Below are 57,671 nucleotides of genomic sequence, written 5' to 3' on the forward strand. Positions count from 1 at the left end.
TGGAAGTGCCAGTTGTCTTCGCTCATGTTGCCGAGCGAGGCGCCGATGCCGCCCTGCGCGGCCACCGTGTGCGAACGCGTCGGGAACACCTTCGACAGCACGCCGACCGACAGGCCCGCGCGCGACAGTTGCAGCGCTGCGCGCAAGCCCGAGCCGCCCGCGCCGACGATCACCACGTCGAACTTGCGGCGCGGCAGGGAAGTTTTGATTGCAGCCATTCTTTACACTCTCCAGAGAATCTGCGCGGCGTAGCCCGCACATGCGAGCAGCCAGACGATGGTCAGCGATTGCAGCAGCAGGCGCACACCGACGGGCTTCACGTAGTCCATCCAGATGTCGCGCACGCCGACCCATGCGTGGTAGAAGAGGGAAAGCAGCGTCACGAAGGTCGCGAGCTTCATCCATTGTGCGGAGAAGATCGATGCCCAGCCTTCGTACGAGAAATCATGCGCGCCGAAGAACAGGACGAGCAGAATGACCGTGTAGACCGCCATGATCGTGGCGGTGACGCGCTGCGCAAGCCAGTCGCGCAGACCATAATGAGCGCCGACGACGAGGCGCTTCGAGCCGATTCGGTTGTTGGCTGCCATTTTCTTAGAATGCTCCGAACAGTTTGAGTGCCATGGCGATCGTCAGGGCGATCGAGACGACAAAGACGACGACTGCCGTCCGCTTGCCGCCTTCCTTCGTGACGGCGTCGTGGTTGACGTCCATCAGCAGGTGGCGAATGCCGGCGCAGAAATGGTGGAAGAACGCCCACGACAGCGCGAGGACGATCAACTTGACGACGATGTTGGAGAGGAAAGCCTTGAAGACTTCGAAGCTGAGCTCGGAGGTGAGGCTCTGGTCGAAGAGGAACAGCAGGAACGGCAGGAACAGGAACAGCAGCGCGCCGCTGATTCGATGGAGGATCGACAATATCGCTGCCAGCGGCATGCGGTATTTCATCGTGATATCGCCGAATCCGATGTTCCGGTATTCCGGCCTCGGCTTTCTTACTGCGTCAGTCATGCTAGACCCCTACTATGTTGTCACACTAATCCGCAATTTTAGCGCCTTTTTATATCGCGCTGCAGCGAAAGTCTGCTCTGGATCGTTACGCGAACGAGAATAAAGGCGGCCCGAAACGTGCTACGTGAAGGTGGGAAACCCGCATGCACGCTGCTTGTGCCGATACGTCGTCAGCTCAAGTCATTCTGATAGTAATACCCGGTTGTGACATACCAGCCGCGTCGCACTTCCACTGGCCGGTCGCCATATGTATAGGACACGCGCTCGACCGAAAGCAATGGGAAACCCGCCGGCACGTGCAGCAGGTCGGCCACGGCCGGCTCCGCCGCCACGGCGCGGATCTTTTCCGTCGCGCGGATCATCCGCGTGCCGAACTCCGTCTCGAACATCGCGTAGAGCGGCCCCTTGTACTCGCTGAGCCGCTCGAACGTGAGCCCCCGGAACATCGCGCCCGGCAGCCAGATTTCGTCGAGCACCGTCACTTCGCTGTCGAATTCCAGCAGGCGCCGCACCTGCACGACCGGATCGGCCGGCTTCAGGTCGAGTTGCCGCGCGATCTCGGCCGGCGCGCGCAGGCGCCGGCATTCGAGCAGGCGGCTCACGTGCGGGTGCTCGGCACCGTCGTCGGCCAGCAAACGAAGGAAGCGGAACTGCGCGCGATCTTCGTTGTGCGTTGCAACAAAAGTACCCTTGCCCTGCCGGCGAACCACGAGGTTTTCGGCGGCCAGTTCGTCAATCGCCTTGCGAACGGTGCCCTGGCTGACCTTGTAACGGGCCGCAAGCTCCACTTCGCTCGGGATGATCTCGCCCGGCTTCCATTCACCGGTTTCGAGACTTTGCGTGATCAATGACTTGATCTGCTGGTATAACGGACTGAAAGTCGGCGACGGAGAAGCGGCAGGCGTCGGCACGGAATCGCCCGCGCCCGGCTGCCCTTGGCTGCCTGCGCCGGTCGGATTCGCGTTGTTCGCCTGGTTCGATGTCATGGCGCGCATTTCATCACAAACCGCGCTTTTTCGTCCACTCAAATTCCGCAAAACATCTGTCTTATATAAGACATATGATACCGTTGACTTTGGGCCCGACGGCTCCTACACTCCGGGGCGAGCAAGGGTTCGCAGGTGCAAATACGCGTCCCCGGCTACGTGCCACGGCCGTCTCCAGGTTCACCGCGTCTGCCTTTCGCGAGTCCCCAGCCCTGCTTCAATGCAACGCTACGCATAACGCGCATAGAATGGCGTTTTTGCCTCGCGTCCACCGCTTCACCCGTCCTGGAGATTTTCAATGGCTAAGCCCGCAAAGCGCGTTGCCGTCACCGGCGCCGCAGGTCAAATCGCTTACTCCCTGCTGTTCCGCATCGCGAACGGCGACCTGCTCGGCAAGGACCAGCCGGTCATCCTGCAACTGCTCGACCTCCCGCAAGCCCAAGCCGCCGTCAAAGGCGTCGTGATGGAACTCGACGATTGCGCGTTCCCGCTGCTCGCGGGCGTCGTGATCACCGATGATCCGAAGGTTGCATTCAAGGATGCAGACGTCGCACTGCTGGTCGGCGCACGTCCGCGCTCGAAGGGCATGGAGCGCAAGGACCTGCTGTCGGCAAACGCCGAGATCTTCACGGTCCAGGGCGCCGCACTGAACGAAGTCGCGAGCCGCGACGTCAAGGTGCTGGTCGTCGGCAACCCGGCAAACACCAACGCATACATCGCAATGAAGTCGGCTCCGGATCTGCCGAAGAAGAACTTCACGGCCATGCTGCGCCTCGACCACAACCGTGCGCTGTCGCAACTGGCAGCCAAGTCGGGCAAGCCGGTCGCATCGATCGAGAAGCTCGCAGTGTGGGGCAACCACTCGCCGACGATGTACCCGGACTTCCGCTTCGCGACCGTCGAAGGCGAATCGCTGCTGAAGCTGATCAACGACGACGTGTGGAACCGCGACACGTTCATCCCGACCGTCGGCAAGCGCGGCGCGGCGATCATCGAAGCGCGCGGCCTGTCGTCGGCCGCATCGGCAGCCAACGCGGCGATCGACCACGTCCGTGACTGGGTGCTCGGCACGAACGGCAAGTGGGTTACGATGGGTATCCCGTCGGACGGCTCGTACGGCATCCCTGAAGACATCATCTACGGCGTGCCGGTCGTTTGCGAAAACGGCGAGTACAAGCGTATCGAAGGCCTGGAAATCGACGCGTTCTCGCGCGAGAAGATGGACGGCACGCTGGCCGAGCTGCTCGAAGAGCGCGACGGCGTCGCTCACCTGCTGAAGAACTAAGCAGGGATGCACTGCCGGGCCGCCTGCGGGCGGCCCGGTCACGGCATGGGCGGCGGGGCATGCATGCGCCGCCGCCCGATCCGATCCGGGCACGTTTTGCCGCACCAGGCGCCCCGCGCGCCGGCCCAGAACGCGCCCGAATCCGATTTTCTCCACGTTGCCCGCTTCCTGGACGTAGAAGAGATGTCCGCGCTCACTCCTGCACAAGTGCTGTACGACGGGGCGTCCCCGCCCGCGATCCTGCCCTGCTGCGATCACTACGCGGGCAGCGAGAAGCTGATGCGCAAGTCGCTCGCGCTCCAGGCCGAGCTCGGCCCCGTATTCGACATTACGCTCGACTGCGAGGACGGCGCGGCCGTCGGCCAGGAGGCCGCGCACGCGCAGCTCGTCGCCGAATTCCTCGGCAGCGCCGAAAACCGCTTCGGGCGGGTCGGCGTACGCATCCACGATTTTTCCCATTCCCACTGGCGCGACGACGTGCGCATCGTGTTGCGCGCCGCCCGTGCGCCGGCCTACATCACGCTACCGAAGATCGCGAGCGCCGCCGACGCAGCCGAGATGGTCGCGTTCATCGAAGGCACGCGCCGCGAGCTCGGCCTCGCGCAACCGATTCCGGTCGACGTGCTGGTCGAGACGCACGGCGCGCTCGCGCAGGCGGCCGCCCTCGCCGCGCTGCCGCTGGTCGGCACGCTGAGCTTCGGGCTGATGGACTTCGTGTCCGCGCATCATGGCGCGATCCCCGATGCGGCGATGCGCTCGCCCGGCCAGTTCGACCACCCGCTCGTGCGCCGTGCGAAGCTGGAAATCGCCGCGGCCTGCCACGCACACGGCAAGACGCCGTCGCACAACGTGACGACCGAAGTACGCGACATGAGCGTCGTGGCCGGCGATGCACGCCGCGCGCGCGACGAATTCGCGTTCACGCGGATGTGGAGCATCCACCCCGCGCAGGTTCGCCCGATCGTCGACGCGTTCGCACCGCGCACCGACGAAGTCGAGCTGGCCACCGGGATCCTGCTGGCCGCACAGGCGGCCGACTGGGGCCCGACGCGCCACGGCGATACCTTGCACGACCGCGCGAGCTACCGCTATTACTGGTCGGTGCTGCGCCGCGCGCGGGCGACCGGCCAGCCCGTGCCGGCCGAGGCCACCCCGCTGTTCGGCCCGAGCGCGGCCGGAGTGGCCCGGTGACCACGCCGACACACGGATTTCATCGAATCCCCGGAGCGTGAACCCGATACAGGTTTGCGAAACGACAAAAAACGTAACGGAGCCCGAAAACCTGAAATATGCGTGGCCAAATAGGTGAAAATAGCGGCCGCTGCGCGCTTCCGGGGCGCGTGCAGTTTCAAACCGGCCGGCGGATGCCGGCCCTTGTCAACTGATTATCGAAAGGTTCTGACTCCATGAAGAAACTCCTGATCGCTACCGCCATCGGCGCATTGTCCGCCACGATGCTGGTGTCGGCTCCGAGCGCGTTCGCCCAGGGTACGACCACGACCGCGAAGAAGACGGCCAAACGCCCGGCGCCGGCCAAACGCATCATCCCGCGCAGCAAGAAAGCCCAGGCGCGTGCCGCTGCCAAGGTCGATCCGGTGCCGGACGGCGCGGTCAAGTGGTCGTGCAAGGACGGTCTGTCGTTCGATCTCGCCGGCGACATGAAGCGCGACCAGGTCGTCACGGTTCACTGGGCGAAGAAGAACTACAAGCTGCCGCGTCAGGCCACGACGACGGGCGCCGATACGTTCTACGATCCGGCCAACGGCTTCAAGCTGATCGTGATCCCGACCAAGGCGATGCTGTTCACCGACGCGAACGGCGGCGAGCGTCTCGCCGACGAGTGCGTGACGCCGGAAATGGCGCAAGGCGCCGCAGCGCCGACGCAGTCGAACGAGCTGAAGCCGGCCACGAACTAAGCGCGTCTCCCAGACCCTCGATGTCCGCCCCCGTCTCCAACGTCCGCCCTGCGCCGGATTCGGTACTCGTCGATATCGTCGACTACGTGCTGAACACCGGCATCGACAGCGCGCTCGCGCTGGAGACGGCGCGTCATTGCCTGATCGACACGCTCGGATGCGGACTCGAGGCGCTGTCCTACCCTGCCTGCACCAAGCTGCTCGGCCCCGTCGTGCCCGGCACGATCGTACCGAACGGTGCGAAGGTGCCCGGCACGTCCTTCCAGCTCGATCCCGTCCAGGCCGCTTTCGACATCGGCGCGATGATCCGCTGGCTGGACTTCAACGACACCTGGCTCGCCGCCGAATGGGGCCACCCGTCCGACAATCTCGGCGGGATCCTGGCGACGGCCGACTGGCTGTCCCGCACGGCCGTCGCGGCCGGCAGGAAGCCGCTTGCCATGCGCGACGTGCTCGTCGCGATGATCCAGGCCCACGAAATCCAGGGCTGCCTGGCACTCGAGAATTCATTCAATGCCGTCGGGCTCGACCACGTGCTGCTCGTGAAGGTCGCGTCGACGGCTGTCGTCGGGCGCCTGCTCGGGCTCACGCGCGACGAGCTGATCAACGCGGTGTCCAACGCGTTCGTCGACGGCCAGTCGCTGCGCACCTATCGTCATGCGCCGAACACCGGTTCGCGCAAATCGTGGGCGGCAGGCGACGCCACGTCCCGCGCGGTGCGCCTCGCGCTAATCGCGAAAACGGGTGAAATGGGCTACCCGTCGGCGCTCACCGCAAAAACCTGGGGCTTCTACGACGTGCTGTTCGACGGGAAGCCGTTCCGCTTCCAGCGTCCGTACGGCACCTACGTGATGGAGAACGTGCTGTTCAAGATCGCGTTCCCCGCCGAATTCCATGCACAGACGGCCGCCGAGGCCGCGCTGCAGCTGCACGCGCAGCTCGCTGCCGCGGGCCGCACGACCGACGAGATCAGCCGGATCACGATCCGCACGCACGCGGCCGCGATCCGCATCATCGACAAGCAGGGCCCGCTCGCCAATCCGGCCGACCGCGACCACTGCATCCAGTACATGGTCGCCGTGCCGCTGCTGTTCGGCCGGCTGACCGCGGCCGACTACGAGGATTCGGTCGCCGCCGACCCGCGCATCGACGCGCTGCGCGCGAAAACGGTGTGCGTCGAGGACCCGCAGTTCACGAAGGATTACCATGACCCGGCCAGGCGATCGATCGCGAATGCGCTGACGATCGAATTCGCGGACGGATCGAAGCTTGCCGAAGTGACGGTCGAATACCCGATCGGCCATCAGCGACGCCGTGCAGACGGCATCCCGCTCCTGGTCGAAAAATTCAGGACCAACCTCGCCCGCCGTTTCCCGGCAAAGCAGCAACAAGCGATTCTCGACGTGTCGCTGGATCAGGCAAAGCTCGAAGCGATGCCGGTCGATGAGTACGTCGACTTGTATGTGATATAGCCGTCAAATACGAGACTCTTTGTTTCCTAGCCTTAAACCCAGGAAAATCACCATGGCCCACAATCTCCACAAGACCCTCAAGGAATTCGACAGCGGTTCCGGCAAAGGCAAGTTCTACTCGCTGCCGCAGCTCGGCAAGGAACTGAAGACGAAGATCGAGCGCCTGCCGGTGTCGATCCGTATCGTGCTCGAGTCCGTGCTGCGCAACTACGACGGCAAGAAGATCACCGAAGAGCACATCGAGCAGCTGGCGAACTGGAAGCCGACCGCGAAGCGCGTCGACGAGATTCCGTTCGTGGTGTCGCGTGTGGTGCTGCAGGACTTCACGGGCGTGCCGCTGCTCGCCGACATCGCGGCCATGCGCGGCGTCGCGGAGCGCACGGGCAAGAATCCGAAGAAGATCGAGCCGCTGGTCCCGGTCGATCTCGTCGTCGATCACTCGGTCCAGATCGACTACTTCCGCCAGAAGGACGCGCTCGACCTGAACATGAAGCTGGAATTCCAGCGCAACAACGAGCGCTACCAGTTCATGAAGTGGGGCATGCAGGCGTTCGACACGTTCAAGGTCGTGCCGCCGGGCGTGGGCATCGTCCACCAGGTGAACCTCGAGTATCTGGCACGCGGCGTCCACAAGAAGGCGGACGGCGGCGACACCGTGTACTACCCGGACACCCTCGTCGGCACGGACAGCCACACGACGATGATCAACGGCATCGGCGTGGTCGGCTGGGGCGTGGGCGGCATCGAGGCTGAAGCCGGCATGCTCGGCCAGCCGGTGTATTTCCTGACGCCGGACGTCGTCGGCGTCGAGCTGAAGGGCAAGCTGCGCGAAGGCGTGACGGCAACCGACCTGGTGCTCACGATCACCGAAATGCTGCGCAAGGAGAAGGTCGTCGGCAAGTTCGTCGAATTCTTCGGCGAAGGCACGAAGTCGCTGTCGCTGCCGGACCGCGCAACGATCGGCAACATGGCGCCGGAATACGGCGCGACGATGGGCTTCTTCCCGGTCGACGAAAAGACGATCGACTACTTCGAAGGCACGGGCCGCACGAAGGCCGAAATCGCCGCGTTCGAGAACTACTTCAAGGCACAGAAGCTCTTCGGCATTCCGAAGGCCGGTGACATCGACTACACGAAGACGGTGACGCTGGATCTCGCGACGGTCGCACCGTCGCTGGCCGGCCCGAAGCGCCCGCAGGACCGTATCGAAATCGGCAACGTCAAGTCGACGTTCACCGACCTGTTCTCGAAGCCGGTCGCGGAAAACGGCTTCGCGAAGAAGGCGGAAGATCTGGGCACGCAGTACACGACGAGCAATGGCGTCGACGTGAAGAACGGCGACGTGCTGATCGCCGCGATCACGTCGTGCACGAACACGTCGAACCCGAGCGTGCTGCTGGCTGCCGGCCTGCTCGCGAAGAAGGCCGTCGAAGCCGGCCTGACCGTCGCGCCGCACATCAAGACGTCGCTCGCGCCGGGATCGCGCATCGTCACCGAATACCTGACGAAGACGGGCCTGCTGCCCTACCTCGCAAAGCTCGGTTTCGAAGTCGCGGCCTACGGCTGCACGACCTGTATCGGCAACGCGGGCGACCTGACGCCGGAACTGAACGAAGCGATCACGAAGAACGACATCGTCGCGGCAGCCGTGCTGTCCGGCAACCGTAACTTCGAAGCGCGTATCCACCCGAACATCCGCGCGAACTTCCTCGCATCGCCGCCGCTCGTCGTCGCGTACGCGATCGCCGGCAACATCACGCGCGACCTGATGACCGAGCCGGTCGGCAAGGGCAAGGACGGTTACGACATCTACCTCGGCGACATCTGGCCGACGAGCGACGAAGTCCATGCGCTGCTGAAGTTCGCGCTCGACCCGAAGAAGTTCGAGGACAACTACTCGAAGCTGACCAAGAAGGGCGACCTCTGGAGCAAGATCGAGGGCGAGACGGGCCAGGTCTACGACTGGCCGAAGTCGACCTACATCGCGGAGCCGCCGTTCTTCGGCCACGACTTCTCGATGGAGCCGGCCGCATCGATCCCGACGGTCAAGGGCGCGCGCGCGCTGGGCATCTTCGGCGACTCGGTCACGACCGACCACATCAGCCCGGCGGGCTCGATCAAGGAAGACTCGCCGGCAGGCAAGTGGCTGAAGGAGAACGGCGTGCAGAAGGCCGACTTCAACAGCTACGGCTCGCGCCGCGGCAACCACGACGTGATGATGCGCGGCACCTTCGCGAACGTCCGGATCAAGAACCTGATGATCCCGGCGAAGGCGGACGGCACGCGCGTCGAAGGCGGCCTGACGATCCACCAGCCGAGCGGCGAACAGCTGTCGATCTACGATGCGGCGATGAAGTACGTCGACGCCGGCACGCCGACCGTCGTGTTCGCGGGTGAAGAGTACGGCACGGGCTCGTCGCGCGACTGGGCCGCAAAGGGCACGCAGTTGCTCGGCGTGAAGGCCGTGATCGCACGCAGCTTCGAACGCATCCACCGCTCGAACCTCGTCGGCATGGGCGTGCTGCCGCTGCAGTTCAAGGGCTCGGACAGCGTGCAGTCGCTCGGCATCACTGGCGAAGAGACCTACGACATCGAAGGCCTCGGCGACGACTTCAAGCCGCAGCAGGACGTCACGCTCGTGATCCACCGCAAGAACGGCGAAACGATCCGCGTGCCGGTGCTGCTGCGCATCGATACGCCGATCGAAGTCGACTACTACAAGCACGGCGGGATCCTGCCGTTCGTGCTGCGCTCGCTGCTCGCAGCGTAAGCGTCCGCCTTTGCAGGTGCCGCAGCCGCCTCGCGGTGGCTGCGGCCGATTTGGTGCCCGACCTCGTGTCGGGCTTTTTTTTGCATGCTGGTCGGCGGGTGGCCGGCGCAGCGTCGATCGCGCGGCGGCGCCCCGCATTCGTGCGGGACGTCACCCGCCGACAGCCGGCTCGCGCGTCACGCCGCCTTGCTAGTTCGCGCCTTCGCGCCCGCGGAGGAACCTGATCGCGCGTTCTTCTTCAGATGCGCGCGGTTGTAGTCGATCGCCGCGCGAACGAGGCGCTTCAGCGCCCGCTTGTCGAGCCTGTCGCCTTCGAGTAAATCGATCGCACGGCGCGCATTGCCTTCAAGGCCCGCGTTGAACAACCCGTCGGGATCGGGAAGGTGCGCGCCATGCATGAACGTCAGCTTCACCTTGCCCTTGTGCGCATTCGCGACCGCAATCATCCCGTCGCACGACCACACGGGGCTGCCCATCCACTTCCATTCCTCGACGATGCCGTCGTTGACCGCGAGAATCGTATCGCGCAACTCCGCGAACGTCTTGCCGCGCCAGTCGGCGATCCCGGCGATCAATGCGTCGATGCGGGCCGACGCGTTCAGGTCCAGGGCGGATGTGCTCATGCCCCGGCGTCCCGGTCTTCATCAGGACGCGCCAACACCTGTTCAAGCGACCCAAGAAATTGCACCCATCCGTGCTGCGCACCGCGGTATGCCTGCTCCTGGTCCGTGCGGAAGCCGGCCTGCTCCATCCGCAACAGCGTGCCGCGTGGCGTCGGCGTGAGCGTCCAAGTGACGACGCTTTCGAGGCCATAGGCGGCCCACGTATAGGAAAGCACCCGCTGCGGCTCGATCGTCAGCACCGTGCAGTCGACCGCACCCCAGTCCGCGCGAAAGCTGAACGCGCGGCCCGCAACCGGCTCGAAATCGCTCTTCATCAGCCATGCCTCGATCAGGTGCGGCTGCGTGAGCGCGCGCCAGATCCTCTCCGGCGGATGCGGCAGTTCCCGTTCGACGACGACAGTACGCGTTTCAGTAGTGGCCTGATTCATTGATCCATCCTTTTCAACAGATCCTCGAGAGCGTCGAACCGGTTCTGCCAGAAGCCGGCCATCTGGCTGGTCCAGTCGATCAACGGAGTCAGTGCCTGCGGCTGCGCGCTGTAGTGCGTCTGCCGGCCTTCGTGGCGGTCGCTCACGAGCCCGGCCTGCTTCAGTACGCCCAGATGCTTCGATACCGCCGGCTGCGACACGCCTGCATGGGCCGTCAGCACAGCCACCGTCAGCTCGCCCTCCTCGCACAGCCGCTCGAAGAGCGCGCGGCGCGTCGGATCGGCGAGTGTCCGGAACAGCATGTCGTGAGCGTTTTGCATGAGTTAATTCATAACTCGATGGTTATTGATTGAAAGATAGCGGCCAGCCAGCGAGTGTCAAGGAGGAATTTCGCGGATATTCACGACCGTGGCGACGGAGCCGGTTGCAGGAAGGCTGAGAGAAAAACCCACACCGCCCATCGGGAATCCAGTACTTGTTCTAATTCTTATTCAATCGCCGCGCGCTCGATTCCACGCCATGCATCAAGCAACCTCATCATCGGGCTTCCATACGTCGCAGTTGTCGGAAAAAGTCATCTTCCACCAAGTTACGCCTCAAGTACGAGCCGCCCACCTGGATCAGAAACAGCAAGACGAACCCGCCGATACAGGCCCAGAACCACCCAGGGGATGCGTTGAGGGCATTCAGTCCGACCATGACCACGCCCAGCCAACAACTCCCGGCCACGGTGACAGACAAGCTAAGCAGACGCGCATAACCTGCATCGACGCGAGGCACAGGTACGAGTTCGGTTCCAACCAGGTTCAGCCGCACCTTTTGGGCGCTAGCAGACGCAACCAGTTGCGCGCCCTGGCCATGCGCGACCATCTGTGCCGCGAGCGCCTGAAGCAAGAGCGCATTTACCGGCCCCGGCTTGCCGATCGCGCGATCGACGTCGTGCACCGGCAGTTCCAGCCTTGCATCGTCGATGGCGCCGAGCGTTGCATGACGCCCCTGGGACGGAAGATCACTTATCCATGCGTGCCGGATGCGCCGGCGCGGCGTCTGCTCCGACGCCAGCAGCGTTTCCAGCGCTTCCACCACGGAATCGGACGGCATCGCAATCGGGCGGAATAAGCGGGCCTGTGGCCGGACTGTTCCCTTGAGGCTCGCGACTACGCGCGGCGACGTAAGCAACATCGCCACGGCGGCCTCGGACCAGGCCGGCTCCGTGCCCTCCGCATGTAGTTGGCAGCCCAGCAATAGCCGGAAATCGGACGTGCATTCCTTGTCGAACCACGTCTCGATATTTGCCTGCTTCGCACCGAATGGCACCCACCCGAACTGCACGAGATCGGGCAGGTACAGTTTCTTCCAGACCGCTCGGAGCTCGGTCAGATCGTCCTTGTCGGCGGATTGCAGGATCACGTCGACCGCATGACCCGACGCATCATGATGCGCGAGGCTGGCCGAGAACCGGCTCATCAGTTGCTCCAGTACCATCGCGAGCCGCGATACGCCTGTCGAACCTTCCGTATCCGGCAAAGGCAGGATCTTGCCTGGGTTGATCGGCGCGCTGCCCTCCAGGCCAAGCAGACGTTCGCCCAACTCGGGCTCGGGCGTCAACGCGATGCTATCGACGATCACCATGTGAGCTTGCGCCCATTGCCGCCACGTCGCCCGCTCGCTGCGGCACAGGAAATTCCACCAGTCGACCCGCTCGATCCAATCCTCGTAGCCGGAATAGATCAGCGCGCATACGCCGCCCGATATCAGCAGCGACAACAGGAAGGCGCGCCCGAAAAACGGTTCGGACATCACCGGTTTCCCCTGCTCCCAGTTGACTACCGTGATGAGCAGGCCCGCAGTCTGTATGACGACCACGGCGAGCACGCCCCACCAGATCGAGGGAGGTTTGCCGTACTGATATTCTGCGACGCCTGGGAGGGTCCATGCTCTGCTCATGCGATTTTCATCCCCGTGCTGCTGGCGATCACCTGGCTACCGCACTGCGTTCGGCACATGTGTACAGCCCATTTTCGGCCGCCTTCACTGTAGCCCTCGGCACACTCGATGATCGCGTTGTCGCCGTGCTCCGGACATGAGACGACGTCATGCAACAACGCGACCTTGCGGCCGTCGAGATCGAACGTCGAAGAAGCGGTCTTTACGATGCCGCCGTGTGTTGTCGCGTCGTCTTGGCATACTGGGAGCTTCATTCTTAAATCCCAAATTAAATATTTAATTTCTGTAAAGATCCGAGCACGGGTCAGGTTTTTTCCTTACCTACCACCGGCATTCCATAAAAATTACCCGCATAGCCCCACGATAATCGTCCCAATATTTTTCGACAACGGATTTTTCTGCACTTGATTCCGCCACTATCTCACCTGGATACTTGGAAGGGTCGTTCATGTTCGCAATATCACGAGCTGCCACCCCCCTTATAGGCATCCATCAATAATCTATATGCCATTTACGCACCCTCACGCGCGACCCCATCAATACCAAACAAATAGACATGCATGGCGAGCATATATTTTGCCCGAGATTCTTTCATTTCAGACGCCCTCATCAGCAAGGCAACATCCTCCGAAGTTGGCCTCCAGAGATCCCCACCCTCCCTATATTTTTTTGCATTCAAAATATGTCAGCGCAGGCGGATATCCGCCCTTCATCGCCATTTCCAAATATCCTTCCGCCTCACGCTCAACTTCACTCGTCGCAGACGCCGATTTTTCCGCCCCACACATATCACCATCATAATTAGCGAATCTAGAATTCGACCTCTTCAAATACATTTGATGATAGAGAATTCGATTCATATTAAGTTGGCCCACCGGATCTCCAGCATCTGCTTTTTGACGATAAGCTTCGCAATCGGCCGCCAATCTCCATCTATTTTCCGCTTGAGAAAATTTTATCTCCGCCGAGCGTTTTCTGGACTTCTCTGCTGATTCCACGGCGCCATCAATAAGCGTCGGAACAGGGGCCAGCACCGCTCCATAGGGAGTTGGAAGAGGAACACAGCTAGTGCAAATGAAAAATACCAATACCAGAGAAATGTAGCCAATAGCATTGTTTAACATACCCCAATATACTTTCTGTGTGCCTTGAGCCGAACGCTCAGGAGATCCTAAGGTAACAACGACGCATCTGGATTTGTCGGCTTGATCGATGTGTCGCAGGCGATTCGATCCTGGCCGGAGGGTGTAACGACACCATATAAATAATTCGGCCGTTTAGATGTAGAAAATGTTGAGCCGCGCACGCCGGGCGGATACGGTCTGCTCAAATCAATCCCCGGAATCAGCGGATATTCTTTCACATAAGCGCTACCATTTTCATTACCATAATCGACCTGAGCAAAAAACAGCTTATCTTTCGTTGCAGCAAACGTATACCTCCTCGAGTCTTCAAATGAATTAAAACTATGATCCGCGTAGACCTTCGTGGCGAAAGTCTTGCCACCATCTGTCGAGTACCAAAACGGCACCACACAACCTTTTTCGCCATCTCCACAAACCAATCCATTTGGGTAAGCCAGAGGCAACACAACATTCTCCCCAGTCGGATCGGCATTAATAATGCGCCCCTGGAAATTTTCAAACATGCCTCTCCCTAAAAATTTTCGAATTCCGGCATGAGTGTCGTTGTAGTACGACTCCCCGTGATAACAGTCCCGGTAACGTTCCAGCGTCACAAAGCGGTGATCGTCAATCCGATAGATCACTTGGGGCTGCGAGTCATACGGCAACTCCTTGAGCGCCGAGCTCATGAAATCTCCAAGCCCGAAGGTCGGACGTCGCGGAGTCTGCGCGGTGCAGCCTTGAGTCAGAGCAAGCAGTGCGATTATCAAAACGGTATATCTCATCAGGCTCCTCCTTTCCATTGCTGTTGCCGTAGTTGTTCGGCTTCGGACCTGCTTTGTTCCTCGGCTACCGTGTTCCAATCGATGTAGGCAGGTTTGACAATGCTTTGGGGAGCGCCAAACTCAAAATAGTCGTCATTGCCCCGCGTCCAGTCGGCAAACTTCATCAGGCGTGTCCAGAACGCAGGCCTCTCATACGCATCACAAAAGCCGATCGGCAAATCGTAGGCCACCACCCGGCGCATGAACGCCTGATGCTTCGGCAATGTACTGTGATTGGTCGGCTCGGCGCGATAGGTGTCGAGTCGTTGCAGCATTTCGTCCTGCGTCTCGAACCGAGTTGCGCGACGGTAACTATAAATATCCTCGGTAGTAACGGTGTGCCTCGGCTCAAAAATCGAGCGCATGTAACGGTAGTCAGGATCAGCGTAGTTCCCGGAATTCGGATCGGGAACCCACTTACCCATTTCATCCGCGCCTTTCCGTGAATTTTCGAACTGCTGCATCTCGTCTTCCGTAATCGGATACGGCACCTCCTCGGCGTTGATCGTTACTGATTTATCGGGATGCGGCACCGCCCATAACTTCATGAGCGGTGTAAAGATGTTCCGGTTGCCGTTCCAAAAATCGGTCGACTTCGCTCCGGGCACAAGCTTGTCGTCGGGAGTCGGTGGCAGCGTACCGAACCTCTTCTCGCCCGGTACGTCGCCCACCGGCGTACCGCGTGCCAGCATGCGCTGCTTCACGGTATCACCCAACTCACGAAGCAATTTGTCATCCACGCCCTGCCAGCCGATACTTTGCAGCGGCACCGCGCCCATCACGCGATCATGCGGTGTGAAATACACATAAAGACGACCGTGATTGTCGCGCTCATGAACGCCGGACTTGCGCTGGTTGTCGGGTCGCCAGAGATCCATATCTTCCGACGCTCCGCACTAAAGCTGCATCATTCGCTCCTCGTCCATCTCGCGCTTGTCCTGCTTGATCCGATTGGCAATATTCCGGAAGGTATTGACGCGCGCGTCGGGAGTCGGACGCTCCGCGCCGCAGGCTAGGGCATCCGTGACCTTGTCATCAAGGGAATACGGCGAATTCATTACGAACACTGCATCGGGTGCGCGTGTCTTGCATAAGGCCGTCGCCGCCAGCGCGATCATCGTCCCTTGGCTATGCGACATCACTGACACCGTATCGCGTGGACACTCTTTGCGAATCCGGTCAATCAAATCGGCCAGTCGTTGAGCCGCGTGCGCGTAATATGTGCGTGGAGGGGCGTCTTGCAATTGGCGATCAGCCTCTGTATTCAACGACTCCATGTCGAACTTGAGCACGTGACGCCTGAATCCCTCGTAGCTCCACAATTGCTGCAGGTTGTTGGTGCCGTTCTGGAAAGGACCACCTCCCCAATACCAAGGACCTTCCTCCTTGTTTACGCATTCTGCCCCCCACGCCCATAGATCAATGCCGCGCGGATTGCGCATTGGGATGCGCCACTTATGCTCGTCGCCGTTTGCAGAACGATAGCCCCAATAGAACCGAATCACGGGAGAATGCCCGGATTTTGCCGGATCAATCTGACGCGGAATCGGACGGCCATCGGAACCTTCAACGATATACGAGTTCGCTTCGAGCTTCGTTTCTTCCGTGCGGCCCAAACGATCATTCAATCCGGCACACAACGCCTGCTCCGCCGCGTCATACCACTCCCCCGTGGAATTCACGCCATGCACAAAGATAATGATGCCGGGCATATGAGGAGGAATGCGGCACTCGGCCCGCACCTGGAAACTGCTCGGCGTGTGATAAGACTCCCAATACGGTTGCCCCAGATGATCGCGCCTCATCGGCACGATGCGCGTGGCGGTGTCATGCTGATAGGGCTTCGTCGCATCTGCCTCGTCACCCGTGCCATCCGCCTGGTTTGTCTGGTCGGTCATGAATCAGACATCCTTATTGTTCTGAAGCAGCAGCTTGAGTCCATGCGCAACGTCCTGCCGGCTCAACGAGGTCTCCCCCTTGCCGTTGGTGACGCCCTCGATAATCTGCCCGCTAGCCAACTGAATCTTGTACGGCCGATTCACAATCGGTCGACCGGTGATGTCGTCGCTGAGAATGAACCGCTCGTCGTTCGCGATATCGATTTGATCGAACTTCGGTAGGGGCAGCGACAGCGCACCCGGTCCTTCCTTCTGGATTTCGATGATCTTGAGGATCAGGCAGCCGGCCCCGCCAATCTCGACGTTATCGCCCTGCACCTTGATGTAGGCCGTGCCGCCGCCGCCGAGCACCACCCCGTTGGCGGCATTGACGGTCGTGGTACCGTCGGCGCTGGTGATTCGCATGTCTTTCTGCGCCACCATCTCCATCGCGTCGGACTGCGCCTGGATTTGAACCTTGCCTCGGGCGGCATAGAGCTTGACGCCGAACTTGTGTGCAAACAGAGACAGCACCTCACCTGCTGCAATAGCAATATTCCGAAGCGCATTCACGTTGAACCGCGACGACGTGCCGACGCTAACGTCCTTGCCCGCCGACACCATCACCCGATCCGGCGTTGCCAGGCCTACGCCGTTCGGCGCGGACAGCGCAATCACGGCTGTCTTCAGGCCAGCGAGTTCGTCCTTCAGCCAAGCGTTTTCTGACTTCAGGTCTGCGATCTCCGCATGCGCAACGGCTGCGGCATCGGTCAATCCCCGAGCCTGCGCCTGCGTCAACGCAAACTGGTTCGTCATCGACCGCATGTCGGACGACTGTCCGGTCGCCTTCTCCTGCCTGTCGGACGACAGCAGCAGGCCACCACCCGCACGGACGTGCCCGCGATCGTCGGAGCGCAGTTCGAAGCCCTCGCCGCGTAGTCGCTGGTCCCGGCCCACCGTATAGCCGAGATTGAGCTGCGTCTTGCCGTGCTCGGTCGCGACCTTGATGTGTTCCTGGCCCTCCCGGTCGTCCAGCTCGACGGTGTTGTTCGAGCGCGTGCGGATCGTGTTGCGCGTGCCCCAGGGCACGCCCGCAACAATCGGGTCCGTATGCTGAGCGGTGTGCAGCACATGGCTGATGAACGGCAGATCCACGCAGCCCCACAGAAAGCTCACGCCGACCACCGTGCCTTCCACGAGCCCGAAGTGAAAGCCCGTCTGGTTCGGCCCGGCGAACGGCTTCGCCAGCCTCATCGGGCAGCTTTGCAGGCCGGGCGCCCGTGTGTCGCGATCCAGATGAAGATCGACGATGTATTCGCCCTGACCATCCAGATAGGGATCTCGCCAACCGCCGGACGACGCGATCGTCCCGGTGATCACCCCGTCGATCCGGGGCCACGCCTCTTCCTTCAACGGCATTCGATACTGGCGATCGGACGGAATCGCGTCGAACGTCACGTGATATGACTTCTTCCGGCTCGCGCCGCATATCGTCCGCACCACGAGCAACCCGTGCTTCGCATCCGGCAATTCCCGGTTCGACAGTTTCAGCGCCGAGCCGGGCGTGAGGTCCAGCATGTCGCATTCGCCGCGGTACTCGACCTGACCGGCCAGCGCTACCTCGCGACGCAGTTGCACCTCCTCCTTCGCCTCGTCCTCGCTCCGATTCGGTATCCCCCAGGTATACGCTTCACCATAAGTGGTGCGGTCGTCGCGTATCGGGCTTACGGCCTCGATCGGCTCCGATATCGCTGCTTCTGTGTTGAACGTGCGCACCGCGTAGGCGGATGGCAAAGTCCTGGCGCGCATCTCGAGCGCGCTGACCGACTCGACGCCTCCTGTTTCGAGCCCGCTGTGCGGCCGGTACGCAACCGTCAGGCGCTCAGGATCGCGACGGTAGTACGCGTAATCGTCACCAAAGCGCACTCGCTCGCACCGCTCGCCTTCCTCGCATACGAACCAGATGCCCGAGCGTCGGCACAGGCGCGTGATGAACGCCAAATCGTCCTCGCCCCACTGCATCACGAAGCTGCGCTTGCGATAGGTGCGATGCAACTGGAATTCAAAGCGCGCGAAGATCTGGTTGAACTCATGCTCTCGCAGAACCTGCTCGATGATCTCGGGAAAGGTCTTGTCCAGAAAGAACCGGCATTTGGGCGCATTGCGCAACAGCGCCAGACGCGACTCCAGCACGATCTCGTACAACGACTGATCGCGGTTGGTCGCTTTAAGGGCGAACCCCGTCACCACGCCTTGCACGCGACGTGCGCTTTCAGGCTGGCTCCACTGGTCACGCGGCGGCGGCTGGATCACGAACGCACCGATCCGTTTCAGGAAGTCAGTGCGGGACAGGTCATGGCGAGGGTGCGTGAACCGGATCGTGTACTTCGTCGGCTCTCCGATTCCGCGTGCCCCGGCGAACTCGTAGACGTCCGCCAGCGCGGCAGCGGGCGCACCCTTGATATCGAGACTGTAGAACTGGTGGATGTCGACGCCCGCGCGTGCGGGTGTATCCGGATCGGCCGTGCTCGGGGTCAATCAATCCTCCGGAAACGTTTGCGGAATAGACCACGCGACTTTAGCTAGGAAGGGAGCCAAGTCGCCATAGGACGAATCTGAAATTGGCAAAAAACTGGATTCGCAACCCCGAATCGGTTTGACATCCCGATGTAGCGGAAATGGATTCCGTGTTTCGCTGACGCAGGTTCGCCCGATTTTCGAATCTTTGCTCTAATTCGCGGCGGCGCCCTTGCAATCGAAAGCAGTCCGAAAGACTACACGACGCGTTGTTCCACAATTCGGGATGTGCAGGCGGCCAGTCGGCGCCTTTTCCATGCAACCGCGCACCCGCCCCAGGCCACCTCGCTTCGTTTGACCACATAGTGCGACATCGCCTGCGGTCGCGGCCGATCGCAAATCATGCGCTTACGCATTCGTCCGCGCGTCATCGCGCGCATTTCGGCACGATGGCGAACGATTTACGCGCACGAACGTCACGTGCCGCATTGTCGCGGTGCCGCGAACCGGTTCCCTCGCCAATGGCGGCCACCCTCCGCTGGCGCCGCGCGACACATGCGGCATCGTGCATCGATGTCAGAACTGACAGCTATGGAAACTGGCAGCTACCTGAACGGCGCCGACGCCCTACGCTCGTCACCGCTCGCGGCCCCACAAGGGCTATGGGCTCCAGCAACGTCGTCTCTCCTAAAAAGGACTCCCGATGAAAAGGAACGCCCGGTTTGCCCTTCCCCTTCCGTCGCCCCGCCGCCTCGCGTACGCGTGGCCGCTCGTGTTCGTGGCCGGTGCCGCGCACGCGACGACGGATTGGGTCGACACCCACACCAAGGCCTTTCTGACCGGCCCGCAGTTGATGGCGCGCAGCGCGGCACCGTCGCTCGAACTCGCGGCCGGCGAAACGACGAACGTCGTCGTCAGCCTGAAGCTGCGTAATGCCGCGCAACTCAAGCAACTGGCGCGCGACGTGAACCGGCCCGGCAGCGCACACTACCGCCAGTATCTGACGCCCGAGCAATTCCTCGCGAACTATGCGCCGACCGAAGCGCAGGTGAAGTCGGTCGTCGACTATCTGCGCAAGAGCGGGTTCGTGAACATCGAGGTCGCGCCGAACCGGCTGCTGGTGTCCGCGCACGGCACGGCCGGCACGGTGAAGACCGCGTTCAACACATCGCTCGTGCATTTCCAGTACGCGGGCCGCTCCGGCTTCGCGAACGCGTCGACCGCACAGGTGCCGCGCGCGCTCGGCGACGTCGTCGGCTCGGTGCTGGGGTTGCAGAACGTTGCACGCGCACGGCCGATGCTGCGCATCGGCAACGTCGCTAAGCCGCAGACGCTTGCGGCCGGCACGGCCACCGGCCATTATCCGAAGGAATTCCCGGGCCTTTACAACGCGACCGGAGTGCCGACCGCGGCCGGCGTGACGGTCGGGATCGTCACGATCGGCGGCGTCTCGCAGACGCTGCAGGACCTGAAGCAGTTCACGTCGAGCAACGGTTACGGCACGGTCGCGACCCAGACCGTGAAGACCAACGGCACCGGCACGACCGGCAGCTACAGCGACGACCAGGACGGCCAGGGCGAATGGGATCTCGACAGCCAGTCGATCGTCGGCTCGGCCGGCGGCCAGGTCGGCAAGCTCGTGTTCTACATGGCGGACCTGAACGCGGCCGGCAACACCGGGCTCACGCAGGCGTTCAACCGTGCAGTGTCGGACAACACCGCGAAGGTGATCAACGTGTCGCTCGGCTGGTGCGAAACCGATGCGAGCGCGGACGGCACGCTCGATGCCGAGGAACAGATCTTCACGACGGCCGCCGCGCAAGGCCAGACATTCTCGGTGTCGTCGGGCGACGAAGGCGTGTACGAGTGCAACAACCGCGGCTATCCGGACGGCGCAAACTACACAGTGTCGTGGCCGGCCGCGTCGCCGCACGTGCTCGCGATCGGCGGCACGACCCTGTACACGACCTCGGCCGGCGCATTCTCGAAGGAAACGGTCTGGAACGAAGGCCTCGACAGCAACGGCAAGCTATGGGCCACGGGTGGCGGCGTCAGCTCGATCCTGCCGGCACCGTCGTGGCAGCCGGGCAGCAACCGTCGGTTGCCCGACGTGTCGTTCGACGCCGCTCAGAGCACGGGCGCATACATCTACAACTACGGCCAGCTTCAGCAGATCGGCGGCACGAGCCTAGCCGCACCGATCTTCACCGGCTTCTGGGCACGCCTGCTCGCGGCGAACGGCACGGGCCTCGGTTTCCCGGCCGCGAAGTTCTATGCGGACATTCCGTCGAACCCGTCGCTCGTGCGCTACGACGTCGTATCGGGAAACAACGGCTATCAGGGGTATGGCTACACCGCAGGCACCGGCTGGGATTACCCGACCGGCTTCGGCAGCCTGAACATCTCGAACCTCAACAAGCTGATCCAGACGGGCGGCTTCTGAGCGAGATGTGATTTGACATGACGGCGCGCGGTGGTGTTGCATCGCGCGCCTGCCCCGCGATTATCCGGCACCAGGTTCACGCGGAATCCCGCTCCGTCGCGTGCTCCTTCACCGGCGCCGACGCGACGGGCGCACCGGCCCGATGCGACGGCGCGAACAGCCGCAGCCCGCTCGCGACGCTCGCGGCGCCGGCAAAGCCCGCACCGAGCATGAGCGCGAGCGTCGGCCCGTGCCGCCCCGCGATCCCGAACGACAGCGCGACGAGCGCGGCGCCGGTCGCCTGCCCGATCAGCCGCGCGGTCGCGATGATCCCGCTCGCGCCGCCGCTGCGTTCGGGCGGCGCGCTCGACATCAGCGCCTTCAGGTTCGGCGACTGGAAGAAGCCGAAGCCCGCGCCGCACAGCATCATCCGCCAGCCGATGTCGACGACGCCCGGCGCCGCCGGCAGCGCGGCAAGCGACACCATCCCCGCGCTCAGCAGCGCAAGCCCGATCGCACCGAGCAATCCGGGCGGATAACGGTCGGACAGCCGGCCCGCGATCGGCGCGGCGAGCGCGACGATCGCCGACCACGGCGTCATCAGGAAGCCGGTCTCCACCGCACTGCGATGCAGGACGGTTTCGAAATAGAACGGCAGCGACACGAACGCGAGCCCCTGCGCGGCGAACGCGCACACGGCCGTCAGCGCGGACAGCGTGAACACCGGGCGGCGAAACAGGTCGACCGGCAGCATCGGCGCCGGGTGCCCGGCCTGGCGGCGAATCAGCAGCCAGCCGAATGCGAGCGCGACGGCGGCGGCGGCGAACACGACGGAAAGCGGCCCGCGCTGCGCGAATTCGCCGAGCGCGAAGATCAGCGATGCAAACGTGATTACGTTGAACAGCGCGGCGAGCGGATCGAACGCATGCTTGCCGCGCGCCGTCTGCGGCAGCGACGGGATCGCCACCGCGAGCGCGACCACGCCGAGCGGCACGTTGACCGCGAACAGCCACGGCCATGCGGCGACCGACAGGATCAGCGACGCGATCGTCGGCCCTACGGCGAACGACACGCCGACGACGAGCGCGTTGAATCCGACGCCGCGCCCGAGCCGGTGCGCGGGAAACAGGTTGCGGATCAGCGCGACGTTCACGCTCATGATCGCGCTCGCGCCGAAGCCCTGCACGATCCGCGCGGCCGTCAGCTGCGGCAGCGTCGATGCGACCGAGCAGCCGAGCGACGCAAGCGTAAACACCGCAAGGCCGGCGATATACACGCGCTTGTGGCCGACGATGTCGCCGAGCGACGCGAACGGCAGCAGCGTCGCGACCATGGCGAGCTGGTACGCGTTGATGATCCATACCGACGCGGCCGGCGACGCGTGCAGGTCGGCGGCGATCGCGGGCAGCGCGGTGTTCGCGATCGCTGTGTCGAGCGTCGCGAGCGCGACGGCGAGCAGCACGGCGGACATCGCGCGCCAGTTGACGGCCGGCTCACGGGCTGCGGCGGAAGAAGCGAATTCGGACAAGATGAGGCTCGTCTGACGAGCGACGCGCAGCGTCGCGGATTGAGCGGCGCGGCGACGGGCGCTCCGTGCGGCAGGAACGGAACGCGCTGCACCGCGAACCGTATTGTTGCAGAGCCGCATCGAACGTGCAGGCAAGTGCGTCGTCAGTCAGCAAAACGAAAGCCTTGGCGCAGCACACCGGGTGCGCCGTGTCGTTGGGGACGCAACGATCGATACGCCGAACGTTGCGTCTGCGCGCCGTTACGACACCGCGCGCCGCGCGTTGCGTCCGCGCAGCCATTCGAGCGCGAGCAGCAGGCTCGTCGAGAAGATGATCAGGATCGTCGCGAGCGCGGCGATCGTCGGGCTGATGTTCTCGCGGATCCCGGTGAACATCTGGCGCGGCAGCGTCGTCTGGTCCGCGCCCGCGAGGAACAGCGTGACGACGACTTCGTCGAACGACGTCGCGAACGCGAACAGCGCGCCCGACATCACGCCCGGCGCGATCACCGGCAGCGTCACGCGGAAAAACGTCGTCACCGGATTCGCGCCGAGCGACAGGCTGGCGCGCACGAGGTTGTAATTGAAGCCCTGCAGCGTGGCGGCGACCGTCGTGACGACGAACGGCACGCCGAGCGCCGCGTGCGCGGCGATCAGGCCCGTGTATGTATTCGCGAGCCCGAGCGGCGCGAAGAACAAGTACATGCCGACGCCGACCACAACGACCGGCACAATCATCGGCGACAGCAGCACGGCCATCAGCAGCGCCTTGCCGCGGAAGTTCGCCTTCGTGAGCCCGATTGCGGCGAGCGTGCCGAGCACGGTCGCGACGATGGTCGCCGACGGCGCGACGATGAAGCTGTTCTTCGCAGCCATCCGCCACTCGTCGGATGCGATCAGGTTCTCGTACCAGCGCGTGGAAAAGCCGGGAATCGGATAGACGAGGAACGTGCTCGACGAAAACGACAGCGGCACGATCGCGAGCACCGGCAGGATCAGGTATAGCAGCGTGAGCACGACGAGCACGCGCAACGCGACGTACCACGCGCGCTCGACGAACGACATGTGCGGCGCGAACAGCGGCCTGGCGAGTTTCATGATCGGCATCCCCTTCCTGTATTGCGTATTCGTTTTTCGTGCCTCATGCCGGGCGCGACGCTCAGCCGAGGCTCACGTTCGTGCGCGTGAAGCGTCCGTACACCGCATACAGCACCAGCGTCGCGGCAAGCAGCAGGCCGCCGAGCGCGCACGCCATGCCCCAGTTGATCGTCACGTTCGTGAAGTACGCGACGTAATAGCTGACCATCTGGTCGTTCGGACCGCCAAGCAGCGCGGGCGTGATGTAGTAGCCGATCGCGAGGATGAACACGAGCAGCGCACCCGCGCCGATGCCCGGATAGGTCTGCGGCACGTACACGCGCCAGAACGCGGCGAACGGATGACTGCCGAGCGACACGGCCGCGCGCTGGTAAGTCGGCGGAATCGACTTCATCACGCTGTAGAGCGGCAGGATCATGAACGGCAGCAGGATATGCGTCATCGAGATGTATACGCCGACGCGGTTGAACAGCAGCGTCAGCGGATGCGAGATCAGCCCGCTGCCGATCAACGCCTTGTTGATCAGCCCTTCGCTCTGCAGCAGCACGATCCACGCGGCGACGCGCACCAGCACCGATGTCCAGAACGGAATCAGCACGAGAATCATCACGAGGTTCGCGCGGCGCTCCGACAGCGTCGAGATCCAGTACGCGAGCGGATAGCCGAGCAGCAGCGCGAACAGCGTGACCGCGACGCCGATCACGAACGTGCGGCCGAAGATCGCGAGATAGATCGACTGGTCGGGATCGGCCTGCACGATGTGGCCGAAGCCATCCTGCTTGTGGTCGAGCGACGCAAGCAGGTAGAACGGCGACAGCTGGCTGCCGTTCTTCGCGATCGACTGCCAGTATGCGACGTCCCCCCAGCGGGAATCGAGGTCGATCAACTTCGCACGCGTCTGTGCGGGCGTGAGCGCTGCGGCTGCGGCATCGTTGTCGTCCTTCAGCGGCATAGCGCGCGCCGTCTTCGCGACGAGCGAACGATAGCCGGGAATCTCGGTATTCAGACGCCGCGCAAGCGCGCCCATCGCCTCGCTGTCGGCGACCTTCGTCATGTCGGCCGCGAGCGCGGCATACGCGGCGTCGGACGGCCGCGTCTTGCGGTCCCAGCCCGACAGCGCGGCGATCGTGTTCGGCAGCGCGGTCGCGATCTCCGGATTCTGCACCGCACGCGTGAGCAGCGTGCCGATCGGCACGACGAAGATGAGCAACAGGAAAATCGCAAGCGGCGCGATCAGCAGCAGCGCCATCGTGCGCTTGCGGGCCTCGGCGGCCTTCAGTTCGCGCTTGAGCGCGGCTGTCGACGGCGAGGAAGGAGCGATCGTCATCGTGTTCAACGGTTCTCTCCGGCCGGGCGCGATCCGGCGGAATGCCGCGCGACGCGTTCAGCGCGACGCGCGGCCGGTTGCATCAGGATCCCTGAACGGTTACTTCGTCGCCCACGCGGCGAAGCGCTGCTCGAGCTCGTCGCTGTGGTCGGTCCAGAAGCCGATATCCTCCAGCACCGCGTTCTTGCCGTTGGCCGGCGAGTTCGGCAGGTTCGCGAGCGTCTTCGCGTCGAGCGACTTGATCGCCGCGACGTTCGCGGGGCCGTACGCGATGTGCTGCGCATACCCTTTCTGCGGTTTCGGCGTCAGCGTGTACGCGATGTACTGCTCGGCGAGCGCCTTGTTCGGCGAGCCCTTGGGAATCGCCCAGTAGTCGAGGTCGTAGATGCTGCCGTTCCACACGACCTTCAGGTTCTTCCCTTCCTTCTGCGCGGCGTCGATGCGGCCGTTGTACGCGGTCGACATCACGACATCGCCGGCGACCAGGAACTGCGGCGGCTGCGCGCCGGCTTCCCACCACTGGATGTTCGGCTTCAGCTCGTCGAGCTTCTTGAACGCGCGGTCCTGGCCGGCCTTCGTGGCGAGCACCTTGTATACGTCCTTCGGTGCGACGCCGTCGGCCATCAGCGCGAACTCGAGGTTGTAGCGTGCGCCCTTTCGCATCCCGCGCTTGCCGGGGAATTTCTTCACGTTCCAGAAATCGGCCCAGCCGGTGGGCGCCGATTTCAGCTTGTCCGCGTTGTACGACAGCGCGGTCGACCACACAAAGAAGCCGACGCCGCACACCTGCGGCGCTTCAGGAATCAGATCGGATTTCTTCGCGATCTTCGACCAGTCGAGCTTCTCGTACAGCCCTTCGTCGCAGCCGCGGTTCAGGTCGCCCGATTCGACTTCGACCACGTCCCAGTTGACGTGTTTCGCCTCGACCATTGCCTTTACTTTCGCCTGCTCGCCGTTGTATTCGACGGCCGTGACCTTGTTGCCGGTCGCCTTCTCGAACGGCTGGTTGAACGCGGCCTTCTGCGCGTCGCCGTTCGCGCCGCCGAAGTTGACGACCGTGAGTTCGGCCGCCGTGGCCGATACGCCGAAAGCGGCGAGCGCCAGTGCGACCGCGGTGCGACGTGCGGTAAAGCTTGCTCGGTTCATGGTGGTTCCTCTCCTCTCGTGGTGGAAGTGGGCAGTTGTTGTTGACGACGTGCTGCGGAAAACCGGGGAAACCATGTGTTACGCGAACACGCGCAGGTGCTCGGGCGCGAATGCGAGCGACACCGGCGCACCGGGCGAGAACGCGTCGAGCGCGCCCGTGCCGAGCGGCACCTTCACGAAACATTCGTCCTGGCCAGGCAGTGCGCAACGCATGCGCACGTGATCGCCGAAATAGATGAGGCTGCGAGCTTCGCCGGCCACGCGGTTGGCCGCACCGCTCACGGGTGCGTGCCCGTTCGCGAGGCTCATGCGCTCGGGGCGGATGCATGCGACGGCCGACGCGCCTTCGGCCGCATCGCCGATGCGGCGGCCTCGCAGCGTGGTGCCGTCGCCGAGCCTGAACTCGCAGAATTCGCCGTCGACGCGCGCGATGGTTCCGCGCAGCCGGTTGCTGTCGCCGATGAAGTTCGCGACGAATTCGTTGCACGGCGACTCGTACAGGCGGTCGACGGTGTCGAGCTGCTGCACGATGCCCTTGTCGAACACGGCGACACGATCGGACATCGTCAACGCCTCGCCCTGGTCGTGCGTCACGTAGACGAACGTCACACCGAGCTTCTCGTGCAACGCCTTCAGTTCGTACTGCATGTGTTCGCGCAACTGCTTGTCGAGCGCGCCGAGCGGCTCGTCCATCAACACGAGCTTCGGCTCGAACACGAGCGCACGGGCAAGCGCGATGCGCTGCTGCTGACCGCCCGACAACTGCGCCGGATAGCGCTTCGCGAAGCGCTCCATCTGCACCATCTTCAGCGCATGCGCGACGCGCTCCGCGCGCTCGGCCGCCGACAGCTTGCGCACCGTCAGCGGATACGCGACGTTCTGCTCGACCGTCAGGTGCGGGAACAGCGCGTAGTTCTGGAACACCATGCCGATGTTGCGCTTATGCGGCGGCACGGTATTCAGCAGTTCGCCGTCGAGCCGGATCTCGCCGCCGGTCGGAAATTCGAAGCCGGCCAGCATCATCAGGCATGTGGTCTTGCCCGAGCCCGACGGCCCGAGCAGCGTCAGGAATTCCCCCCGGTAAATATCGAGGTCGAGCGATTTGACGACCAGCGTCTCGCCGTCGTAGGTCTTCCGCACACCGCGAAAACTGACGATCACATCATCGGACTTCATCGTGGCTGTCTCCCCTGCTGCGCGACAATCATTTTCGAGATGCGAGCCACTATACGGCGCATACGGTTCTACAATAGGGAACCATTTCAATATTCCGAGTGGAACCACTTTGGACACCGTGATCGTCGCCGACTGGCTCTCCGCCCGTATCGACCGCAGCTCGCCCGAGCCGATGTACCGGCAATTGCTGCAACTGATGCAGCAAGCCATCCTGACCGGGGAATTGGGGCCAGGCACAAAACTGCCGAGTTCGCGCACGCTCGCGGCCGACCTGTCGATCGCCCGCAATACCGTGCTGCACGTGTACGACCAGCTCACGGCCGAAGGCTACGTGCTGACGACGACCGGCAGCGGCACCTATGTCGCCGATACGCGCCCGGATGCCGCCGCGATCCCCGCGCCGGGCGCCGCGCCGTCGTCGGCGGCCGCCGGCGCGCCGCTGCCGGATGCACAGGACGTGCTGTCGACGCGCGGCCAACAGTTGATCGAACACGCGGGCGTGTCGCGGCGCCAGTGGGGCGCGTTCATGCCGGGCGTGCCGGACGTATCGGAATTTCCGAGCCGAACGTGGAGCCGCCTGCAGGCGCGACTGTGGAAGGAAGCGAACCCCGAACTGCTGACCTACGCTCCGGGCGGCGGCTACCGGCCGCTGCGCCGCGCACTGGCCGACTACCTGCGCGTCGCGCGCTCGGTCAAATGCTCGCCGGACCAGGTGATCATCACGACCGGCATCCACCAGTCGATCGACCTCGCGGTGCGACTGCTGTCCGACATCGGCGATCGTGCGTGGGTCGAAGAGCCGTGCTACTGGGGCGTACGCAGCGTGCTGCAGGCGACCGGCCTCACGCTCGCACCGGTGCCGGTCGACGACGAAGGGATCGATCCGCGCGCGAGCGACATGCAGCATCCGCCGCGGCTCGTGCTCGTCACGCCGTCGCACCAATATCCGCTCGGCATGGTGATGAGTCTCGCGCGACGCCGGATGCTGCTCGAATACGCGCGTCAGCACCGCTGCTGGATCATCGAGGACGACTACGACAGCGAATTCCGCTATGGCAGCCGGCCGCTCGCGTCGCTGCAGGGGCTCGACGACGGCGGCCGCGTGATCTACGTCGGCAGCCTGGGCAAGATGCTGTTCCCCGGCCTGCGGATGGGCTACATGGTGGTCCCCGAGCATCTGGTCGACACATTCCGCACCGGACTGTCGGAGCTGTACCGCGAGGGCCAGCTGATGCAGCAGGCCGTGCTCGCCGAATTCATCATGGACGGGCACCTGACTTCGCACGTCAGGCGCATGCGCACGCTGTACGGCGAGCGCCGGCAATTGCTGATCGACGCGATCCGCGCCCGCTTCGGCGACGCGCTGCCCGTGATGGGCGACGAGGCCGGCCTGCATCTGGTGCTCGGCCTGCCCGACACGTGCGACGATCGCGTCGTCACGCAGAGCGCGTTCGACGCGGGCGTGATCGTGCGCCCGCTCACGAGCTACTACAGCCGCATGGACACCGCACGGCGCGGGCTGCTGCTCGGCTATGCGTGCGTCGCGCACGAAGGGATCGGCCCCGCGTTCGACACGCTCGCGCAAACCATCGAGCAGCATCTGCCGCGGCGCTTCACGCGTGCGGCATGACCGTGCGCGTCAGTTCGCGCCGCCCGCGCCGCGGTCGAGCGAGGCCGCGCGCACCGCTTCACCGGGCCTGGTGAACACGCGTTGCCGCAGTGCTGCAATCTGCGCGTCGCGGTCCTGCGGCGCCAGCCCGGCTGAGTCGATCTGCGCGCGCTGCGCCGCATAGTCGGCGTAGCGGCTCTGCCAAGATGCATCGTCCTGCTGCATCTGCGCGACCCGTGCGGCGGCCTCCGGGCCCAGTGTCTGTGTCAGTTGCGCGCGCATCGCGTCCGGCGTCGCCCCGCTTTTCTGCAACTGTGTGATCTGGTCGATTGCGGCGCGCTGCTGATCGATCCGCTGCTGCGCCGCCCGCTCGTCCGCCGGGATCTGCTGCGCGAGCGCCGCGAGCCGCTCGGCCTTCTGCGCATCCGTCAGCGTGCGGTCCTGCATGATCTTCAACCGCGCGAGATCGTGGCGCTGCCGCCATTGCTCCGCCCCGAAGAACGGCGTGCTCCAGTCGCCGAGCGTTCGGTATGCGATCGACGCGCGCTGGTCGAGTGCGAGTTGCAGCGCGCCGAGATCGGACTTGTCGACCGCGCCCGCATCCGGCAGTTTCGCGAGCGCATCGAGATACGCACGATACCGGTGCCAGACGTCGAGCGCTTCGGGCTGCGCGACCGTGCCGTCGAGCTGCGCGGCGATCTCGCGCACGACGAGCGCATCGAGCGCGGCCGCGCTCAGGTCGCTCTGCGCGGTCAGGCAGTAGTCGAAGAAATCGCGCACCGAGCGCGACTTCGCAAGATGGCCTCCGGCATCGAGCGGCAGCCGCGGCGCACTCGAACCGGCGAGCGGTGCCGGCAGGCCCGCGCTCGCCGGCACCGCGGCCTGCGGCGCGGCGGCCGCGCCACCAAGCGCCGCCGCCACCGCCGACGAGGGCGTGGCAGCAGCGCCGCGATGCGATGCCGCACCGTTCCAGATCGCCGCTCCGGCAATCGCCGCGAGCCCCACCGCCCCGTAGAGCGCAACGCGCCGCGCGAGCGGCGCGCGTCCTTCACGTGCCATCATCGATCACACGCCCGCGAGCTTCAGCCGGTTCGCATGCGTGCGGATCACCGCGACCGGATCCTCCGCGTACGCGCCGCGCACGCCGAGCAACTGGTTGATCTCGTCGAGGTGGTTCCACTTGTAATTCGTGCCGAGCACCTTCCCGTACAGTGCGCTGCACTTCGACACCAGCCCGTCGTTCTGGCCCGAGCCGCGATTGATCATCACCGTGCCGGTGCCGAGCAGCGCGAGCGTCGACAGATCGAGCGCGTTGGCCGGGTCGATCAACGGAATCGTGCTGGTATCCGTCGCCCCCGTGACGCCGAACGCGGAGATCGTCGGCTGGATCGCCGTGCCGGCCCACGAATACAGCAGATGCGTGTTGCCGCCGACCGTCTCCGTCGGCGCGCCCGTCTGGCAACTGCCTGGAGCACCGAGGCCGGCGCTCGGATAATTCCGGTTGTACGTGGCGGCCTGGGCGGTCGTCAGCGTCGTCAACGCGGCAAGCGCATCCTGGTCGGTGTTGTGGTTGCTGCTCGTCAGGATCCCGAACACATTGACGAACGCGGCGATCACCGACGACGACAGGCCGGTCGGATCGTTCGCGAGCACGCTCTGCACGAAGTCGGCGAACTCGGAGCCGCGATGCGGCGTGCCGATCGTCGTCACCGACGCGACGAGATCGGGCGCCACCGCGGCGACATAGCGCGACGTGAGGCCACCCTGGCTGTGGCCGATCAGGTTCACCTTGGTCGCGCCCGTCGCGGCGAGCACCGTCTTCACGTATGCGAGCAGCTGTTCGCCGCGCCCGTTCGGGCCGTCGTCGCTCTGGAAACCCGACAGGTTCGCGACATAGACGTTCGCACCGTGCTGCTGCAAGTCCTCCTGGATGCCGTACCAGTACTCGAGCACGCCCGCGTACTTGTCGGTGCCGGTAAGCCCGTGCACGAGGATGATCGGATAGCGCGTCGCCGCATAGTTGTCCACCGGCGCGATTGCCGCCATCGCCGTGTGCGCCGTCGCGAGCGTCATCGCCGCGGTCGTCCCGACGAACGGCGCGACGCTCATCGCGCATGCCACTGCCCCTGCCACCACCCTGGAACGCATCGATCTGGCCATGCATGTTCTCCTGATTATTGTGCTGCCGGTGCGAATGAGATCGGATCGACGCGCACGATGCGTTGCAGGCGCCGCGTGCGTCGAATGCGGGAGTGAATCACGAGTCGCGAACGTTTGCGCCCCGACTAGATACGGTTCTCTAATCGGTTGACGCGCCCCGCCCGTTCAGGCGGGGCCGCGTTCGTACGCGCGCATGCTGCATCGCACATGCGCGACAGGCGTTACAGCTTCGCGCTCACGCGCACCCATGCGGTGCGCCCCGGCTCCATCACCGGCGCGTTCGCCGGATAGCCGAAGCCCGCGTTGCCGGCCAGGTTCAAATGCTCGGCATAGGCCTTGTTCAAAACGTTATCGACACCGACCGAGACCTGCACCTTCTTGCTGACGTTGTACTGCGCGTGCAGCGACAGCACGCCGAACCCGGCGCTCGGGCCGAAGTCCTTGCCGACCACGTTGCCCTCATTCAGTGCATAGCGATGCTGCGGCGCAACGACTCGCCACAGGCCGCCGGCCGACCATGCGCCACGCGTGTATTCGAGCCCGACGCGCGCCTCGAGCGGGGGCATCTGCGGCAACGGCCCGCCGCTCGTCGCGTTGCGCCCCCACGCATAGGCGAGCGACGTCTCGACGCGCAGCGGCGCGACCGGCCGCCACGACACGCCTGCTTCGCCGCCCATGATCTGCGCGTTGACGTTGGTCGCCTGCGTGGTCGGGCCCATCATCCCGGCCGCGTAGTTGAACAGGATGAAGTCCTGCACATAGCCGGCATAGGCCGACACCCACGCGTCGAAGCGGTCGCTCTTGTACTGCGCGCCGATGTCGATCTGCGTGGTCTTCTCCGGCTGTACCGCGGAAAACGCATTGATCGAGCCGGCCGGCCCGCGCTGCGCAGAGAACAGCTCCCAGTAGTCGGGATAGCGTTCTGCGTGACCGACCCCGGCGTACCAGGTAACGGGCAGCGACGCGAGATCTCGCTCATAGCGCATGAAACCGCTCGGCAGCACGCGCGCGCGATCGTCATCGAAAGTCGGGTTCGGCTTGTTCATCATCATCCCGCTCGTGGTCGCACGCTTGTCGCGCGCGCTCGCGTAGTCGACCCGTGCGCCGCCAATCACGCGCGACGCGTCGTCCGCATACCAGGTCAGCTCGCCGAACGCGCCCGCGTTCCACATCGTCGCCTGCGCATTCCACGGCTGGTCGCCGTAGTTCTGTCGCCCCATCGCCGAGCGCGCGTCGAGCCGGTTCGATTGCGCATCGACGCCGGTCACGAGCTTGAAGTCGTCGCCGATGCGGAACGTCGCCGCTGCGCGCACGCCGAGCGTGCGGCGCCGCACTTCGGACGCCATGCGCATCGGCATGCTGCTGGTCGGATCGGGCTGCCGCAGCGTGTAGTTGTCCATCACGTGGTCGGCTTCGTTGTAGTACACGCGCGCCTCGATCCGGTCGAGCACGTCGCCGAGATGGCGCTTCTCGAACGACAGACCAAACGTCTCGCGACGAAAATGCGCGCCGTCCATCCCGCGTCCCGCATAACGCGCGTAGCCGTCGCCGGCGCCGGCCGTCAGTTCGACGCGCGTGTGATCGTCGGGCGTCCAGCCGAGCGCCGCGTCCGCGTTCCACTTGTCCCACTGCGACGGCACGGTATTGCCGTTGCCGTCCTTGTAGTCCTGCGCGTGCGCATGGTTCGCGGTCACGCGGCCGTACCCATCCGGCGTGCCTGCCGTCACATCGACGTTCTGATCGTTGCGGCCGAACGAGCCGCCGATCACGCTGCCCTCGAAACGCATGCCGGGCCGCTCGAAGCGCGGCGTCACGCGTTCGAACAACACGGTGCCGGCCGATGCGCCGGGACCGTACAGCACGGTCTGCGGCCCCTTCACGACCGTAACCTTGTCGTAGCTTTCGGGCGCGATATACGAAGTCGGCGCGTCCATCCGGTTCGGGCACGCGCCGAGCGTCGGCAGCCCGTTCGCGAGAATGTTCAGCCGCGAGCCGAACATCCCGCGCAGCACCGGGTCGCCGTTGGTCCCGCCGCTGCGGATCGACGTGAAGCCGGGGATCGTCTTCAGATAATCCGCCCCGTCGCTCGCCGGCAGCGGCTGGCGCGGCGTCTTCGGATCCGTGACGACGACGAGCGGTGTCGTCAGCGGCGACGCGACGATCTCGACGGGCGGCAGCAGCACGGTCGCGTCGTCGGTCGGCGTACCGGCCGCGCTCGCGGGTTCAGCGGCAGCCGCCGCGGTCATTGCGCTGACGGCCAGCGCGGGAACGGTGAGTTTCAGCATTTGCGGCACGCGCCGCTTACGGGAATGGCGCGGCGCCGTCGGCGCGCGCAACGAGAAAGTGTTCATGGATCGAATGCCCGAGTGACGCCCTCCACGCGGTCTCGACGGACCGCACGGATATCGGCGATGAAAAAACGGAAGACAGCGCGTCAGGCGCGCTCGGGCGGTGCGCGCGGATACGCGCGCGGATAGCGATCGTCGCGCGCCGCGGCGGCATGCAGTGCGGCGGCGGAAACGGTCGTGACGGAGACGAGAGCGAACGATGCAGCAGCCGGGCCGCCGATCGCGGGGCTGTGCGCGAAGAATGCGCAGTATCCGCATGCATCGAGATGCAACGCATGGTCGTGCGCGCTGACCGCACCGGCCGACCGGTGCGCGCCATGCTCTGCACTGCAGACGATTGCATCGGGCGTCGCCGCCTGTGCGATACGCCACTGCGACACCAGCGGCGCCGCGATCGCGATCCAGATCGCGAACACGCCGAGCCAGGCGGTCAAGTGACGATGTCGATGCAACATGCGCGGCAGTGCGTAAGAGAAATGTAAAAACAGCCGAGATGTTACAGAATGTTCGGTGCGATAGCCAGCCGTACGGACCGGTAAACGGCCCGGGGGCGCATGGTTGTCAACACAACCATGCGCCCCCGGGGCTGCAGCGTGGCGTCAGCGTGCGGCGATCACACCATGCGCCGCAGCACGTCGTCGCGCCGGATGAAATGGTGATAGAGCGCGGCCAGCGCATGCAGGCCGATCACGAAGTAGAACGCATTGCCGATCAGTTCGTGCGCTTCCTTGATCGTCGGCCGGAGCGCCTTGTCCGGGCCGAACAGCGTGAACGACACGCCGATCCAGTCGAGCGACACGGGCTTACCGCCCATGTTGACCATCATGATGCCGAGCAGCGGCTGCGCGATGATGAACACGTACAGCGCGAAATGCGCGAGCTTCGACAGCCACTTCAGCAGCGTCGCCTGCGGGATGGCTCCCGGCACGCGGCTGACCGCCCGCCACAGCACGCGCAATACCGACAGCACCAGCACGAACGTACCGGCCAGAAGGTGCACGTTCATCCAGAACACGCGACTGTCGCTGCCTTTCGGCCCGCGAATCTCGATGGCCAGGTAGGCCAGCGCCACCAGCAGAAAGATGGCCCAGTGAAAGAAGATCGCAGGCGAGCTGTAGCGCGTCTGTTTCGCAAGGATGTTTCTCATGCTTGGTCTCGTGTTTCTCGTGTTGTATTCGGGGAAAGCGCGCCGCGGCTGGCCTGGGCCGGGCGGCTGCCCCGATTGTAGCCGTCCGTGTGTCCACTGTTGCGCGACCGAATCAAATAACTGGAGAAACGGTGCTGCCCCGCCGCACGCCGGCATATGGAAAATCCGCATCGCGCGCGCGGACGGCTGTGGCACGATGAAGCTTTGGTGCGACGTCGCGCGGCCGTCATGAGCAAAGCGTTCTTCGTTGCAGCCTATCGGCTGATTGCCGCGCTGCTCGCGGTATCCACCACGCTGCACAGCATCGCGAACTACTGGTCCATGCCGAGCTTTCATCTCGGCAACTATCTCAGCTACTTCACGCAACTGAGCAGCCTCTACGCGGCCGCGGTGCTGGCCGCGGGGCTGCGGCGCATCGCGCGCCCGGGCTCGGCCCGCTACGAATCGATGCGCGGCGCCGCCGTGCTGTACATGCTGATCACCGCGATCGTCTACGCGCTGCTGCTCGCGCGGCTCGATGCGCTGCGCCACATCACGCCTGCCTTCAACAACTGGGTATTGCACCGGATCGTGCCGCTCGTGATGCTTTGCGACTGGCTGTACGTGGAGCCGCGCTCGCCGATCGCGCGGCGCAGCGCGTTCGCGTGGCTCGGCTTTCCGCTCGTCTATCTCGGCTATACGCTCGTGCGCGGCGCGCTGGAGAACTGGTATCCGTACCCGTTCGTCGATCCGCGTCCGCACGGCTACCTGCCGGTGGCAATCCAGTGCTCGTTGATTGCGCTCGGCGCGGCGGGACTTGCGCTCGGAATCCGCTGGCTCGGCAATCATGCGAGACAGTCCGGCGCCGCGACGCTCAAGGAAGGGTGAAGACGGGAGCGTGTGCGCCGCATGGCGCACACGTCGTGATGCGGTCGGTCAGCCGCCGTTGCGCGGCAGGAAGTTCATCGGATCGACGACCTTGCCGTTCTGCCGGACTTCGAACTCGAAAGTGGCGCGGCCGCTTGCGTCGGTCCCCATCTCGGCGACCGGCTGGCCCGCGCGCACTGCGTCGCCTTCGCTGACGAGCAGCTTGCCGTTGTGCCCGTAGGCCGTGATAAGCCCGTTGTCATGCTTCAGGATCACGAGCGGCCCGTAAGCCTTCACGCCCGACCCGGCATACACCACGCGCCCGTTTGCCGCTGCGCGCACCGAATGATCGGGCCCCGATGCGGCGATCACGACGCCGCGCGTCCTGCCGGCCGTAAACGACGTCACGACGCTGCCCGTGGCCGGCCATGCGAGCGAGCCTGGTTGTGCGACGGACGTGGACGGCTGCCCGAGCGACGTCGCGGCAGGCGGCGGCGCGACGCGCAGCACCTGGCCCGGCGACACGGCATCGGTGGGCGCCATGTGGTTCCAGGTGGCGACGTCCTGCACGCGCTGCCCGTAGGCGGCCGCGATGCCCGCGAGCGTGTCGCCCGGATTCACGCGGTAATAGCCGGCGATCACGCCCGGCGTGGCGACCGACGTCGGCGTCGACGGGCGCACCGGCTGCCAGCTGTCGGTCCACGGCGTCATCGTACAGCCCGTCAACGCGGCGGCCGCGACGACGAGCGCCGCCTGCGGCAGCCAGCGCGCCAGGGAATCGTGGATCGGAATATTTTTTTTCAAGGGTCCTCCCGGAGTTGCGTCGTCGCGCCGCCCACCGCCCCCCGGCGCGCGACGCACGATGTCCGGCCAAAAAGCCGGACCGACCAGTATCCGACCGCTGTCGCGGCCGTCAGTTTCCACAGCGGAACGTCGACGCGAACGGGCTCACCGGCCCCTTTTTCGCGTCGCTCCGATCGGCAAAGATACCATTTGTCGCGCTCAGGACCGCGGCAAGCACGCGTTCCGGCAACATTCTTGCGGCGCCGCGCACGGGTGCCGGCGGCGCGCAAGCCGCGCCCGGCGGGCTTGCGCCGCACCGCGAGGCCGCGGCAGTCGGCGTCGAACTACCCGCCGTCACCCGGCCGGACGCCTCCTATACTGCGGAATGCGGCACGATCCAGCGACAACGAGGAGATCACCATGAACAACGCGACGTTTCTATCCGTGCAGCTCAACGCCGAGGATTTCACTGGTTCCAGCGGCCTCGTCGAATTGCTCAACCGGCACCTGCTGTTCGCCACCGACGTCGCCGAAGCGGCCGACGCGCTCGTCCAGCTCGCGAGCGTCACGCACCTGACGGGCGCCGCCCGCCACAGCGTCGAACTGCCGGTACTCGCGATCGAGCGGCTGCGCGAAGCACTCGACACGCTCAGCGGCTACGACGAAACGTGGCTGCAGGCGCTGGAGCCGGCCGGAGGACCATTCGCCGCGATCGGACGCGGTCCGCGACCGTTGCACTGATCCGGCCGGCATGCCAATGAAAACAGCCCGTCGTTCCGCGATACGGAACGACGGGCTGCTTGTCCTTCGGGGTCCGATCAGGCCACCAGGATGGCCGTTCGATTAACGACCCTTGTAGACCGGTGCGCCATCCGACACGCGCTTGACTTGCCAGCCGGCCTTCGCGACAGCCGGAGCGCCCGACTCTTGCTGGGCGACCGGTTGTGCGCCGTAGCCGGTCGTATCGGCAGCGGCGACGTTCTGTTGCGGGTTCAGACGGGCTTCAGCGGCCTGGATGCCTGCCGGGTAGTCCGTACGGTCGCTTCCCAGCTTGTAGCCGGCTTGTTGCAGAGCGGACAGTTCGGCCTTCACCTGCGCGCGGGTGACGGGTGCGTTTTGTTGGGCAAACGACACGGCGGGAACGGCGAGGACGGCAGCTGCAGCGAACGTTGCGATCAGCGATTTCATGATTACCTCCGGAATTTTTTTGCTCCGCCGCACACACCATGTCTGCAGCGATGGAACAGAGTTTAGTCCCGGCGTCCCCTAGGGAAAACCATGAAAGAACGAAAACACTGTTTCCCAGAAGCCAACAATTCCGGGATCCGGTAATCAAAAACCCTACTCAAAGAATAGAATTTCGCAACAATGCCGCCCTCGCGGGCCGGTTACGACCAGTTCGCGTGGAAGCTGCCCGGCTTGTCGGTACGCTCGAACGTATGCGCGCCGAAGAAATCCCGCTGCGCCTGCACAAGGTTCGCCGGCAGCCGCTCGGAACGGTAGCTGTCGAAGTACGCGACCGCCGACGCAAACGCCGGTACCGGCACGCCTGCCTTCACCGCGGCAACCACGACGTCGCGCAGCGACGCCTGGTAGTTCGCGGCGATGTCCTTGAAGTACGGATCGAGCAGCAGGTTCGCGAGCGCCGGATCCGTCGCGTACGCGTCGGTGATCTTCTGCAGGAAGCGCGCGCGGATGATGCAGCCCGCGCGGAAGATCTTCGCGATCGTCCCGAGATCGAGGCTCCAGCCGTACTCTTCGGATGCCGTGCGCAGTTGCGCGAAGCCCTGTGCGTACGAAATCACCTTGCTCAGGTACAACGCGCGGCGCACCGCTTCGATGAACGCGGCACGATCGCCGTCGAACGACGCGGCGGCCGGGCCCGACAGGATCTTGCTGGCCGCGACGCGCTCCGTCTTCAGCGACGACAGCACGCGCGCGAACACCGATTCGGTGATGAGCGGCAGCGGCACGCCCAGATCCAGCGCGTTCTGGCTCGTCCACTTGCCGGTGCCCTTCTGCGCGGCGCGATCGAGGATCACGTCGACGAGGTGCTTGCCGGTTTGGTCGTCCTTCTTGCCGAAGATCTTCGCCGTGATCTCGATCAGGTAGCTGTCGAGCTCGCCCTGATTCCACTCGGTGTACACCGCGCCGAGTTCTTCGTTGGTCAGGCCCGCGACGTCCTTCAGCACCGCGTAGCTCTCGGCGATCAGTTGCATGTCGCCGTATTCGATCCCGTTGTGGACCATCTTCACGTAGTGGCCCGCACCGTCCGGCCCCATGTACGCGACGCACGGCTCACCGTCCGACGGCGCCTTCGCGGCGATCTGCTTGAGGATCGGCTCGACCAGGTCGTACGCGTCGCGCTGGCCGCCGGGCATGATCGACGGGCCGCGCAGCGCGCCCTCTTCGCCACCCGACACGCCGGTGCCGATGAAATGCAGGCCCGATTGCGCGAGTTCCTGGTTGCGGCGGATCGTGTCGGTAAAGTGCGTGTTGCCGCCGTCGATCAGCACGTCGCCCTTCTCGAGCAGCGGCTTGAGCGACGCGATCGTCGCGTCGGTCGCTTCGCCGGCCTTCACCATCATCAGGATTCGGCGCGGCGTTTCGAGCGATGCGACGAATTCCTCGAGCGTATAGGTCGGCACGAGATTGCGGCCGGGGAATTCGGCGATCAGTTCGTCGGTTTTCTCGCGGCTGCGGTTGTACACCGACACCGCGTAACCGCGGCTCTCGATATTGAGTGCGAGATTGCGGCCCATCACCGCGAGCCCGATCACACCGATTGCTTGTTTGCCCATTATTCGATTCTCCGGAAAAAACAGGGCGCGACCCGAGCCGGGCCGCGCGCACAGGCGAAAGGATAGTGGAAACCCGGCCGCGATGCGCGCATGCGCGTCATTGCTCGGCGTGCGGCAGGCGCCGGAACACGACGCTCAGGTTGTTGGCCGGCATCTCGACGACCTCGATGCAGTCGAGCCCGCGATCGAGGCCGAGCGCGACGACGGTCTCGAGATCGCGCACGCCCCACGACGGATCGCGGCTGCGCAACTGCAGGTCGAATGCTTCGTTCGACGGTGCCGTGTGACGGCCTTCGCGACGATACGGGCCATACAGGAACAGCACGCCGCCCGGGCGCAGCATGCGCGACGCCCCGGCGAACAGCGCGTCGGTGCACGCCCATGGCGAGATGTGGATCATGTTGATGCAGACGATTGCATCGAGCGCCGCGGCCGGCCATGCTGCGTCGCGCACGTCGAACGCGAGCGGCTCGGCCAGGTTCGCGAGGCCGGCATGCGCGACCCACGCGGCGATCGAGCGGCGCGCGTGCGCGTCGGGGTCGCTCGGCTGCCAGCGCAGCGCCGGCAATGCCTGCGCGAAATGGACCGCATGCTGCCCCGTGCCGCTCGCGATCTCGAGCACGTTGCCGCTCGCCGGCAGCACGCGGCGCAGCACGTCGAGGATCGGTTCGCGGTTGCGCTCGGCCGCCGGCGCCGACAACCGCGCGGACGGATCGGGGGCACCCGGCGATGACATCGGCCCGCTCACGATGCACGCTCCGGCGCGGTATCGCCGACGCCCAGCCGCGCCGTCAGCGCATCGAGCGCAGGCGCGCAGCGCGCCTCGACCTTCAGCGTCAGCATCGGATCGGCGCGCGTGTGGCCGAGGTTCAGCGCGGCGACGGGCTTGTCCCGCGCCTGCGCCCACACGCAGAAGCGGTAGCCCGAATACACCATCAGCGACGAACCGACGACGAGCAACGCATCGGCCGCGTCGAGCGCCTGCGACGCCAGCGCCACGCGTTCGCGCGGCACGTTCTCGCCGAAGAACACGACCGCCGGTTTCAGCAGCCCACCGCATGCGGGACACGCCGGAATGCGGAACGTGTCGAGCGCGGCCCACTCGAGGTGCGCGTCGCCGTCGGCGGCCGGCTCCGCCTGCGCGCCCAGCAATTCGGGGTTGTCCGTTTCGAGCACGGTCTGGATCGTCGCGCGTGCATGATGCGCGCCGCAATCGAGGCACGTCACGCCGTTGATCCCGCCGTGCAGTTCGATCACGTCGCCGCTGCCCGCGCGCTGATGCAGCCCGTCGACGTTCTGCGTAACGAGCCGCTCGATCCGGCCGGCACCGCCGAGCCGCGCGAGTGCGACGTGCGAGCGGTTCGGCTGCGCTCGGCCGACCACCGGCCAGCCGATCATGCTGCGCGCCCAGTAGCGTCGGCGTGCAGCGTCGGAGCCGAGGAATTCATGGAGTTGGATCGGCGGCGAGCGCATCCATTGACCGTTGCGGTCGCGATAGCCGGGAATGCCGGAATCCGTGCTGATGCCGGCGCCGGTCAGCACGAGCAGCCGCGGATGGCGCTCGACGAACGTGTGCAGCGCATCGAGCGCAGCCGGCTCGATGCCGGCGGATGAAGGGTCGTGCAAGGCGGTATCGTTCATGTCGGCGGTGCGTGATCGGGGTGCCGGCAGGCCGTGCGCCCGCACGGGCGGCCAGCGCGCCAGCACATGATACAGAACGCCGTGCGATCCGGCCGGAGGTCCGCGCGGCGCACCGGCACATCAAAAAAAGACGCCCATCGACCTCATGGCGATGGGCGCTTCAACAATTGATCCATCGGGGTAGTGGATCAACTGACAGCACAATGTCGTCGTATCCGCCGCGATGCGGCCGGCGGACCTTTCCCCTGAACTACGTCTTCGGTTTCCCGATGTCGCGCGGGTCGCTACCATGCAGCGCATGCGACGCATGAATGCACGCGTCGCGCTCGCATCTTGCATATTGGTGTGACGATCCGGAAGTCATGCTCGCCCATCTGCGTGCACCAGCGGCTCATCCCCGACGGCCGACTGGCACCTGTCGGCCTCGTGCGTCACGCATGCACGTCGTCGTCCGGAACGAACCTGATTCGATCGGATGGAACGGAAAGCCGTGTGCTCATGTCGCCACAATCAGCGGCGAAGCGAATCCACGGGCGGGTCGGCGATTCATGTTTGCAACACGATGCGTTGCGATTCGGTGTGTTTTCATTCTCTTGTCCCCGTCTTATATGCGTCCGACCCACTGAAGCGATTGCCGAACCGACTCCGCCGGCGATCGCGCTCACGGCCCATACGGATATGCAAGGAGCGCACCATGCTTCGCGGCACAAGGCCGCGCGGGCAGGTGAAATGGCCCCATCGGCAATCGGGCCGCGATGAATACACGCTAACGTTTCGAAAGTGAAACGACGGGAAAAAGCCCGCGCGATCGACGTCGGCACGCAGCGTTTGCCGCGGCGGCAGTGTTACAGGAATGGGACGGGCTGCGGCGTCGAGAGGATTCGCGCGACGCTGACGATCCTCTTACAGCCGATCGCGTGGCCGAAGCGCTCCGATCAACGATAGGCTTCGAGCGCCTTCACGCGGCGTTCGGTTTCGTCGACGACGCAACTGTCGTGTTCGACCAGTCCGAGCGTGCCGCCCGCATCGGGCTGCCGCGCCTCCGCGCAGCGGGTGTCGCGTGCCTTGAGCCAGCGGCGCTCGTCGTTGCGCAACCTCAGCTTGCCCGCTTCGTCGAGACTCGCCATCTTCGTCTTGTAAACGGCGTTCAACCGCTTGTCGGCCGCGTCGTATTTCAGTCCGAGGCAATTGCGGATGTCGGCCGTGACGCCCGACTCTTCGGCGGTCCTGCAGATATCGGCGCGCGGCGCTTCGTCCGCGACAGCGTTGCATGTCGCCGCGGACAGCACCGCGCTCGCCGCGAGGCCGGCCATCGTCTGCTGAAGTACGTTCATTCTGATCATTGCCTGATGACGGAACGCGCCGATTATGCCGGAACCGCCGATGCGTTCGATTGCCGGTGCTGCACGCACCGCAAGACGCGCGCAAACACGTTAGCATGCGGGCACGGCACGACTCGCGTGGCGAGCCCGCCTCCCCGACTTCAAGGAATGGACATGCCCTTGCCCACCCCCGACCGCGCCGGCGTCGCGCAACGCGTCTTCCCGGCCGGGCGGCTGTCGATCGGCCTGACGCTGCCGCTGCTTCGCGGCGGCAACACCGTCGCGGATTTCAACGAGCAGATCGAACTCGCCGCGCTTGCCGATACGCTCGGCTTTCGCGCACTGTGGATTCGCGACGTGCCGCTGAACAACGCCGACTATCCCGACCCGGTCGGGCATCTCGACCCATGGGTGCTGCTCGGCGCGCTCGCGTCGCGCACGCGCCGGATCGTGCTCGCCAGCGGCGCGATCGTGCTGCCGCTGCGTCATCCGCTGCATATCGCGAAAGGCGCGCTATCGGTCGCGGCGCTGTCCGGTTCGCGCTTCATCCTCGGGCTCGGCTCCGGCGACCGGCCGCCTGAATATGCGGCGTTCGGCGTGGATGCGGAAACGCGACGCGACCGGTATCGCCGGCACTGGGACATCGTCGCGACCGCGCTCGGCATGCCGTCGCGCGTGCTGCCCGACGAAGCGCCGCCCGACGCACCCGAGTTCACGCTGCTGCCGCGCGGCGACGACGCGGTGCCGATGCTCGCGGTCGGCTCCGGCGGACAGAGCGTCGACTGGATCGCGCGAAACTCGATCGGCTGGATGACGTATCACCGCGATCCGGACACGCAGCGCGCCCGCCATTCGATGTGGCGCGCGGCCGTCGACCGACTCCCGCGACCGGCATTTCGCGCATTCGGCGTATCGATGCGGCTCGATCTCGCGTCGAACCGCGATGCGCCGGCCACCGCGCTGCCGCTCGGCTATGCGACCGGCCGGCATGCGCTGATCGACATCCTGCGCGACATGCGCGCGGCCGGCACGCATCACGTCACGCTGAACCCGGGTTCGGACCGGCCCGTCCGAGAGATCATCGAGGAAATCGCCGGGCACGTGCTGCCGATCTTCCATGACGACCACGGATGATTCATCAGGAATTCGAATCAGTTTCATGCTGACGGAGCCATCTACGGCGAGCACGTTTCGTTCGCTGCTCATGCCCCATCGAGGCCACCGCGCCACGCGCCGCGCCGGCGCACGAACACGATTCCCGAATAGCGGGCCGCAATCCTTCCCGGCCGGACAGTTTCCCGCCCGACGCGCATCGTCCGGCAGACCACACACGCCCGCCATACCAGTCGCATGCCTGATTCGAATATTCATCGACGGAACTATTCGGTTCCGATCGCGATCATGTTAACTTCCGTCCATCGTCCAGACCGGCGGGCCGCGTGTCAAAGCGCGCCCGCATGCCTACTCATGCGACATATCCTGCTCGGCTGGCTGCTCGCCGCCGTCGTATCGGCCGCTCATGCGGCCACTCCTGCTCCGGCCGCCGCATCGGCCGCCTCCGGCGCCACGCCCGCGCTGACGCCGCAACAGGCGCAGCAAGCGCTTTCCGTGCTGCAAAACCCGCGCGAGCGTGAACAGGTCGAGACGACCTTGCGCGCGATCGCAGCCGTCGGCGTGTTGAGCACGCCCGCGGTTTCCGCGAGCAGCGCAGCCGCGGCCAGCGCCGCGTCGGCGGCAGCTGCACCCACCACGCTCACGACGAACGGGCTCGCGTCGATGATCGTCCGGCAGGGAGCGCACTGGGCAGCGGAAATCGGCGGCGCGCTGAACGAGTCGCTGCACTCGCTGCTCGATGTCGGCTCGGTCGGAAGCTGGTGGCACGAACGGCTGGTCCGCGCCGACGAGCGTGCGGACCTCACGCACGCGATCTTGATCATCCTCGCCGTGCTCGTACCCGCGTTCGTCGTCGAATGGTTCGCGAAGCGGCTGCTGCGGCACGCGCTGGCCGCTCTGAGCGCGCGTCGCGTGGAAGCGTCGCGACGGACCGAGGCCGAACCATCCGGGTCCGAGCCGCCCGGGCCCGACGACGACACAGTGTCGGCGGCGGCCCCGGCCGACTCGACCGCGAAGACCGACGACACCGATACGCCTGTTACGTCGTCGCAAGGCCGCGGCCACGCGCGCCGCCACACTACCCTGCTGCGCCGGATGCCGCGCGCGCTGGTCAGCCTCGCGTTGCGGGTCGTGCCGCTGCTGGTTTTCGTCGGCGTTGCGAGCCTGACGATGTCGGTCCTCGACGCCGCCGGCACGCCGGTCGAGAGCGCACTCGAATCGCTGATCGACATCTACGTGATCTGCCGCCTCGTGACGATCGTCAGCCGGCTGTTCTTCCAGCCCGATGCGCGGCAGCTGCGACTGCTGCACATCAGCGACGCGTGGGCCGCGTTCGCGCAACGCTCGATCGCACGGATCGTGATCGTCGTCGGCGTCTGCACGTCCGCGGTCGAGATCGCCGCGAACTTCGGCCTGAGTGATGCCGGCCACGTCGCATTGCTGAAGGCCATCGCACTCGTCGGCCACCTGATGGTCTCGGCGCTGATCCTGCGGTGCCGCCGGCCGGTCGCCGCGCGCATTCGCGCGGCCTGCGAAGACCGCCCGACCTTCGCGATGATCGGCAATGCGCTCGCCGACGCCTGGGCGCCCGCCTCGGTATTCGTCGTGATGGCGCTGTGGTTCGTATGGGCGCTCGACGTCCACAACGGCTATCGCGTGCTGATCACGCTCGGCGGCCGCTCGATCGCCGTGATGATCGGCATGCGGATCGTGTCGATCGTCGTGTTCGGCGCGCTCGCGCGGCTGTTCCAGCACCACGACGACGATCCCACGCTCGTTCACCTTCACGCCTATCGCTACTACCCGCTGCTGCGCCAGATCGTGTCGGCGGTGATCGCGGTCGTGACTGTCGTGCTGCTGCTGCAGATCTGGGGCGTGCCGATCTTCCACGCATTCGAAAGCGGCACGATCGGCCATCGGCTCGCGTCGGCGCTGATGACAATCGCGATCGCGGCCGTCGTCGCGCTGATCGTGTGGGAAGCCGCGAACATCGCGATCGAGCGGCGCCTGCAGCAGTGGACCCGCGAAGGCAATCTCGTGCGGGCCGCGCGGCTGCGCACGCTGCTGCCGATGCTGCGTTCGCTGCTGTTCATCATGATCGCGCTCGTCGTCGTGCTGACGGGCCTCAGCGAAATCGGCGTGAACATCGGCCCGCTGCTCGCCGGCGCGAGCATCTTCGGCGTCGCGCTCGGCTTCGGCTCGCAAAAGCTCGTGCAGGATTTCATCACCGGGATTTTCCTGCTGATGGAAAACGCGATGCAGGTGGGCGACTGGGTCACGCTCGCGGGCGTGTCCGGCACGGTCGAATACCTGTCGATCCGCACGGTGCGGCTGCGCGCGGGCGACGGGTCGCTCTACACGATCCCGTTCAGCTCGGTGACGACCGTCAACAACACGAATCGCGGGCTCGGCAACGCTGCCGTGAAGGTCAGCATCGCGTACGGCCAGGACATCGATCGCGCGATCGCGACGTTGAAGGAAATCGGCGCCGCACTGCGCGAGGACCCGAATTACAAGGACGGCATCCTGTCGGACTTCAGCTACTGGGGCATCGACCAGGTCGACGGCGCGACGATCGCGCTGGCAGGGCAAGTGCAGTGCAAGGACTCGGCGCGCTGGGGCGTACAGCGCGAATTCAACCGGCGGATCGCGGTGATGTTCGCCGAACGCGGGATCCGGATCGCGAATCCGCAGCGCAGTCTCGTCGCGTATGAGCAGGGTTCGCGGCCTGCTTCGCCCGGGAACGACGATGGCAACGAGCACGGCGACCAAGCCACCGGCACGCCGGCCGCCGAACCGCCGCTGCCCGCGGCACCGGCGCGCAAGCCGGACTGATCGGGCCGATGCCGGCGGCACTATCGCCTGCTGACGACTGACCGCCGCGCTCAGCGCGCGGCGGTTTTCTTCGCGCGCGGAACGCGCTTCGATGCGCTCGCCGGCGCGGCCGGCTTCGCGACGACGGCCTGTCCGCCGCCCGCCGCGCCGCGCTGTGCATGCCAGTGTTCGAGCAGCACACGCGTCTGATCGGCAATGGTCGCCATCAGCAGCGCGCCACCTTCCCCATCGAAACTGTCCCAGTCGAGCAGTTGCAGCGTGGAGCGCGGCACGAGATGGAATACCGTCAACTGCCCGAACAGGCTCATCGCGCGCAGCCGCGTGACGGGATCGTCGGCCGCTCGCCCGGAGATCCGGCCGATCAGCTCGGCGCTCACGTCGTTGAGCGGCTTGCGCACGCGCTTCATCAGGATTTCCGTCGCGCTTGCCGGCTCCTGCCCGACCTGCTCGCGCGCGAAGAACATCCGCTGCCCCAGCGTCTTCGGCACCGTGAACATCCGGTCGGCCAGCATGCGAAGGATGCCGACGAACGCGTCGATCAGCGCGTCGACGTCCGCATCCGCGTCCAGCACAGCCCGCGCATGTTCGACCGCCGGGCCCAGCACGCTCCAGCCGAGTTCGGCCATCGCGTCGACACACGCGCGGTACACGCCTTCCTTGTTCTCGAAGTAGTACTGCAGCGCCGGCGCGTTCACACCGGCCTTCGCAGCGATGTCGCGCGTCGATGCACCGGCGAACCCGTATTCGCCGAACAGCTCGATCGCCGCCTCGATGATCCGCTGGCGCGTCTCGTCGCCGCGCGCGTAGCCGGCCGCCGATGTGCGGCGCAGCTTCTTCGCTTCGTTCATGCATTCCTCGTCATTCGATCGGCCAGCATTTTACTTGACACAATTCTATCAGCTGGAATAATTCTTCCGATCGGAATAAATTGGATGCCCGCATGTCGACGCCGCAAGACCCGCTTTCGAAAGCAAATCGTCAGGAACCCGCACTATCGCCGCGCAACGGCGGCTCGAAGCGGCGCATCCTGATTGCCGTCGTCGTGCTCGCGGCGATCGGCGGCACCGTGTGGCTCGGCCGCTGGTGGACGGTCGGCCGCTTCATCGAGAGCACCGACGACGCGTATCTGCAGGCCGACAACATGACGGCCGCGCCGAAGGTGGCCGGCTACGTGACCGACGTCTACGTGCGCGACAACCAGACGGTCAAGGCCGGCGATCCGCTCGTACGGCTCGACGTCCGTCAGTACCAGGTCGCGCTCGCGCAATCGACCGCGACTGTCGACGCGCGCCGCGCCGACATCGCGCGCGCGGAAGCGGACATCAGCCAGCAGCGCGCGAACCTCGAACAGGCCGAAGCGCAGGCGAAGGTGTCGCGGATCAACGCAGCGCATGCGAGCGACGAATACGCGCGCTATGCGCCGCTCGCGGCGACCGGCGCCGAAACGCACGAACGCGTCGCCGACCTGAAGAGCACGCGCGACCAGGCCGCCGCGACGCTTGCCGCGAACAATGCGTCCATCGCCGCCGCCCGCACGCAGATCGCGTCGTTTACCGCGCAGCTTCAACAGGCGCGCGCGCAGCTCGAAGCCGCGCAGGCCAGCGCCGCGCAGGCGCAACTCGATCTCGACAACACGATCGTGCGCAGCACGCTCGACGGCCGCGTCGGCGACCGCACGGTGCGCGTCGGCCAGTACGTGCAACCCGGCACGCGCCTCTTGACCGTCGTGCCGGTGGATGCAATCTACCTCGTCGCAAACTTCAAGGAAACGCAGATCGGCCGGATGCGCATCGGCCAGCCCGTCGAACTGCACATCGACGCACTGCCGGACGACACGCTCACCGGCACCGTCGACAGCTTCGCGCCTGGCACGGGCGCGCAGTTCGCGCTGCTGCCGCCCGAGAACGCGACCGGCAACTTCACGAAGATCGTGCAGCGCGTGCCGGTGCGCATCCGCCTCGCCGCGAATGCGCGCGTGCAACACCTGCTGCCGGGTCTGTCCGTGACCGTCGACGTCGACACGCACTCGGCCGGCAACGAGAAGCATCATGGCTGATACCGCCGCGACCCCGCCCGCGCCGCCGCACGAAGGCCGCGCGAGCGTGACCGACTGGATCGCGGTTGCCGCCGGCGCACTCGGCGCGCTGATGGCAACGCTCGACATCTCGATCACGAACTCCGCGCTGCCGCAGATCCAGGGCGAAATCGGCGCGACGGGCACCGAGGGCACATGGATCTCGACCGGCTACCTGATGTCTGAAATCGTGATGATCCCGCTCGCCGCGTGGCTCACGCGCGTGTTCGGCCTGCGCAATTTCCTGCTGACGAACGCCGCGCTGTTCATCGCGTTCTCGATGATGTGCGGCTGGTCGCATTCGCTCGCGATGATGATCGCCGGACGCATCGGCCAGGGCTTCACGGGCGGCGCGCTGATCCCGACCGCGCAAACGATCATCCGCACGCGGCTGCCGCTGTCGCAACTGCCGGTCGGGATGACGCTGTTCGGCCTGATCGTGCTGCTCGGCCCGCTGTTCGGCCCCGTGCTGGGCGGCTGGCTCGCGGAGAACGTGAGCTGGAGCTGGTGCTTCTTCCTGAACCTGCCGGTGTGCCTGCTGCTGATGGCGCTGCTGGTGTTCGGGCTGCCGTCGGACAAGCCTCAATGGAATACGTTCTTCAATGCCGACTGGCTCGGGATTGCGGGCCTCGCGATCGGGCTGAGCTCGCTGACCGTCGTGCTCGAGGAAGGCCAGCGCGAACGCTGGTTCGAATCGCAGACGATCGTGACGCTGAGCTACGTGTCACTCGCAGGGATGATCCTGATCGCACTGTCGCAGCGCTTCGCAAAGCGGCCGATCATGCGCCTGTCGCTGATGCGCAACCCGCGCTATGCGAGCGTGATCGTGATCGTGTCCGCGGTGGGCGCCGGGCTGTACGGCGTGTCGTACCTGCTGCCGCAGTTCCTCGCGATCGTCGCTGGCTACAACGCGGAGCAGGCCGGCTCGATCATGCTGCTGTCGGGCCTGCCCGCGTTTCTCGTGATGCCGATCCTGCCGCGCCTGCTCGGCAAGGTCGACTTCCGCATCCTGGTGATTTCCGGCCTGCTGCTGTTCTGCCTGAGCTGCATGCTCGACATCAGCCTGACCGCGCAGAGCGTCGGCCACGATTTCGTGTGGTCGCAGCTGATTCGCGGCGTCGCGCAGATGCTCGCGATGATGCCGCTGAACCAGGCATCGATGGCCGCCGTCGCGCGCGAGGATTCGGGCGATGCGGCCGGGCTCTACAACATGGCGCGCAACCTCGGCGGCTCGATCGGGCTTGCGATCATCGGCACCGTGATCGACCGGCGCACGACCTTCCATGCCGCCGCGCTGCGCGAATCGGTGACGGCCAATTCGCTGATCGGGCAGGAGCGGCTGTCGAACTATGCGGCGAACTGGTTCGCACACACGGGCGACCTCGCGTATTCGAACATGCGCGCGCTCGGCCAGCTCGCGCAGCAGATCCAGGTCCAGGCCATCGTGATGACCTACTCCGAAACCTTCTACCTGCTAGGCCTCGCGCTGCTTGCGTGCGTGCCGCTCGCGCTGCTGCTGAAAACGCCGCGCGGCCCGCAACCGATGTCATCCGGCCATTGAACCGTCTTACGCGATGAAGCCCTTCTCCCTGTCCCGCCGCCCCGCACTCACGCTGTGCGCGGCCGCATGCCTGCTCGCCGGCTGTACCGTCGGCCCCGACTACCACGGCGCGCCCGCGGCGCCCGACGCACCGACCTTCGTGCGCGCGCCGGCATCCGGCGTCGACACCGCCGCGCCCGCGCCGAGCGCGTGGTGGCATGCGCTGCACGATCGCCAGCTCGACGACCTGATTGCCGCCGCGCTCGCGCACAACCCCGATCTCCACGTCGCGCAGGCGCGCTTGCGGGCATCGCGCGCACAACTCTCGCAACAGCGCGCGGCCCAGTTGCCGAAGTCGTCGGCCACCGTCGCCGCGATCCGCATGCGCGAGCCGGATGTCAGCGCACTCGCCTCGCTGCTGCCGTCGGACGGTTCGAACCAGTCGGGCGGCTCGTCCCCATCGCTCGGCGGCTCCGGTCCTCTGCAACTGTATTCGGCAGGCTTCGACGCGACCTGGGAAATCGACCTGTTCGGCGGCACGCGTCGCGCGGTCGAAGCCGCCTCCGCGCAGGCGGAAGCCGTCGACGCCGATCTCGCCGACACGCAGGTGTCGATCGCGGCCGAAGTGGCGACCGCGTATGTCGACCTGCGCGATCAGCAGCAACGGCTCGCGCTGTCACGGCGCACGGCCGAGCTGCAACAGAAGATGCTCGAACTCACCGAGCAGCGCCGCGCGCGCGGCGTCGCCGCCGATGCGGACATCGAGCGCCTGACGACGCAGGTCGAGAACACGCGCGCGTCGCTGATACCGCTCGACGCGCAGGTAACGGAGTCGCTCGACCGGCTGGCCATCCTGACCGGCCGTGCACCCGGTACACTCGATGCCGCGCTGTCGGCGCCGGACACGCCGTTGCCGGCGCTGCCCGCGAGCGTGCCGGTCGGCGATCCGGCCGCGCTGCTGAAGCAGCGGCCGGACATCCGCGCGGCCGAGCGCCGGCTCGCATCGAGCAATGCGCAGATCGGCGAACACATCGCCGACTATTTCCCGAAAGTGACGCTGCTCGGCGATCTCGGTTTCAGCGCGACGGACCCCGGCCATCTGTTCCGCAAGCAGAACTTCACGTGGGTCGGCGCGCCGTACCTGCAATGGAACATCCTCGACTTCGGACGCACGCGCGGCGCGGTGCGCGCAGCCGAAGCGTCGCGCGACGAAGCGGAAGCGAACTATCAGAAAGCGGTGCTCGGCGCGTTGCAGGACGCGAACACGTCGCTGCAGCGCTACGGACACCAGCGCGAACACGTCGTCGCGCTCACCAAGGTGCAGACGTCGGCCACGCATTCGGCCACGCTGATGGACGAACGCTATCGCGCGGGCGTCGCGTCGATGATCGATCTGCTCGATACGCAACGCGAAGCGCTCGCCGCCCAACAGAACGTGATCGCCGGGCAAGCCGAACTGATCAAGGATTACGTGTCGCTGCAGAAGAGCCTCGGGCTCGGATGGCAGACGAACGCCGGTTGACGCGCGGCAAACCGCCAGCGGCATGTAGCCGCATCGATCCGGCCGCTCGAGCCGGCAGGGCCGGCGCCGCTGCGTTGATCGTCGGCGCGTTGCTTCGTCCGCTCGCGTGGCCGTGCGATGCGATATATCACGATGCGTCGACCTATCTCGTTCTCGCAATGATGCTGCCGATCGGGCTGGTCGCGGCGGCCATCGGTCTCGCCAGGCTGATTCGCCGAACGCTCGCCCCTGCCGGAACCGGACATGCCGCGCAGGACGACACACACCCGCGACTCGAATGATTCCTCGACGAACGCTCGCGCATTACGAATCGATTCGTCGATGATCGAGCGAATCGATCCGTCATTGCATCCAGAACCGGGCAAGTACGAAGCCGCGCCGTCGTGGCAATCGTCGAGCCTCACCGGATCCACCAGGCGTGCATTGCCCGACGTCGGCTTCGACGCCGACCTGCGCACCGGCGCGATCCTCGTGGTGAACGGCCAGACGTCCAACACGCTGTGGGGCTCGGGCTATCTGAACAACGAAGGCGGCACGAGTCTCGCCGCACCGATCTTCACGGGCATCTGGGCGCGTCTGCAATCGGCGAACAACAACGCACTCGGCTTCCCGGCGTCGAGCATCTACAAGTACTTCCCGGGCAACGCGACGCTGCTGCACGACGTCACGTCCGGCAACAACGGCAGCGGTAGCTACGGCTACAACGCGAAAGCCGGCTGGGACGCGACGACGGGCTTCGGCAGCGTGAACATCTCGAAGCTGAACGCGTTCATCAAGAGCACGTCGGATTTCGTGCGATGACGGCGCGATGACCGGTGTTCCGGCCCACCGCCGGCACCGCCTCGCCGAAACAGAAAGCCCGCGACGGCCTCACGGCCTCGCGGGTTTTTCGCATGTCCGGCCTGTTCGTTGCTCCTTCATGCTTTCAAACTGCAAGGCACTCACACACTGTTACACAACATGGCGACACCTTCCGCACCCGTCGCGCGTTTATCCGAATATCAATCGATCGAGGAACAACAACATGCCGACCCGATCTTCCCGTCCTTCTCTTGCTCCGGCCGATGCCTCCGGAGCATCCACGGACGGTGCCGGCACCGTGCTCGAACCGGTCGCGTGACCCGTATACCCGCTTACGCCTCCACTACATCGAACGAACACCATGAACGCTACCTCCGCACCCCGCCGCCCCGTCAGGACGCTGATTGCGTCGTCCCTCATCGTGTCGCTGCTCGGGCTGTCGGCCTGTAACAAGAACGACAGCACGTCCACGCCGTCCGCACCGGCAAGCGATGCCGGCGCCGCGTCCGCCCCGCAGCCCGCGTCGACGCCGGTTGCATACACGCCGCCGAGCGCCGACCAGCTCTACCAGATGGTCGCGCCGATCGCGCTCTTTCCGGACAAGCTCGTTGCGCTGGTGCTCGCGGGCGCCACCTACCCGGACCAGATCGCGGCCGCAAACATCTGGGTCGGGCAGAATCCGTCGCTGAAGGGGCAGGCACTCGCTACCGCCGCCGATACGCAGCCGTGGGATCCGTCCGTCAAGGCGCTGACCGCATTCCCCGCGGTGCTCGCGCAAATGGCGTCGAACCCGGCGTGGACGACCGCACTCGGCCAGGCGTACTACAACGATCCGACCGACGTGATGAATGCGATCCAGGTGATGCGCCAGCGGGCGCAGGCATCGGGCCATCTGCGCTCGGGCAGCCAGTTGCACGTCACGCAGGTCGCACCGGCCGCGCCGGCCAACTACGCGCCGTCTGCCGACGCACCGGTGGTCTACAACGGCCCGGCCATCATCCCGCCGCCGGAACAGGCCATCGAGATCGAGCCCGCACAGCCGGACGTCGTCTACGTGCCGTCGTACAACCCGACGCTCGTCTATGGCGAACCCGTGTCGTCCTATCCCGGCTACGTGTACCGGCCGCCCGCATACACCACCGGCGAAGCCGTGGCGGCCGGCGTGGTCACGTTCGGTATCGGCATTGCGGTGGGCGCCGCGATCTTCGGGCACCACGACTGGGGCTGGCACGCGTGGGGCATGAACTGGGGCGCGCCGCACCGGGGCGGCCCGAGCCGGAACGAAGGCTGGCGGCGTCCGGCCGTGGTGTACAACCACAGCACGTACGTGACGAAGTCGACCACCGTGGTCAACAACATCACCAACATCCGCAACACGCGAATCACGAACAACTACGGCGGCAACGTCACCAACAACAATACGTTCGAGCGCAACGGCATGCGCCCGGGCGCGGAGCCGCCGCGCGAGCAGGCGATGCGGCCCTCTCCCGGCGCCGCGCCGATGACGATGCCGCACTTCGGCGCGAGTGACGCACGCCCGGGTGCGCGACCGGCGCCGAACGCATTCGAGCAGAACCGCGCGAATGCGCCGCATGCCGATGCAACGGATCGGCAGGCACCCGGTGGCCCGATGCATGCTCAACGGGCGATGCAGCAGGAACGGGAGCAGGCGCAGCAGCGGAACGAAGCGCAGCAACAGCAGCAGCAACGCGAGGAGATGCAGCAACGCAACGAAGCTCAACAGCAACACGAGCAAATGCAGCAGCACAACGAGGCTCAACAGCAACACGAGCAAATGCAGCAGCACAACGAGGCTCGGCAACAGCAACAACGCGCGGAGATGCAGCAACGCAACGAGGCTCAGCAGCAACAGCAGCGCAAGGAGATGCAGCCGCATCCCCAACCGCAGCCGCAGGAACACGCGGCACCGCAGCCAAGACAACCCGAGCCCGCGCAGCATCACCCCGCGCAACCGCAACAGCAGCACGAGCAGCACGACCCGCATGAACACCGCCCCGAGTGAACGGTAGCGGCCGCCACATGCACGCGTGCAGTGCCGTCAGCACATGTGACGACGTCTCGTGCATCAAGCACGAGACCGGCTCGTTCGCTAGCGTCCTACCGCGGGCATCCGGCAACGAAGGCAGGGATCGCCGGATGCCCGCGTCATCGCTCATAGCTGCGACTCGATCGGGAACAAGCCGAGAAACCACACCTCCATCCGCCGCGCCGCGGACACTTCCGGTTCGTGATCGAGCTCGGTCACCTTCCCGTCCGCGTCGGTCTGCATCCACTTGAGCTGCCCTGTCCCCGCCGGATCCGTCCTCAATTCGACGCGCCACGCGATGCGATCGAGCCGCGGCTCCAGGTCGGCTGCGACTTCGGACGCGATCGCCGGACTCTCGCAATAAACGCCGATCTCGGTGTTGAGGTTCAACGAGCGCGGGTCGAGATTCATCGACCCGATGAAGATGCTCTTGCGGTCGAACACATACGTCTTCGCATGCAACGACGCGCGCGACGAACCGATGATGACCTGCTTCGAGATGCTCTTGTCGCCGGACGGCCGGCGCTCGTAAAGCCGCACACCGGCCTCCACCAGATCGCGCCGATACCGCCGGTAGCCAGCATGCACGGCCGCGACGTCGGTCGATGCGAGCGAGTTCGTCAGGATCGTCACGCGTACGCCGCGCGCGGTGAGCGCATGCAGCCGTTCGACCATGTCCTTGCCCGGCACGAAATACGGCGACACGATCAGCAACTCGTGCTCGGGCCGCAACGCAAGCGCACGCAGCTGCGGCATCAGGTGCCCTTCACTGTCCTTCGGTGCCCGCGCGATCTTCGCGGGATCGTCGTACAGCAGCGTTGCATGCCCCCATGAGAGTTCCGCACCCTCGCCATGCACGATCTGGTCGAGCCGGTGCCGCGCCTCGAGCACGTACGGATTGTCTTCCATGGCCCGCAGGTAATCGCGCAATCGTTCGCGCTCCTGATCGAGTCCGCCCGGTGGCGCGTCATGTCCGACCAGCACATTGACCGGATACGCATACGGCGAATTCCAGAACGTATCGAATTCGTTCGAGATGTCGTTCACGACCGGGCCGTGCACGACGACGTCGAGATCGCCGAACTCCAGCATCGACGACGCGCCGAAGTACTCGTCGCCGATATTGCGGCCGCCGATGATCGCCGCCTGGTTGTCCGCGATCATCGCCTTGTTGTGCATGCGCCGATTGACACGCGCGAATTCAAACACCGTGCCGATCTTCTTGAAGTGGCGTGTCGCGACCGGGTTGAAGAGCCGGATCTCGATGTTCGGATGCGAACTGATCTCGAGCAGTTTTCGGTCGTCCGCGTTCGTCCCGAGATCGTCGAGCAGCACGCGCACGCGTACTCCGCGGTCGGCCGCGCGCATGATCGCATCCGCGAGTTCATGTCCGGTCAGGTCGTCGTGCCAGATGTAGTACTGGAGGTCCAGCGAGCGGTCCGCGCGATCGGCGAGCAGCACGCGCGCATCGAGCGCATCGACCGGGTCACGCAGCAGATGAAACGCGTCCTGCCCCGGATGAGCGGCGGCCTGCTGACGAAATGCCACGCCCAGGCGCGTGTTGCCGGTATCGGTGAATGCATGCGTCGGCGCGCGGTCAGCCTGCGGCGGCAGGCTCGCGCACGCGACAAGCATCAGCAACGACAGAATCGCACCCCACGAACGCAGCATGATCATGTTGGCCGCCCCCCACTGTCGGGCGAAGTCGGATTGTATTTGTTCTGGCTGCCGGACGAAGCGCGGCACGGGTCCACGGTGCGTACGCTGAACGGACCAGCGTGCGACCGGATCGCGCTACAGCATACTTCGATTGATCTCGGGGCGGCGCGCTTTCAGTGTTTCCCCGGTGGCGAGGATGCGACATGCGGCACCGGCGCGAACGCATTCAATACGTTCGACACATTCAGGCGGCGCACAAGAAAAAACCCGCGACGCCGTGCGGCATCGCGGGTTTCGCAGCTTCCCCGGACAATCGTGGAAGCGAATCTGGTGGGCCCCCCGGGAGTCGAACCCGGCACCAACGAATTATGAGTTCGCTGCTCTAACCAAGCATGAGCTAGGGGCCCAGACGAGAAGCAAAGCGTGCTACACGCTGCCCCGGCAACGAGGCCGGGCGGGCATTGTAACAACAAAGACGACAAAGGGGACAAACGCCACCGGCATCACGCGGATACCAGCGGCGTTCGTAACTGAGACGCTGGAAATCAGTTCCCTTCGAGGAACGACTTCAGCTTGTCGGAACGGCTCGGGTGACGCAGCTTGCGCAGCGCCTTCGCCTCGATCTGACGGATCCGCTCGCGGGTGACGTCGAACTGCTTGCCGACTTCCTCGAGCGTGTGATCGGTGCTCATCTCGATGCCGAAACGCATCCGCAGCACCTTCGCCTCGCGCGGCGTCAGCGAATCGAGCACGTCCTTCACGACGTCGCGCATGCTTGCATGCAGCGCGGCATCCGCCGGCGCGACCGTGTTGTTGTCCTCGATGAAGTCGCCGAGATGGGAATCGTCGTCGTCACCGATCGGCGTTTCCATCGAGATCGGCTCCTTCGCGATCTTCATGATCTTGCGGATCTTGTCTTCCGGCATTTCCATCTTCTCGGCGAGCGTTGCCGGATCCGGCTCGAGACCGGTTTCCTGCAGGATCTGCCGCGAGATGCGGTTCATCTTGTTGATCGTTTCGATCATGTGAACCGGAATACGGATCGTACGCGCCTGGTCCGCGATCGAACGCGTGATGGCCTGACGGATCCACCACGTCGCATAGGTCGAGAACTTGTAGCCGCGACGGTATTCGAACTTGTCCACCGCCTTCATCAGGCCGATGTTGCCTTCCTGGATCAGATCGAGGAACTGCAGGCCGCGGTTCGTGTACTTCTTCGCGATCGAGATCACGAGACGCAGGTTCGCCTCGGTCATTTCGCGCTTCGCCTGACGCGCCTTCAGTTCGCCGGCCGCCATCTGGCGGTTGGTTTCCTTCAGGTCCTTCAGCGGCAGCACGACACGCGCCTGCAGGTCGAGCAGACGCTGCTGCTGTTCGCGGATCGCCGGAACGTTACGCGACAGCACCGCGCTGTACGAATGACCTTCGGCCGCGACCTTCTCGGCCCAGTCGAGATCCGTCTCGCTGCCGGGGAAGCGCGCGATGAATTCCGAACGCGGCATGCCGCACTTGTCGACGACGATGTGCAGGATCTGACGCTCGACCTGACGCACTTCGTCCACTTGCGCACGCAGCGTGTCGCACAGACGCTCGACGGTACGCGCGGTGAAGCGGATCGTCATCAGTTCGGTCTGGATCGTTTCCTGCGCCTTCAGGTAGGCCTTCGACTTGTAGCCTTCCTTCTCGAACGCGCGGCGCATCTTGTCGAACCACTCGCTGATCTGCGAGAACTTTTCGAGCGAGGCACGCTTGAGGGCTTCGAGCTGGGCGGCGTTGGCCGACGCCTGCGCAGCACCGTCGTCCTCCTCCTCTTCCTCTTCTTCCTCTTCCTCTTCGGCTTCCTCGTCCTCGTTCTCGATCGCTTCCGCTTCCTTCGCGGAGAAACCGTCCGTATCGGCGGAGTCCGAAGCATTCGGATCGAGCAGGCCGTCGACGAGTTCGTCGACGCGGATCTCTTCGTTCGCGAC

Annotated in this window: 48 protein-coding genes, 1 tRNA gene and 1 pseudogene (2 of these 50 only partly in view); 16 read left to right on the plus strand and 34 right to left on the minus strand. The window is 65.1% G+C overall.

All coding sequences use genetic code 11. The annotated features are described in order from the left end of the window. The 4 genes from sdhA to DIE13_RS06660 form a co-directional block, all read right to left on the minus strand. Positions 1-218, minus strand: partial view of a succinate dehydrogenase flavoprotein subunit gene (sdhA, locus tag DIE13_RS06645; RefSeq protein WP_124826400.1) — the start only. The gene continues 1,558 nt to the left of window position 1, outside the view; 218 of the gene's 1,776 nt are visible here — the first part of the coding sequence; its start codon is at positions 216-218; its stop codon lies off the left edge, out of view. 3 nt (positions 219-221) lie between these two features. After that, positions 222-590: a succinate dehydrogenase, hydrophobic membrane anchor protein gene (gene sdhD / locus DIE13_RS06650; protein WP_006399546.1), complete on the minus strand. Its 369-nt coding sequence runs from the start codon at positions 588-590 to the stop codon at positions 222-224. Between the two features lie 4 nt (positions 591-594). Continuing rightward, the gene (gene sdhC, locus DIE13_RS06655; protein ID WP_124826401.1) at positions 595-1,011 is read right to left on the minus strand and encodes a succinate dehydrogenase, cytochrome b556 subunit; all 417 of its coding nucleotides are present in this window, start codon (positions 1,009-1,011) and stop codon (positions 595-597) included. 170 nt (positions 1,012-1,181) lie between these two features. After that, positions 1,182-2,006, minus strand: a complete 825-nt coding sequence (locus DIE13_RS06660; protein ID WP_124826402.1) for a GntR family transcriptional regulator — start codon at positions 2,004-2,006, stop codon at positions 1,182-1,184. A gap of 289 nt (positions 2,007-2,295) precedes the next feature. Between DIE13_RS06660 and DIE13_RS06665 the strand changes: the two genes are divergently transcribed. The 5 genes from DIE13_RS06665 (at position 2,296) to acnA (ending at position 9,440) form a co-directional block, all read left to right on the plus strand. Then, positions 2,296-3,282, plus strand: a complete 987-nt coding sequence (locus DIE13_RS06665; RefSeq protein WP_014899969.1) for a malate dehydrogenase — start codon at positions 2,296-2,298, stop codon at positions 3,280-3,282. Between the two features lie 183 nt (positions 3,283-3,465). After that, positions 3,466-4,473 (plus strand): HpcH/HpaI aldolase/citrate lyase family protein, encoded by a 1,008-nt coding sequence (locus DIE13_RS06670; RefSeq protein ID WP_124826403.1) that lies wholly within the window; start codon positions 3,466-3,468, stop codon positions 4,471-4,473. 215 nt (positions 4,474-4,688) lie between these two features. Continuing rightward, the gene (locus DIE13_RS06675) at positions 4,689-5,198 is read left to right on the plus strand and encodes a hypothetical protein (RefSeq protein WP_098552536.1); all 510 of its coding nucleotides are present in this window, start codon (positions 4,689-4,691) and stop codon (positions 5,196-5,198) included. Positions 5,199-5,218: 20 nt separating this feature from the next. Beyond that, on the plus strand, positions 5,219-6,670 hold the full coding sequence (locus DIE13_RS06680; RefSeq protein ID WP_124826404.1) for a bifunctional 2-methylcitrate dehydratase/aconitate hydratase: 1,452 nt from the start codon (positions 5,219-5,221) through the stop codon (positions 6,668-6,670). Positions 6,671-6,722: 52 nt separating this feature from the next. Then, a complete protein-coding gene (gene acnA, locus DIE13_RS06685; RefSeq protein WP_124826405.1) occupies positions 6,723-9,440 on the plus strand; it encodes an aconitate hydratase AcnA in 2,718 nt (905 codons plus the stop codon). Between the two features lie 176 nt (positions 9,441-9,616). Here the strand turns inward: acnA and DIE13_RS06690 are convergent, their stop codons facing one another. The 10 genes from DIE13_RS06690 to DIE13_RS06730 all read right to left on the minus strand — a co-directional run bounded on the left by DIE13_RS06690 (position 9,617) and on the right by DIE13_RS06730 (position 18,801). Continuing rightward, on the minus strand, positions 9,617-10,063 hold the full coding sequence (locus DIE13_RS06690) for a DUF1801 domain-containing protein (RefSeq protein WP_124826406.1): 447 nt from the start codon (positions 10,061-10,063) through the stop codon (positions 9,617-9,619). Continuing rightward, positions 10,060-10,491, minus strand: coding sequence for an SRPBCC domain-containing protein (locus DIE13_RS06695; protein ID WP_124826407.1), 432 nt, complete (start codon positions 10,489-10,491; stop codon positions 10,060-10,062). Before DIE13_RS06695 ends, DIE13_RS06690 begins: the two co-directional genes overlap by 4 nt. Then, positions 10,488-10,811, minus strand: a complete 324-nt coding sequence (locus DIE13_RS06700) for a helix-turn-helix transcriptional regulator (RefSeq protein WP_124826408.1) — start codon at positions 10,809-10,811, stop codon at positions 10,488-10,490. The genes DIE13_RS06695 and DIE13_RS06700 overlap by 4 nt, the downstream gene beginning before the upstream one ends. 217 nt (positions 10,812-11,028) lie before the next feature. Then, positions 11,029-12,438, minus strand: a complete 1,410-nt coding sequence (locus tag DIE13_RS06705; RefSeq protein ID WP_124826409.1) for a hypothetical protein — start codon at positions 12,436-12,438, stop codon at positions 11,029-11,031. Next, on the minus strand, positions 12,435-12,692 hold the full coding sequence (locus tag DIE13_RS06710) for a PAAR domain-containing protein (RefSeq protein WP_124826410.1): 258 nt from the start codon (positions 12,690-12,692) through the stop codon (positions 12,435-12,437). Before DIE13_RS06710 ends, DIE13_RS06705 begins: the two co-directional genes overlap by 4 nt. Positions 12,693-13,097: 405 nt before the next feature. Beyond that, a complete protein-coding gene (locus DIE13_RS06715; RefSeq protein WP_124826411.1) occupies positions 13,098-13,562 on the minus strand; it encodes a hypothetical protein in 465 nt (154 codons plus the stop codon). Between the two features lie 47 nt (positions 13,563-13,609). Continuing rightward, complete coding sequence (locus DIE13_RS06720) at positions 13,610-14,347, minus strand: hypothetical protein (protein ID WP_233410083.1); 738 nt, start codon at positions 14,345-14,347, stop codon at positions 13,610-13,612. Further along, a complete protein-coding gene (locus DIE13_RS33345) occupies positions 14,347-15,264 on the minus strand; it encodes a DUF3274 domain-containing protein (protein ID WP_260435042.1) in 918 nt (305 codons plus the stop codon). The genes DIE13_RS06720 and DIE13_RS33345 overlap by 1 nt, the downstream gene beginning before the upstream one ends. 18 nt (positions 15,265-15,282) lie before the next feature. Beyond that, entirely contained in the window at positions 15,283-16,284 is a 1,002-nt protein-coding gene (locus DIE13_RS33350; protein WP_244108858.1) for a hypothetical protein, read from the minus strand. A 3-nt stretch (positions 16,285-16,287) separates the two neighbouring features. Then, positions 16,288-18,801 (minus strand): type VI secretion system Vgr family protein, encoded by a 2,514-nt coding sequence (locus DIE13_RS06730; RefSeq protein ID WP_124826413.1) that lies wholly within the window; start codon positions 18,799-18,801, stop codon positions 16,288-16,290. A gap of 682 nt (positions 18,802-19,483) precedes the next feature. Here DIE13_RS06730 and DIE13_RS06740 point away from each other — a divergent pair. Then, on the plus strand, positions 19,484-21,223 hold the full coding sequence (locus tag DIE13_RS06740) for a protease pro-enzyme activation domain-containing protein (protein WP_124826414.1): 1,740 nt from the start codon (positions 19,484-19,486) through the stop codon (positions 21,221-21,223). Between the two features lie 76 nt (positions 21,224-21,299). Here the strand turns inward: DIE13_RS06740 and DIE13_RS06745 are convergent, their stop codons facing one another. The 5 genes from DIE13_RS06745 to DIE13_RS06765 all read right to left on the minus strand — a co-directional run bounded on the left by DIE13_RS06745 (position 21,300) and on the right by DIE13_RS06765 (position 27,456). Next, positions 21,300-22,730: an MFS transporter gene (locus tag DIE13_RS06745; protein WP_124826415.1), complete on the minus strand. Its 1,431-nt coding sequence runs from the start codon at positions 22,728-22,730 to the stop codon at positions 21,300-21,302. Positions 22,731-22,970: 240 nt separating this feature from the next. Next, positions 22,971-23,807 (minus strand): ABC transporter permease, encoded by an 837-nt coding sequence (locus DIE13_RS06750; RefSeq protein ID WP_098553010.1) that lies wholly within the window; start codon positions 23,805-23,807, stop codon positions 22,971-22,973. 61 nt (positions 23,808-23,868) lie between these two features. After that, positions 23,869-25,134, minus strand: coding sequence for an ABC transporter permease (locus tag DIE13_RS06755; RefSeq protein WP_175750705.1), 1,266 nt, complete (start codon positions 25,132-25,134; stop codon positions 23,869-23,871). A 99-nt stretch (positions 25,135-25,233) separates the two neighbouring features. Next, the gene (locus tag DIE13_RS06760; RefSeq protein ID WP_124826417.1) at positions 25,234-26,280 is read right to left on the minus strand and encodes an ABC transporter substrate-binding protein; all 1,047 of its coding nucleotides are present in this window, start codon (positions 26,278-26,280) and stop codon (positions 25,234-25,236) included. A 78-nt stretch (positions 26,281-26,358) separates the two neighbouring features. After that, positions 26,359-27,456 (minus strand): ABC transporter ATP-binding protein, encoded by a 1,098-nt coding sequence (locus DIE13_RS06765; RefSeq protein ID WP_124826418.1) that lies wholly within the window; start codon positions 27,454-27,456, stop codon positions 26,359-26,361. A 109-nt stretch (positions 27,457-27,565) separates the two neighbouring features. Between DIE13_RS06765 and DIE13_RS06770 the strand changes: the two genes are divergently transcribed. After that, the gene (locus DIE13_RS06770; RefSeq protein ID WP_124826419.1) at positions 27,566-29,086 is read left to right on the plus strand and encodes a PLP-dependent aminotransferase family protein; all 1,521 of its coding nucleotides are present in this window, start codon (positions 27,566-27,568) and stop codon (positions 29,084-29,086) included. 9 nt (positions 29,087-29,095) lie between these two features. On the opposite strand, the gene DIE13_RS06775 is transcribed toward DIE13_RS06770, so the two are convergent. From DIE13_RS06775 to DIE13_RS06795, 5 genes are all read right to left on the minus strand, one after another. Continuing rightward, positions 29,096-30,127: a lipase secretion chaperone gene (locus DIE13_RS06775; RefSeq protein WP_124826420.1), complete on the minus strand. Its 1,032-nt coding sequence runs from the start codon at positions 30,125-30,127 to the stop codon at positions 29,096-29,098. Between the two features lie 3 nt (positions 30,128-30,130). Beyond that, positions 30,131-31,225 (minus strand): triacylglycerol lipase, encoded by a 1,095-nt coding sequence (locus tag DIE13_RS06780; RefSeq protein ID WP_124826421.1) that lies wholly within the window; start codon positions 31,223-31,225, stop codon positions 30,131-30,133. 221 nt (positions 31,226-31,446) lie between these two features. After that, complete coding sequence (locus DIE13_RS06785; RefSeq protein ID WP_124826422.1) at positions 31,447-33,576, minus strand: TonB-dependent copper receptor; 2,130 nt, start codon at positions 33,574-33,576, stop codon at positions 31,447-31,449. An 83-nt stretch (positions 33,577-33,659) separates the two neighbouring features. Next, on the minus strand, positions 33,660-34,028 hold the full coding sequence (locus tag DIE13_RS06790) for a DUF2946 domain-containing protein (protein ID WP_124826423.1): 369 nt from the start codon (positions 34,026-34,028) through the stop codon (positions 33,660-33,662). A 158-nt stretch (positions 34,029-34,186) separates the two neighbouring features. Next, the gene (locus DIE13_RS06795; protein WP_124826424.1) at positions 34,187-34,720 is read right to left on the minus strand and encodes a cytochrome b; all 534 of its coding nucleotides are present in this window, start codon (positions 34,718-34,720) and stop codon (positions 34,187-34,189) included. A 228-nt stretch (positions 34,721-34,948) separates the two neighbouring features. Here DIE13_RS06795 and DIE13_RS06800 point away from each other — a divergent pair, with 228 nt between their 5' ends. Beyond that, the gene (locus tag DIE13_RS06800; protein ID WP_124826425.1) at positions 34,949-35,587 is read left to right on the plus strand and encodes a Pr6Pr family membrane protein; all 639 of its coding nucleotides are present in this window, start codon (positions 34,949-34,951) and stop codon (positions 35,585-35,587) included. 48 nt (positions 35,588-35,635) lie between these two features. Here DIE13_RS06800 and DIE13_RS06805 read toward each other — a convergent pair whose 3' ends face one another. Beyond that, positions 35,636-36,370, minus strand: coding sequence for a peptidoglycan DD-metalloendopeptidase family protein (locus DIE13_RS06805; protein WP_124826426.1), 735 nt, complete (start codon positions 36,368-36,370; stop codon positions 35,636-35,638). A gap of 399 nt (positions 36,371-36,769) precedes the next feature. On the opposite strand from DIE13_RS06805, the gene DIE13_RS06810 reads away from it, so the two are divergent. Then, a complete protein-coding gene (locus tag DIE13_RS06810; RefSeq protein ID WP_124826427.1) occupies positions 36,770-37,090 on the plus strand; it encodes a hypothetical protein in 321 nt (106 codons plus the stop codon). Positions 37,091-37,192: 102 nt separating this feature from the next. On the opposite strand, the gene DIE13_RS06815 is transcribed toward DIE13_RS06810, so the two are convergent. From DIE13_RS06815 to DIE13_RS06840, 5 genes are all read right to left on the minus strand, one after another. Beyond that, positions 37,193-37,537 (minus strand): DUF4148 domain-containing protein, encoded by a 345-nt coding sequence (locus DIE13_RS06815; protein WP_096504037.1) that lies wholly within the window; start codon positions 37,535-37,537, stop codon positions 37,193-37,195. 200 nt (positions 37,538-37,737) lie between these two features. Then, positions 37,738-39,150 carry an NADP-dependent phosphogluconate dehydrogenase gene (gene gndA / locus DIE13_RS06820; protein WP_124826428.1) on the minus strand — a complete coding sequence of 471 codons (1,413 nt, stop codon included), beginning with the start codon at positions 39,148-39,150 and terminating at the stop codon, positions 37,738-37,740. Between the two features lie 97 nt (positions 39,151-39,247). Further along, a complete protein-coding gene (locus DIE13_RS06825; protein ID WP_124826589.1) occupies positions 39,248-39,886 on the minus strand; it encodes a DUF938 domain-containing protein in 639 nt (212 codons plus the stop codon). An 8-nt stretch (positions 39,887-39,894) separates the two neighbouring features. Beyond that, on the minus strand, positions 39,895-40,791 hold the full coding sequence (locus DIE13_RS06830) for an NAD-dependent protein deacetylase (RefSeq protein WP_124826429.1): 897 nt from the start codon (positions 40,789-40,791) through the stop codon (positions 39,895-39,897). A gap of 935 nt (positions 40,792-41,726) precedes the next feature. Beyond that, the gene (locus DIE13_RS06840; RefSeq protein WP_175750654.1) at positions 41,727-42,125 is read right to left on the minus strand and encodes a lysozyme inhibitor LprI family protein; all 399 of its coding nucleotides are present in this window, start codon (positions 42,123-42,125) and stop codon (positions 41,727-41,729) included. Between the two features lie 162 nt (positions 42,126-42,287). On the opposite strand from DIE13_RS06840, the gene DIE13_RS06845 reads away from it, so the two are divergent. Next, positions 42,288-43,247, plus strand: coding sequence for an LLM class oxidoreductase (locus DIE13_RS06845; protein ID WP_124826431.1), 960 nt, complete (start codon positions 42,288-42,290; stop codon positions 43,245-43,247). Positions 43,248-43,580: 333 nt separating this feature from the next. Continuing rightward, on the plus strand, positions 43,581-46,061 hold the full coding sequence (locus DIE13_RS06850; RefSeq protein WP_124826432.1) for a mechanosensitive ion channel family protein: 2,481 nt from the start codon (positions 43,581-43,583) through the stop codon (positions 46,059-46,061). A gap of 50 nt (positions 46,062-46,111) precedes the next feature. On the opposite strand, the gene DIE13_RS06855 is transcribed toward DIE13_RS06850, so the two are convergent. Then, positions 46,112-46,909 (minus strand): CerR family C-terminal domain-containing protein, encoded by a 798-nt coding sequence (locus DIE13_RS06855; protein ID WP_124826433.1) that lies wholly within the window; start codon positions 46,907-46,909, stop codon positions 46,112-46,114. Between the two features lie 92 nt (positions 46,910-47,001). Here DIE13_RS06855 and DIE13_RS06860 point away from each other — a divergent pair, with 92 nt between their 5' ends. The 5 genes and pseudogenes from DIE13_RS06860 (at position 47,002) to DIE13_RS06880 (ending at position 54,021) form a co-directional block, all read left to right on the plus strand. Further along, on the plus strand, positions 47,002-48,117 hold the full coding sequence (locus DIE13_RS06860) for an HlyD family secretion protein (RefSeq protein WP_124826434.1): 1,116 nt from the start codon (positions 47,002-47,004) through the stop codon (positions 48,115-48,117). After that, positions 48,110-49,696, plus strand: a complete 1,587-nt coding sequence (locus tag DIE13_RS06865) for an MDR family MFS transporter (RefSeq protein WP_124826435.1) — start codon at positions 48,110-48,112, stop codon at positions 49,694-49,696. Before DIE13_RS06860 ends, DIE13_RS06865 begins: the two co-directional genes overlap by 8 nt. Positions 49,697-49,709: 13 nt before the next feature. Continuing rightward, entirely contained in the window at positions 49,710-51,197 is a 1,488-nt protein-coding gene (locus tag DIE13_RS06870) for an efflux transporter outer membrane subunit (RefSeq protein ID WP_124826436.1), read from the plus strand. A gap of 369 nt (positions 51,198-51,566) precedes the next feature. Continuing rightward, positions 51,567-51,998: pseudogene (locus tag DIE13_RS06875) on the plus strand (S8 family serine peptidase); the annotation flags it as partial. Between the two features lie 361 nt (positions 51,999-52,359). Further along, on the plus strand, positions 52,360-54,021 hold the full coding sequence (locus DIE13_RS06880; RefSeq protein WP_124826437.1) for a DUF3300 domain-containing protein: 1,662 nt from the start codon (positions 52,360-52,362) through the stop codon (positions 54,019-54,021). A gap of 150 nt (positions 54,022-54,171) precedes the next feature. Here the strand turns inward: DIE13_RS06880 and DIE13_RS06885 are convergent, their stop codons facing one another. From DIE13_RS06885 to rpoD, 3 genes are all read right to left on the minus strand, one after another. Beyond that, positions 54,172-55,722 (minus strand): phospholipase D family protein, encoded by a 1,551-nt coding sequence (locus DIE13_RS06885; protein WP_124826438.1) that lies wholly within the window; start codon positions 55,720-55,722, stop codon positions 54,172-54,174. Between the two features lie 310 nt (positions 55,723-56,032). Beyond that, a tRNA-Ile gene (locus DIE13_RS06895) sits at positions 56,033-56,111 on the minus strand. 138 nt (positions 56,112-56,249) lie between these two features. Continuing rightward, positions 56,250-57,671 carry the 3' portion of an RNA polymerase sigma factor RpoD gene (rpoD, locus tag DIE13_RS06900; protein ID WP_124826439.1) on the minus strand. Its footprint extends 996 nt past the window's final position, so the window shows 1,422 of its 2,418 coding nt (coding positions 997-2,418); its start codon lies beyond the right edge, outside the window; the stop codon is at positions 56,250-56,252.

The organism is Burkholderia sp. Bp9016, assembly GCF_003857765.1.
Lineage (GTDB): Bacteria > Pseudomonadota > Gammaproteobacteria > Burkholderiales > Burkholderiaceae > Burkholderia.

Coding starts and splice junctions, on each gene's coding strand:
- DIE13_RS06700 (WP_124826408.1), bottom strand. CDS start 10,811: ATGCAAAACGCTCACGACATGCTGTTCCGGACACTCGCCGATCCGACG.
- DIE13_RS06810 (WP_124826427.1), top strand. CDS start 36,770: ATGAACAACGCGACGTTTCTATCCGTGCAGCTCAACGCCGAGGATTTC.
- DIE13_RS06660 (WP_124826402.1), bottom strand. CDS start 2,006: ATGCGCGCCATGACATCGAACCAGGCGAACAACGCGAATCCGACCGGC.
- DIE13_RS06880 (WP_124826437.1), top strand. CDS start 52,360: ATGAACGCTACCTCCGCACCCCGCCGCCCCGTCAGGACGCTGATTGCG.
- DIE13_RS06800 (WP_124826425.1), top strand. CDS start 34,949: ATGAGCAAAGCGTTCTTCGTTGCAGCCTATCGGCTGATTGCCGCGCTG.
- DIE13_RS06845 (WP_124826431.1), top strand. CDS start 42,288: ATGCCCTTGCCCACCCCCGACCGCGCCGGCGTCGCGCAACGCGTCTTC.
- gndA (WP_124826428.1), bottom strand. CDS start 39,150: ATGGGCAAACAAGCAATCGGTGTGATCGGGCTCGCGGTGATGGGCCGC.
- DIE13_RS06855 (WP_124826433.1), bottom strand. CDS start 46,909: ATGAACGAAGCGAAGAAGCTGCGCCGCACATCGGCGGCCGGCTACGCG.
- DIE13_RS06850 (WP_124826432.1), top strand. CDS start 43,581: ATGCGACATATCCTGCTCGGCTGGCTGCTCGCCGCCGTCGTATCGGCC.
- DIE13_RS06765 (WP_124826418.1), bottom strand. CDS start 27,456: ATGAAGTCCGATGATGTGATCGTCAGTTTTCGCGGTGTGCGGAAGACC.
- DIE13_RS06815 (WP_096504037.1), bottom strand. CDS start 37,537: ATGAAATCGCTGATCGCAACGTTCGCTGCAGCTGCCGTCCTCGCCGTT.
- sdhC (WP_124826401.1), bottom strand. CDS start 1,011: ATGACTGACGCAGTAAGAAAGCCGAGGCCGGAATACCGGAACATCGGA.
- DIE13_RS06695 (WP_124826407.1), bottom strand. CDS start 10,491: ATGAATCAGGCCACTACTGAAACGCGTACTGTCGTCGTCGAACGGGAA.
- DIE13_RS06865 (WP_124826435.1), top strand. CDS start 48,110: ATGGCTGATACCGCCGCGACCCCGCCCGCGCCGCCGCACGAAGGCCGC.
- DIE13_RS06785 (WP_124826422.1), bottom strand. CDS start 33,576: ATGAACACTTTCTCGTTGCGCGCGCCGACGGCGCCGCGCCATTCCCGT.
- DIE13_RS06750 (WP_098553010.1), bottom strand. CDS start 23,807: ATGAAACTCGCCAGGCCGCTGTTCGCGCCGCACATGTCGTTCGTCGAG.
- DIE13_RS06760 (WP_124826417.1), bottom strand. CDS start 26,280: ATGAACCGAGCAAGCTTTACCGCACGTCGCACCGCGGTCGCACTGGCG.
- DIE13_RS06670 (WP_124826403.1), top strand. CDS start 3,466: ATGTCCGCGCTCACTCCTGCACAAGTGCTGTACGACGGGGCGTCCCCG.
- DIE13_RS06740 (WP_124826414.1), top strand. CDS start 19,484: ATGAAAAGGAACGCCCGGTTTGCCCTTCCCCTTCCGTCGCCCCGCCGC.
- DIE13_RS06840 (WP_175750654.1), bottom strand. CDS start 42,125: ATGAACGTACTTCAGCAGACGATGGCCGGCCTCGCGGCGAGCGCGGTG.
- DIE13_RS06860 (WP_124826434.1), top strand. CDS start 47,002: ATGTCGACGCCGCAAGACCCGCTTTCGAAAGCAAATCGTCAGGAACCC.
- DIE13_RS06780 (WP_124826421.1), bottom strand. CDS start 31,225: ATGGCCAGATCGATGCGTTCCAGGGTGGTGGCAGGGGCAGTGGCATGC.
- DIE13_RS06795 (WP_124826424.1), bottom strand. CDS start 34,720: ATGAGAAACATCCTTGCGAAACAGACGCGCTACAGCTCGCCTGCGATC.
- DIE13_RS06665 (WP_014899969.1), top strand. CDS start 2,296: ATGGCTAAGCCCGCAAAGCGCGTTGCCGTCACCGGCGCCGCAGGTCAA.
- DIE13_RS06825 (WP_124826589.1), bottom strand. CDS start 39,886: ATGTCATCGCCGGGTGCCCCCGATCCGTCCGCGCGGTTGTCGGCGCCG.
- DIE13_RS06830 (WP_124826429.1), bottom strand. CDS start 40,791: ATGAACGATACCGCCTTGCACGACCCTTCATCCGCCGGCATCGAGCCG.
- DIE13_RS06715 (WP_124826411.1), bottom strand. CDS start 13,562: ATGTTAAACAATGCTATTGGCTACATTTCTCTGGTATTGGTATTTTTC.
- DIE13_RS06705 (WP_124826409.1), bottom strand. CDS start 12,438: ATGAGCAGAGCATGGACCCTCCCAGGCGTCGCAGAATATCAGTACGGC.
- DIE13_RS06755 (WP_175750705.1), bottom strand. CDS start 25,134: ATGACGATCGCTCCTTCCTCGCCGTCGACAGCCGCGCTCAAGCGCGAA.
- DIE13_RS06675 (WP_098552536.1), top strand. CDS start 4,689: ATGAAGAAACTCCTGATCGCTACCGCCATCGGCGCATTGTCCGCCACG.
- DIE13_RS06775 (WP_124826420.1), bottom strand. CDS start 30,127: ATGATGGCACGTGAAGGACGCGCGCCGCTCGCGCGGCGCGTTGCGCTC.
- DIE13_RS06885 (WP_124826438.1), bottom strand. CDS start 55,722: ATGATCATGCTGCGTTCGTGGGGTGCGATTCTGTCGTTGCTGATGCTT.
- acnA (WP_124826405.1), top strand. CDS start 6,723: ATGGCCCACAATCTCCACAAGACCCTCAAGGAATTCGACAGCGGTTCC.
- DIE13_RS06720 (WP_233410083.1), bottom strand. CDS start 14,347: ATGAGATATACCGTTTTGATAATCGCACTGCTTGCTCTGACTCAAGGC.
- DIE13_RS06870 (WP_124826436.1), top strand. CDS start 49,710: ATGAAGCCCTTCTCCCTGTCCCGCCGCCCCGCACTCACGCTGTGCGCG.
- DIE13_RS06710 (WP_124826410.1), bottom strand. CDS start 12,692: ATGAAGCTCCCAGTATGCCAAGACGACGCGACAACACACGGCGGCATC.
- DIE13_RS06680 (WP_124826404.1), top strand. CDS start 5,219: ATGTCCGCCCCCGTCTCCAACGTCCGCCCTGCGCCGGATTCGGTACTC.
- DIE13_RS33345 (WP_260435042.1), bottom strand. CDS start 15,264: ATGGATCTCTGGCGACCCGACAACCAGCGCAAGTCCGGCGTTCATGAG.
- DIE13_RS06790 (WP_124826423.1), bottom strand. CDS start 34,028: ATGTTGCATCGACATCGTCACTTGACCGCCTGGCTCGGCGTGTTCGCG.
- sdhD (WP_006399546.1), bottom strand. CDS start 590: ATGGCAGCCAACAACCGAATCGGCTCGAAGCGCCTCGTCGTCGGCGCT.
- DIE13_RS33350 (WP_244108858.1), bottom strand. CDS start 16,284: ATGACCGACCAGACAAACCAGGCGGATGGCACGGGTGACGAGGCAGAT.
- DIE13_RS06690 (WP_124826406.1), bottom strand. CDS start 10,063: ATGAGCACATCCGCCCTGGACCTGAACGCGTCGGCCCGCATCGACGCA.